The organism is Pseudodesulfovibrio profundus (assembly GCF_900217235.1).
GTDB classification, from domain to species: domain Bacteria; phylum Desulfobacterota; class Desulfovibrionia; order Desulfovibrionales; family Desulfovibrionaceae; genus Pseudodesulfovibrio; species Pseudodesulfovibrio profundus.
The window spans coordinates 3,311,117-3,368,787 of sequence record NZ_LT907975.1 but is presented as its reverse complement, the minus strand read 5'-3'; the positions used below and the strand labels follow the sequence as shown (position 1 = coordinate 3,368,787).

Below are 57,671 nucleotides of genomic sequence, written 5' to 3'. Positions count from 1 at the left end.
GAGCAGCAGCCCTATGAAACCGAAGAAAACCAGAGAATGCGCGACCCAACGAAGCATACCGGTCCGGCCGGTTCTCGACAGGAGCAGGACATCAAGGAAAAAGGAGCGGACAGCAGACAGCAATTGACGGATCATGGATTGGTGATCAACCTTCGCTCCTCCCGGCGATCGGCTCCATACGGCCACACGCCGAACAATGCCGACGAGACAGATCACTGAGGCGAGAATCAAACCGATATCGAAGAATGTCATGAATCCGTCCTTGCTGTCGTTGCCAACCTCTTATCCAGTCAACTCCCGAACGGCCTTGTAAGCCGTAGCGATGGCCAGCCCGGCCCCGCATTTCATACGCATCCAGTCATGGTGAGCCAGTATTGCTCCGGCAGCATGCAGTCGTTCATTGACCGGTTTCCCGTCTTCGCCCAGTGGTCGAAGGCGAGCATCCACCTCAATACCTGCCATATTTACCGGATGCCCTTTGGCATCAAAAAACTCTTTTTGGTGCCAGTCTTCGCGTCTTTCCGGCTGGTGCACGGGGATGTTGAAGACAGGCTCCAACACACCGGTCCGTCCAGCCTTCAAGCCTTTACCGAAGAAACGGCCACTGGCCAAAATCGCCGATTTGGCGGCAACCGTATTCATGCCGCCGCCTTTTCCGATATCAAACTCCATGACACCGTGGTCCTTCATTCGGACAGCGGTCACCATTTTTTGCGAGCGAGTTTTGACTCCGAGATTAGGCAGTCCCCGATCAAAAACGGATCGCAGACGCGGCCCGGCAATGGATGGCGGCATGGTCGGCACTTCAAAGACCTTGACCCCAAGCAGTTCTTCCAGATGGGCGACAACTTCTGCGGGATTGGTCAGCCCGAGAACGGCTGGGAATCCGACATATTCAACCTGCTCCAGTTGCGGTCGAACAGTTTCCGCCAACTGAACGCGATGCTTCGGATCAGCAAGCGTCCACGCCATGTGCTCCGGGAACAACTCACCGCTAGAACCGGGGAAAGACACGCGAACAGATCGCAGTAAGGGCCAGTCTTTTTGGCGGTTTTCCACCAATTGACGAGCACTGAATCCCTTGAGGCCTTGAAAATCGACAATCAATGTCGGTGCTTTGCTCTCCAGAGCCACGGCACCGTTCCATGCGGTTTTGTGAATGCGATACGTCCGTTTCACCGTCCCCACAGGAGTCATAATGCAGGTGTTCTGTTGCTCCTTACCGACATATTTGAGCCCGTACTCACCAAGAAAATCGGTAAATTCCTTAATGGATTCGGCGATTTCATCGTGACTCATCAACGCATAGGGATGATTGGGGAAGTCGGTAATCGCCGCATCGATGGCCTGCCACGGGTCGCTCCACCGTTTACCTTCTGAAATGGGATGCACTCCCATCAGATCGAGGAAGCCGGTGCTAAAATCGATACCACCAGTGGCACCGGTCTGGACAACGGACAGTCCTCTGCGAGCGGCGAACAGCGTGGCAGCCATTCCGGCAAACCCGCTGCCGATGACCATCACATCATATACTGTATTGTTTCCGGTCATGAATTCTCTCCGCAGTTCAGGACCTCGTCGTCCAGTTCCATGTCCAGCGCACCGCAGTACAAAGCCTCCTGCAAATCCGCCTGTACAGCGCCAAGCCCCCACAGAACCGGAGAGAAGCCGCGCCACCGTCGTTCAACAAAATACTTGAGCTCATCCATTCCCTGCTGCGATTTCACAAGCCCTTCATCATAGAGATGACCGGTTACCCGCAGTCCGCAAAATCCACCCTGACACGGGCCTTTGCCGACACGGCTTCGCAGCCCGATGGCCTGCAAGGCAGACTCACCGTGATCATCCCCCATGTTGGCGATGATCGTGTCGATGGTGGCCTTGGAGATCATCTCACATTCACACAGTATGAGATCGTCCCCATCCCGTTTGGTGATCCATGATTTCGGCCCCAGGCCGGGCTCGGTCCACCGTCCCATTGTGGAGGCAGGCAGCGGCTCGGTTGCCGTAAGACACGGCTTGGTCACATTGATTTTGCCACAGACGAGATCGGCGGTCTTTTCGGCCATCATTCGATAGGTGGTCAACTTGCCGCCGGTGATCGTCACAAAATTTTCCACGCCATCATCAGCGTGATCGATCAGGGAAAAGCCGCGGCTGACGCTTCGAGCATCGCTGCCGTCGCCCGAGAGAACCAAAGGCCTGACACCGGCATACGCCCGGATGTAGCGGGTGGTCTCAAGCAACGGGATCATGGCGCGTGCATCATCGATGATACGATCAACCTCAGTGACGGTGGGACGACAGTCATTGGGATGCTCCACGGTGACCGAAGTGGTACCGAGAACGGAAACCGTGCCTCCCGGAACAAGGATATCGGAATCAGCGGCCTTGCGAAGGCGATTGATAACACGCTTGGTGAGCCTGTCCTGCGTGATGATAAGACTGCCGGCAGAATATAAAATGTTAATGGACGCACCGGCGAGTTCGGCCACCAGCCCTGCCCATGCTCCTGTGGCGTTGACGACAACCTCCGCCTCCACCTCGAACAACTCACCGGTCACTTCATGGCGAAATTGTGTCCGCTTGATCTTTCCGGATTCCTTGACGAAGCCAATCACCTTTGCATTGCGAACATACTCAGCCTCGTGTTCCATGGCATGGGCCATGTTGTCCAGCGACAGCATGAACGGATCGATGGCACCGTCTTCCACGGCATAGGCGGCTATGAGCTTATCCGACAACACCGGCTCCAATGAGCGCGCTTCGTCAAGGTCCAGCTCCTGAGCAGGTACACCGCTTCGGTCACACATGGCCTGGAAATTGGCTACGTAGTCCTCGTCGTCGCCTTCCACGGCAACAAAGAGTCCTCCAGTATCTTCGATACATTGAGGCGCCAGTCGCTTGATGATCTCTCCCTCTTCGCGACACTCCACGGCTGCTTCCATATCGGAAGCCACGTACCGAGCGCCACTGTGGAGCAAGCCATGGTTTCCACCCGATGCACCGGCATTGATATCATGCCGTTCCGCGAGCAGACATTTCACTCCGCGCAGGGCGAGATCCCGGGCAATACCTGTCCCGGTAGCTCCTCCGCCGAGGATGAGAATTGTGGTTTGCAGGACCTTCATTTTACCGATCCTTTATCAACTGAAACTTCATTGTTTCCTGCGTTCTGTTACAGACCTGAAAGATTTCTTTTCTCTTGTAGCAAAAAAATGAACATGCTATGAACAAAAAAATGACTTTTTTAGCATTTTCGTGCGACACAGCGCGTATCAGATTATGCAAATTCAAGGGTTCCGTCACTGTTTTTTTCACTTGTGAACGAAAAACACCCCAACCTTGTTTTCGGAAACGAACTTTTTAATGCAATCAGGATAAAAAATGGACCCCATCACGGGCGAAAACGAAATAACCACCGGCGGAAAACACGCATCGGTTCGCACCAGACACGCGCAAATCATCGATCTGGTACGCGAGCAGGGATTCGTTGCCATTGGAACATTGGCCGACCACTTCAATGTGACTCCCCAAACCATCCGCCGCGACATAAATATTCTTAGCGACCAGGGCCTGCTTCAACGTCATCACGGTGGAGCAGGCCCTATCTATTCCACGGAGAATGTGGACTACACGGATCGCAAAGTGCTCTGCTACAGGGAGAAGCAGACCATCGCCCGACTCGTGGCACAACACATCCCTTCCAGGTCTTCCCTGTTCATCAACATGGGAACAACCAACGAAGAAGTAGCCAAAGCGCTCATTCACCACAAACGACTTCGCGTCATAACCAACAACCTCAATGTAGCCAAAACCCTCAGTGGCAACAGTGACATCGAAGTCATTGTCACCGGTGGAGTAGTTCGTCCCAAGGACTGCGGCATTGTGGGTGAAGCCGCCATTGATTTCATTCGGCAGTTCAAGGTGGACTACGGAATCATCGGGATCAGCGGCGTGGACAAGGATGGCACCCTCCTCGACTTCGATTACAGGGAAGTCACGGCAGCGCGTTCCATCATCGACAACTCGCGCAAGGTCTTCCTTGTGACGGACAGCACCAAATTCGGCAGAAACGCCATGGTGCGACTGGGGAGTATCCAGGAAGTGGATGCCATGTTTACGGACAAGCTACCGCCAGCGGAGCTTGTGAAAATGATGAAACACAACGAGGTGGAACTGCACGTGGCTGAGTAAGGGACAGACATGCACCAAAACAAGCGCAGATGAGAAAAGTCACCGCGCTTTCGCATGCGAAAACAATGAAACTGCGCTATGCGCCATCCTGATAACTGGCAACAACTTGACCAGACACATGCTAGGGGAGTGCACTTTATGAGTTTGAAGCTCAAGGACATCAACAAAACGGTCGGGCGCGAAGTCCACCTCAAAGACATCAGCCTGGATTTTGCGTCAGGCTCTCGCTACGTCATTCTGGGCCGGACGCTGGCTGGAAAAACGTCACTACTGCGAATCATGGCAGGACTGGACCGCCCCACAACAGGACAGGTCATAGCTGACAATCAGGACGTGACCGGTGTTTCGGTCCGTAAACGCAGCGTGGCCATGGTCTACCAGCAATTCATCAACTACCCATCCCAAACCATTTACGAAAACATCGCCTCGCCCCTGAAAATCCAGGGAATGAAGAAGCAGGAAATCGATGAACGTGTCATGACCGCCGCAAAGATGCTGCACATCGACACCATGCTCGACCGCCTCCCGGCAGAGCTTTCCGGTGGGCAGCAACAGCGTACGGCCATTGCACGGGCACTGGTCAAGGATGTTGATCTGTTGTTGCTCGATGAACCGCTCGTCAACCTCGATTACAAACTCCGTGAAGAACTGCGGGACGAGTTGCAGAAAATCTTCATCGAGCGCGATTCCGTCGTTGTCTACACCACCACGGAGCCAACCGAGGCGCTGATGCTGGGCGGCAATGTCGTAGTCATGCACGAAGGTCGCGTTCTCCAGGTCGGCCCCACTGCCGAGGTGTACATGAATCCGGCAACCACGGAAGTGGCAGAAGTATTCAGCGATCCGCCCATCAACTTCCTTACCGGCCACATTGAAGACGGCACTGTCAACTTCGGAAACAACCTGAGCTTCAAAGCCACTCCTGGTATGAACGCATTGGATCCCGGGGAATACAAGTTCGGCATTCGCTCAAGCCAGTTGACCCTCAACTCCGAGGGAGAGGATTGGGCGTGTATCAAGGGCGAGATCGGCCTCACCGAAATCAACGGGTCAGAGACTTTCATCCATTTCAACTTTGGTGAGGAGTCACTCGTTGCCCAGGATAACGGGGTACATTCCTACGACGTCGGAAGTCAGGTTTCGGTATATGCACATCCGAACGCCTTTTATGTTTTTAACGCGGCGGGCAAGCTGGTTGCCTCGCCTGCCAATGATTAGCAGGGAACCATCATGGCACGCATTGAACTTGATGAAATCAAACACAGCTACCTTCCCGAACCAAAAGGTGAAGAGGACTTCGCACTCAAGCGAATCCACACCGTCTGGGAAGACGGCGGAGCATATGCCCTCCTCGGCCCCTCCGGCTGCGGAAAGACCACCATGCTCAATATTATCTCCGGCCTGCTGAAGCCCTCTCATGGCTCGATTCTTTATGACGGAGTCGATGTCTCCGCCATGCAGCCGGAACAACGCAACATAGCGCAGGTGTTTCAGTTTCCTGTGCTGTACGACACCATGACCGTATATCAGAACCTCGCTTTCCCGCTGAAAAACCGCGGTGTTGATGCGGAGGCCATTGATAAACGGGTCAGGGAAATCGCTGATGCGCTGGACCTCACGGATGACCTCCAGAAGCGCGCAGCCAACCTTTCCGCTGATGCCAAGCAAAAAATATCGTTAGGCCGCGGTCTGGTTCGTTCCGATGTCGCAGCCATCCTCTTTGATGAACCGCTGACGGTCATCGATCCGCATCTTAAATGGGATCTGCGTCGCAAGCTCAAGGAAATCCACAAGGAATTCAAACTCACCATGATCTACGTGACCCATGATCAGGTGGAGGCCATGACCTTCGCCGACCAGATCGTCGTCATGTACGAGGGCGAGATCGTCCAGATGGGTACCCCGCAGGAGCTCTTTGAAGACCCGGAACACACCTTTGTCGGCTACTTCATTGGCAGCCCGGGGATGAACTTCCTCGAATGTACCCTGGACGGCCATCTCGCTGCCGTGAACGAAGCGATCATCCCGCTTGACCCGGCCTATGCCGGACGAGCTGCCAAAACAGGTGGCGATATCAAGCTTGGCATCCGTCCCATGTATGTCGAAGTTCACGATAATGAAGTCGAAGACGGCATCGTCGCCGAAATCGAAGGGGTTGAAGATCAGGGGTTCTGCAAGATCGTGACCTGCCAGTTCGCCGGGCATCAGATCAAGGCGCGCATCAAGGACAACCGGCCCACCCCGGAAGGACGATGTTGGCTGACCTTCCCCAAAGACAAAACCAAAATATACAGCAATGAACGGCTGGTACGATAAGGGGAGGAACTATGAATAAATGGGAAAACAACAGAGCCTGGTTCCTGGTCCTTCCGGTCTTCGTGATTGTCGCCTTTTCCGCAATCATACCGCTTATGACCGTCGTGAACTACTCGGTTCAGGATATTTTCGGCCCGGGACAACGATTTTTTGTCGGGGTTGAATGGTTTAGGGAAGTCCTCCTTGATGAACGCCTTCATGATGCTCTTCTGCGTCAGTTGGCGTTTTCTTGTATGGTCCTCCTGATAGAAATGCCCCTTGGGATCATCATCGGCCTCATGATGCCAAAAAAAGGATGGGCAGCCTCTGCCTGTCTGGTCATTCTGGCCCTGCCGCTGCTGATCCCCTGGAACGTCATCGGCACCATCTGGATCATCTTCACCAGACCGGATATCGGGCTGTTCGGCGCCTTCGTCAACGGTCTTGGTATCGGCTTCGACCATACCGCCAACGGGCTGCATGCGTGGATCACGCTCATGCTCATGGAAGTGTGGCACTGGACGCCGCTCGTTGCGCTGCTCGCCTATGCCGGGCTTCGCTCGATCCCCGAAGCCTATTATCAGGCAGCCAAGATTGATGGCGCATCCCCGCTGGCCATATTCCGATATATCCAGTTGCCCAAGATGCGAGGCGTACTGACCATTGCCCTGCTGCTCCGGTTCATGGACTCGTTCCTCATTTATGCGGAACCCTTTGTCCTGACCGGCGGTGGCCCCGGCAACTCGACGACCTTCCTGTCCATCTACCTTGTAAAGATCGCTGTCGGCCAGTTCGACCTTGGTCCGGCTGCCGCATTCTCGCTCATCTACTTCCTTATCATCCTGCTGTTCTGCTGGCTGTTCTACAACGCCCTGCAGGCCGTGGGCACGGGGGATAAATAAATGAAGTTCCGCAAAAGACACATCGGACTGCTCTTTTATCTGTTGCTGTTATTCCTGCCCATCTACTGGATGCTCAACATGTCGCTGCGTACCAACGCCGACATCATGAGTACCTTCGCGCTGTTCCCCAGTGATCCGACACTGATGAACTACATGAAGATATTCACCGACCCATCCTGGTACTCTGGCTATATCAATTCAATAATATATGTGACCATCAACACGGTCATCTCGCTGTTGACGGCACTCCCGGCGGCCTACGCCTTCTCGCGCTACCGCTTCATCGGCGACAAGCATGTCTTCTTCTGGCTGCTGACCAACCGCATGGCACCGCCAGCCGTCTTCCTGCTCCCGTTCTTCCAGCTCTACTCTACGTTCAACCTCATCGACACGCACTTCGCAGTGGCATTGTCCCACTGCCTGTTCAATGTGCCGCTGGCGGTCTGGATTCTGGAAGGGTTCATGTCCGGTATTCCTCGCGAGATCGATGAAACCGCGTTTATCGACGGATACTCGTTCCCCCGCTTCTTCATTCGGGTGTTCATTCCGCTGATCAGGGCCGGAATCGGTGTCACCGCGTTCTTCTGCTTCATGTTCAGTTGGGTCGAGCTGCTGCTTGCCCGCACGCTGACCACCACCGCAGCCAAGCCCATCGCAGCGACCATGACTCGTACAGTCTCGGCCACCGGCCTTGACTGGGGCCTCCTGGCCGCAGCCGGAATCCTGACCATCGTCCCGGGCGCTCTGGTCATCTGGTTTGTCCGCAACCACCTCGCCAAGGGCTTTGCCTTGGGTCGAGTCTAATTTGGGAGGTACGCAATGAATCTTGAATGGATGGCATGGACACCGGTCACTGCCGGTTTCTTCACCTTCATCGTACTCATGCTTATCGGCATGACCATATGGGAAGTGGTGTCTCCCACTGTGGCCCGACGCGGATTTCTGCCGCTGACGACCACCCGTGGAGACCGATTGTTCATCAGCCTGCTTGGCAGTGCATATATCCACCTCGCGTGGGTCGGTCTGACCACCTTCCCGGTTTGGGTGGCAACGATTATCGCCGTATGTTTTCTCATCATTATCATGCGATGGGGATAACCGACTGCATGTTCCTTCTTTTAAGGGAGAAAACAATACGGAAATAAGGTACTAGAGGTAGAGGCGTTATTCTTAATCAGCATACGGAGGTACGTATGAAGTTGCGGCGTTTATTGATGACAGGAATGTTGACTATAGCATTCCTCAGCCTCGCAAGTGTCGGCATGGCCGACATGAAGGCTGCCGAAAAGTGGATCGATACGGAGTTCCAGCCTTCGACCTTGTCGAAAGCAGAACAAATGAAGGAAATGGAGTGGTTCATAAAAGCCGCTGCCCCCTTCAAAGGCATGGAAATCAAAGTTGTTTCCGAAACCATCCCAACCCACGAGTACGAATCCAGGGTACTCGCCAAAGCCTTTTATGAAATCACCGGCATCAAGGTCACCCATGACCTGATCCAGGAAGGTGACGTCATCGAAAAACTCCAGGTTCAGTTCCAGTCCGGCGAGAACGTCTTTGATGCATACATCAACGACTCCGACCTGATTGGTACCCACTTCCGCTCCGGTCACGTTGTCAACCTGACCGACTGGATGACCGGCGAAGGCAAGGACGTTACCCTGCCGACTCTGGACATCGACGACTTCATGGGCAAGTCCTTCACCACCGGTCCTGACGGCAAGCTCTACCAGCTTCCTGACCAACAGTTCGCGAACCTGTACTGGTTCCGTTACGACTGGTTCAACAAGCCTGAACTGAAGAAGGCCTTCAAGGCCAAGTACGGCTACGAACTGGGTGTTCCGGTCAACTGGTCCGCTTACGAAGATATCGCCGAATTCTTCACCAACGACGTTCGTGAAATCGACGGCAAGGCTGTTTACGGCCACATGGATTACGGCAAGAAAGCTCCTGACCTCGGTTGGCGCTTCACCGATGCATGGCTCTCCATGGCCGGTGCTGGCGACAAGGGCCTCCCCAATGGTAAGCCCGTTGATGAATGGGGCATTCGCGTTGACGGCTGCAAGCCTGTCGGCTCCTCTGTTGCCCGTGGTGGCGCCGCCAACGGCCCTGCTGCCAAGTACGCCCTGCGCAAGTACATGGAATGGCTCCGTCTGTATGCTCCTCCGGGCGCATTGGGCATGGACTTCTACCAGTCCCTCCCGTCCCTGGCCAAGGGTAACGTTGCTCAGCAGATCTTCTGGTACACCGCCTTCACATCTTCCATGGTCGAATCCCGCTCCAAGGGTAACATGACCGTTGACGATCAGGGCTTCCCCCTGTGGCGCATGGCTCCGTCCCCGCACGGTCCCTACTGGGAAGAAGGCCAGAAGCTCGGTTATCAGGACTGCGGTTCCTGGACCCTGTTGAAGTCCACTCCGGTCCAACGCCGTAAGGCTGCATGGTTGTTCGCGCAGTTCTGCGTCGCCAAGACCGTTTCGCTGAAGAAGACCCACGTTGGTCTGACTCCGATCCGTGACTCCGACATCCGTCACCAGTCCTTTACCGATCGCGCTCCCAAGCTTGGCGGTCTGGTGGAATTCTACCGTTCCCCGGCCCGTGTTGCATGGACCCCGACCGGCACCAACGTTCCTGACTACCCCAAGCTCTCCCAGCTGTGGTGGCAAAACATCGGTGAAGCTGTTGCCGGTGAAGTTACCGTCGACACCGCCATGGACAACCTCGCCGAAGAACAGGATAAGATCCTGATGCGTCTTGAACGCGCTAATATCCTTGGCGAATGCGGACCGAAGCTGAACAAGCCTCGCGACGAATCCTACTGGTTGAAGCAGCCCGGTTCCCCGAAGGCAAAGCTCGACAACGAGAAGCCCCAGGGTGAAACGGTCAACTACGACCAACTGCTGAAGGCATGGAAGGATGGCCGCGTTAAGTAATTGGCATTGATAATTAAAAATCGGGGGCACGGATTTCCGTGCCCCCTTTTTCTTATCCAGCAACGACAACAAAACATATACAAGCGTTTAAAACCCCTAGAAGATACCCAGATTTGATCAACGCATGCTTGACTCATTTTCCTGATTATTTTAGTCAATTACAATCTGTGTAGGAGGCAAGCAATCCTGCAGGCCGATAACTGATACCATATCGAGAACAATGAAATTATCCGCACGATCCCGCTACGCAACACGGCTCCTGTTGGACCTTGCTCTGCGTGAGACCGATTCACCGCAGCGTACTACCATCCTCTCTGAATCAACCGGGATAACCGTTCAGTTCATAGAACAGATCCTTCGCCCTCTAAAGAAAGCCGAATTGATCACATCAGTTCGAGGTGCAGCCGGTGGACACATTCTCAATCAGGACCCAGCAAAAATTACCGTTGGTGAAATCGTCAGAATCATGGAAGGCGGTATCAGCCTTACCGACTGTGTGACCGATGACGGACTCTGCAAACGGTCCCCAATCTGTCTGACTCGCAAGGTGTGGCAGCGAGCATCACGGGTTCTGGAGCAGGAACTCGACTCGATCACTTTGGCCGACCTTATGAAAGACCCTGATGGGATCAAACTCGACGATTAAGACACGCGCTTTTTCCCCCTTTCACTTCCTTTCACCGACCACTTTTTTTCTATCAAAACACGCATCCTTTGCGTGCATTCTATGCCTGTATTCTGTGATTTTTGTGACAAGCAAAAACGCGATCAACACAAGTATCTAAAATACCTACCGTAAATTTTTCCAGATTGACTTGACACTCAATATTTTTTCGGGCTAATTCGTACTTACTCAATCTTGATTGATTTGGTACGAATTAATTTAATCTGGATTAATTCAATCTAGATTAAACCAATCAAGAAGAGTGCGGACCTCGCGGTCCGGTCGCGGAAATGGGACCAAAAGTCCCGACAATTCAGGCGGTAGCCGATGATTAGCTCCATACAGCCCGCACTCCGCAAGGAGCCGGGTTACATAGCCCACCAAGGGGCAGTAGATGCATTCTGCAAGACTACTCCCTTTAATAGAGCCGGATGGCTAATGGTGTCGACGGAGACCTTTCTCCAGCCCCTCAGCGAGATAACCCTCGACGTCGACCCCAATCATCCCGGCACATATGACGGTATGCGCGGAGATGGTGAAGCGTTGCCCCGCTTCACCCTCCGCTTCCGTCGAAATTTCGCAGCTTGTGATTCCAGGCACAATACACTTCCCCTCTCACACGGCGTTGAGACACAGCTCACTCAACCAGCCGTTGCATTCGAACTCACAGAACGCACGAAGGAATCCGCATGTCAGAACGCATAGTCCTCATAGGAGCATATGAAGCAGCTCTTAATGGTGTCATGGAGTACCAACGCAAACATCCGGACACCGAAGCCATCGTTATTTACCCTGAATTCAATCCAGTTCCTGAATTCTCCTGCGACGTGCTTGAACGGTATCTGGGCCGCGGCATCGAATTTTCCGAAGACCTGCGCGCTTCTGGAGTCGACACTGAAGCCAAGCGAGTGATCATCCGAGATCACGCCAGTGGTGCTGAAGGTTCCATCACGTACGACAAGCTTATTTTCGCAGCGTGCGCAGCACCGGAAGAATTTGACGTCCCGGGCGACCATATTGCCAGGATAGTCCGTGTCGGGTCCCACGTTGACACTACCCGTCTGCGCCCCATGGATGGCACCACTCTCGTTATCGGGAGCGGCCTGAACCTTCTCATGACCGTTTCCGTGCTCCTCAAGCACAAGAAAGGTTCGATCGAAGTCATCCTTCAAAACACCGGGCATCTCGGCAAGCCCATGTCAGAAGATCTGTTCGCCATGGTGCTCCACCACCTGCGCGAATCAGGTGTCACCATCCATGAAGATCACACTCTGAAACAGATCGAAGAAGTCGGCAGCGAACTGAAAGTCACTACCGACAAGGGCGAATTCACAGCAAGCCGGGTCATCAACGCCAAAACAAGTCTGGCTGTTTCCTACCTTGCCCAGGAAGCAGGTTTTGAAACAGACAAGGTCGGCGGCATCATTGTGGACGGCCAGTTGCGAACCAATATCAACGATGTATACGCATGCGGCGGTTGCGCATCCTTCATCAGCGACATGTGCAAGAAGCCCATTCCCGGCACATGCATCAAATTTACCGAGCATCGCCAGTCCACAGCTCTCGCCAAAGCGCTGGAAGGCACAAAAGCCCGTCTGTTCAATCCGATCTGCACGTACTCCATTACACTAGGAGACAGGACTGTTGCCGGTGCAGGATTGACAGTCGATGCCGCACGCGAATGCGGATTCACCCCCATGAGCGCCACTGCCATTCAGTTTGATCGGGCCCACTTCATGCCCGAGGCAGACCTCATGACTCTGGAACTGGTTTTCGACGCTCCCACACGCCGAGTCCTCGGCATTCAGGGAATGAGCAAATCCGGTGAAGCGCTTCGCGGTCGAATCAGCTCTGTCTCGGCCATCCTTGCCAAGCGCCCAAGCATTGACGACATCGCCAATCTCGAACTCGCCTACTCCCCGCCATTTGCCTCGGCAATGGACGTGATCAACACCGTTGCCAACGTGGCGGACAACATGCTGGCCGGGATTAACGAAGGAATCAGCGCTACCGAATTTGAAGCTCTTTGGCAGGAGCGCGAAAACGGCGACAGCTTTTTCCTCGATTGCCGAGAGCTTGGCAATGCAAAGCCTTTTATCGAGGCCCACCCAGCCCATTGGAATCACATCCCCCAGGGGGAGATTGCTCGTCGGCTCAGCGAGATTCCCGAGGGAAAGAAAATAGTTTTGATGTGCAACACCGGCACTCGTTCATACGAGGCGCAGGTGACGCTCAAGCACGCTGGCTTCAACGATGTAGCCAACGTGGATGGCGGCATGACGGCCGTCAAACAGACCGGGGTGAAAATTTAACCCCACCAACAATGGATATAAACCGTCCCCTCGGTTCCGGGATGGTTGAAGATTGTAAGTTTAATACACTTTTAAAGGAGTCCTAGCATGAAAAAACTGGTTATTCTCGGCGCCGGTGCCGGCGGAACCATGGTCGCGACGAAGATGCGCGAGAAATTGGATCCGAAAGAATGGAAAATCACTGTCATCGATCGTGATTGGAAGCATCACTACCAGGCCGGTTGGCTGTTCGTTCCTTTCGGAATCTACACTCTGGATGATTGCGAAAAGCCCAAGGCCGACTTCCTGCACGGCGTCGACTTTGTCCAGGACACCATCACCAACGTCGACCCTGAGAAGAAAGTCGTCACCTGCTCCGGTGGCAAGTACGAATACGACTGGTGCGTTGTTGGTACCGGTTGCCGCATCATGCCCGACGAAATCGACGGTATGATGGACGACTGGCGTGGTGACATCCACGACTTCTACACCCCTGACGGAGCAGAAGCTCTCTTCAAGAAGTGGAAGTACATGAAGGAAGGCCGCGTTGTTCTGAACATCGCTGAAATGCCTATCAAGTGCCCGGTTGCTCCGCTGGAATTCGTGTACCTCGCTGACTGGTTCTTCACCGTCAACGGCGTTCGTGACAACATCGAAATCGAACTGGTCACCCCACTGACCGGTGCATTCACCAAGCCGGTGGCTGCAGAGATCCTCGGCCGTGTCTGCGATGAGAAGAACATCAAAGTCACCCCGAACTTCACCATCGACAACGTCAACGTTGGCAAGAAAGTCATCGAAGACGTCATGGGCGAAGAAATCCCCTACGACCTGCTCGTCGCCATTCCGCCGAACTTCGGCGCCCAGGTGCTCATCGATTCCGGCATTGCCGATCCCATGGGCTACATGGACACCGACAAGCACACCCTGAAGTCCGCTCAGTTCGAGAACATGTACATCATCGGTGACGCCACCAACTGCCCGACCTCCAAGGCCGGTTCCGTTGCTCACTACGAGGCCGACATCGTTGTCGACAACCTCCTGCGCGAAATCGATGGCGAAGAGCCCCGTCCCGAATACGACGGTCACTCCACCTGCTTCATCGTTTCCGGTTACGAGAAAGCCTACCTCATCGACTTCAACTACGATGTTGAGCCGCTGCCTGGTAAGTACCCGTTCCCCGGTCTCGGACCCTTCGCCCTGCTGGGTGAAAACCACCAGAACTACTGGGGCAAGATGATGTTCAAATGGGCGTACTTCAACCTGATGCTGAAGGGACACGAGCTGCCGCTGGAACCGCAGATGTTCATGGCTGGTAAGATGCGCCACATGGCAGGCAAATAACCAGGCGGAGGCAATATTATGACAAACGAAGCCATTATGGAACGCCTCGACAAGATCGAGGAAAATATCGCGTTCCTGACGGAACGCGCCAAAGCTACCGAAGAGTTGAAGAACGACCTGTCGCCGATCGTACATGACGGCTTCAAAGTTCTGATGCACGAGTTCGGCAGCATTGAGCACGGTTTCCAGCTTGAGGATCTCACCGAGTTCATCAAGAAGGCCATGGTCTCTTTCAAGAACATGACCTACATGCTGGATAAGATGGAAGACGCCATTGACCTGTGGAAGACCATTGAACCGCTGATGCACTCTTCCGTGCCCCAGTTGATTCAGTACATGGACTCCCTGGAACAGCGCGGCGTTTTCGACACCTACCGTGCAATGATTGAAATCCGTGCTCAGGTCGCTGAGACCTACGGCCCGGAAAACCTCAGAAACATGGGCGACTCCTTCGTCTTCCTCATCGGTATGCTCGAGAAGCTCGGTGATCCGAAGGTCCGCATGATGATCGAAGGCGCAGCCAATGCGTTCTCCGAACTGGATCTCACGGAAGTCAAGCCCACCGGTCCCATCGGCATGGTCTCCGGTATGGCCTCCAAGGACGCCAAGCGCGGCCTGGGTGTCATGCTCGAAATGACCAAGACCCTTGGCAAGATCGGTCTGGAAGTCCCCAAAGTGGATGAAAAGGCTGCTGAAAAAGCTGCAATGGCCGCGGAAGCTGCCGAGACTAAAAAAGCATCCAAGTAATCTGACAACCTGCGCGGGCGGTTCCACGCGAACCGCCCGCACATTGAAATACGACCGAAATTGTTCTGGCCTTGCCAGGACTCCGCGACGGCCCATGCTGCGTCTTTGCTTGCAAAGGAAGCGTGGAGCTGGCTTCAGCGGCATGGGCCCCTCGCGGGCGCGGGTTGGTCATGGCCGAGCGAACGACACTGTTCGCTCATCCCTGACCAGCTCGCGCAAGTTACTTGCTTTTTGAAACAGCACCAGCTCCGGAAAATGACATTCATGAGTCACGGCCCCGTTCATCAAGGCTAGGTTTCATACTCAGCCGCGGCTCCAATTCATACGAGGTTTGATATGGCTAAGAAAGTTTTGATCATCGACGATGATCCCGCAATCGTGGAGTTCCTGGAAGATTTTCTGCAGGATAACGACTTTGAAACTGTCTCTGCATTCAATGGTGCCGAGGGGTTGGAAAAGCTGGAATCCGAAAAACCTGATCTTGTGACCCTGGACATGGACATGCCTGAAAAAGGCGGCACCCTGTTCTACGCGGGTCTCCGTAAAAACGAATCTCTCAAAGATACTCCCGTGGTGGTGATCAGCGGCGTAGGGCCGCGTCCTCCGGCATTGCACAAATCCGTGCCGGTCATCACCAAACCCATCGACGGCGATGCATTGCTGGGCCACCTCAGCACCCTGCTTGCCTAACTGATGAGAAGTGGCAGCAAGCTGCCCACAATATGCCGCACGCAGGCCACGCACCTGCCTGCGTGCGGCTTTAAAAACGGGACGTCTTCATGCACGCAGCTTCCAACGATACCTCCCCCTTTACCATCCTGCTCGTGGATGACGAGGAAGATATTCGTGAATTGCTCGGAATGCTTCTGAGCGATCTCGGCTATCTGGTGCGTACAGCCGAAAACGGCAAAACAGCGCTTGATTCCTTTCGCGAACAACGCCCCGACATCGTCCTGACCGACATCAAGATGCCAGTCATGAACGGCATTGAACTGCTGCGTGCCCTCAAAGCGGAAGACGATGACGTCGAAGTGATCATGATCTCCGGTCACGGCGACATGAAACTCGCCATTGAGTCCCTCAAATACCGGGCAGCCGACTTCATCACCAAGCCCATCGACGACGACATCCTTGCCATATCACTCGAAAAGGTAACCGAAAAGTTGCGGTTGAAGCGACAGGTTCGTAACTACACCGAGCATCTTGAGCGGCTGGTAGAGGAAAAAACGGCTCGTGTTATCGAGCTGGAACGCCAGACAGCTGCCGAGCAGATCGTGGACGGTCTGACCAGCGCCATGTCCATCATCTCTGAGGATGTCGACGAATCCGGCCTGTTCAACGAGTTGCCCTGTTTCATTTCCATCCACTCGTCCGATCTCAAGATCGTCACCGCTAACGGTTTGTTCGAGAAACGATTTGGTGACCTTGTGGGCCAGTCCAGCCGCACCGTTTACAGTCACTTTTCCGGGCAGGGCAGTTGTCCCGCCTACGAAGCTATTGCCACCAAAACCGGGGGACGAGGTTCTGCCACATTGATAGGGGAGGACGGGACCGAGTTCCCCGCGGTGGTATACACCGCTCCCATCAAAGGACATGATGGCAAGGTTTCGCTGATTCTGGAAGTGGCTGTTGATATTTCCGAAGTGAATCGGCTGCAAAAAGAGCTGACATTTGCACAGCGCAAATACCAGCACCTGTTCAATCAGGTCCCCTGCTACATCACCCTTCAGGATCGGGACATGCGCATTGTGGAGGCCAACGAACACTTCATGCGCGATTTTGGTTTTGACCGGGGCAGGACCTGCCATCAGGCGTACAAAAATCGTGACGCGATTTGCGAAGAATGTCCGGTTCAGAAAACCTTTGCCGACGGAGAGCGTCACCAACGTGAAACCGTAGTGACCTCCAAATCCGGCGAGCAGTACAACATCCTCGTCTGGACAGCCCCTGTCTACAATGAATCCGGTGAGATAGAGCACGTACTCGAAGTTTCCACCAACATTACCACTATCCGAAAGCTCCAAGACCAGCTCACAAGTCTCGGTATCATGCTTGGTTCCATGTCACATGGTGTGAAAGGTTTGCTGACTGCCCTTGATGGCGGTGTCTATCGTGTGGATTCCGGCTTGAAAAAAGGCGACCCGGAACGCGTTGAAAAGGGATGGAAGGTCGTCAAGCACCGCCTTGGGCACATGAAGAAGATGGTCATGGACATCCTTTATTATACGAAGTCCCGAGAGATGGAACTACAGGAAACCACCCTTGGCACATTTGCCGATGACCTTGCTGCAATAGTCGAGGCCAAGGCTGACCAACATGGCATCGCCTTCATCAAGAATTTCAACCAGAAAGACACTCGTTTTGTAGCGGATACAGGAGCCCTGTCGTCCGCTCTGGTCAATTTCGCGGAGAACGCCGTTGATGCCTGCACCTTTGACCGATCCAAGGAAGAGCACTGCGTACGATTCAAGGTGCATGCCGATGAAACCACCGTCCATTTTGAAATAACGGACAACGGTACGGGGATGGATGACGACACGAGAGAAAACATGTTCACCCTCTTCTTTTCATCTAAAGGCGCCAACGGCACAGGCATCGGTCTGTTCATCTCGAACCAGATCATCGAGCGCCACTATGGGACCATCACCGTCGATTCCACCGTGGGCAAAGGAACACATTTTCATGTTTGCCTGCCAGTCTCGCAACCCGAGACAGGTAGTGCCAATGATGCCATAACCGGCTGACATCCGAGGCCGTTCAGTCGGTTGTGGCGTCAGTGAGAGGTGATACCATGTTCAGCAGGATCATAAAGCGACTGCGAAAGCTCCACATCTCTCTGGCGCTCAAGATCGTCATCTCGCTCATCGTTTTGATGGCGGCGTTGATGGTCGGCCTGTTTCTGGTCAACATCAAGAAATACGAAGAGACCGCTGTTCGCAATGCCGCCATCCAGGCCGACGAAATTGCCGCAGTGGTCAAGGCCGGCCTGCGCACTTCCATGCGCCTGTCTCCACGTCAGGACACCATCAATTTGATCAATGATGTTGGTCAACTGGCCCACATCAAATCGATCACCATATACGATAAGATCGGCAACCCCCGATTTTCCAGCGATAAACAAATTGCAGGCGACCAGCTACCGGAAGATCACCCCCTGTGTGTCATGTGCCATGCCCAGGAACCACCGGAAGTCTATGCAGGCATCAACGAGCGTTTCTCACTCATAACAGATGAGAATAACAACCGTCTGGTGCGCATTGTCAGCCCCATTCCCAACGAGCCCGGCTGTTCCACAAGCGGATGCCATGCTGACCGAAGTGAAAAACAGTTTCTGGGGGTCATGGAACTGACCGCCTCCATGGAAAACATCGAGGGCAACATCTCCCTGCTGGTACTGGACAATGCCCAGTACGTCATTTTCAGTCTGGTTGCGATTTTCGTTACGCTGTTTGCAGTCACCTACCGTCTGGTAGATCGCCCCATCGACAACATCATCGAAGGTACGCGACGCATCGCACTCGGCAACTACGATGCCCGCGTGGATGAGAGCGGAAACGATGAACTGGGGCTGCTTGCCCGTGCCATCAACCGCATGGCCAAGGATGTCGGGGACCATCATGATGAGTTGTCCAAACAGCGTATTCTGTACCAATCGCTTTTCGAGGGGGTTCCATGCCTGATCACCGTGCAGGACAGAGACTACCGGTTGTTGAACTACAACCAGACCTTTGCCGAGCACTTTCAGGTGAAGCATGGCGACTACTGCTACCGCGCTTACAAGGGGCGTGATTGCAAATGTGAAGTATGTCCCGTGGAAAAAACGTTTGAGGACGGCAAGTCGCACACCACCGAAGAGATTGGGTATTACAAGGACGGGAGCAAAGCGCACTGGATCGTCAATACAGCGCCCATCTACAATGAAAAGGGCGAAATAATCGCAGCCATGGAGATGAGTCTCGACATCACCCAGCGCAAACGGCTGGAGGAAGACCTGAAAGCATCGGAACAGAAATACTGCGCCATCTTCAACAATATCCCCAGCGCGGTACTGGCCATTGATGCCGACACCATGGATATCGTCGATTGCAACCAAACAGCACTGACACTCTACGGCTGCAAAAAGGGTCGTCTGCTGCGGCATCCGATTACTGATTTCATAGCGAACGACGAAATCGATGCACATATCCAGGCCTTCAGCGAGGCCAAAGGACTGAAGCGTACCAAGCATGTCAAAGCGAACGGCGACGAATTCTGGGCATCGGTCAACACCACCCGGACGCAGTTCGAAGACAAAGAAGTCCTTCTGACTGCCATTACCGATATCTCCGAGCGTATCAGTTCGGAGGAGCAGCTCATCCAGACCAGCAAAATGGCGACACTTGGTGAGATGGCAACAGGCGTTGCCCACGAGTTGAATCAGCCTTTGGCCGTGCTGCAAATGGTTGCCAATCTTTTCCGGCGCAAGCTCAAAGCGCAAAAGCCCATTGACCATACAACGGCACAGAACATGTCGGAGAAAATCAGCAACAACGTGGAACGGGCCACAAAAATCATCAACCACATGCGTGAATTCGGACGCAAATCGGACATTGAAACCGAAGCAGTCCGCATCAACGATATCATCCGCCGGTCCTTCGACTTTTTCAGTCAGCAACTGGCACTGCATGATATCGAAGTACAGTGGCAGTTAACGCCCGATCTTCCCATTGTGCAGGCTGACCCCAACCGCCTGGAGCAGGTATTCATCAACCTCATGCTCAACGCCCGGGACGCCATAGACGACCGATGCGCCAACCAACCCTGCTCGCAACCGGATCGCATTATCACTCTCCGCACCCGAGCCACCCGTCGCACGGTCATAGCCGAAGTCATCGACACGGGAACCGGCATAGACAAGCATATCCTTCCGCGGTTGTTCGAGCCATTCTTCACCACCAAGGAAGTCAACAAGGGAACCGGCCTTGGCCTTTCCATCAGTTACGGCATCATCCGAGATTGCGGCGGCACGATCCGCGCCTCTTCGCCCTCGGACGGCGGCTCCCGATTTGTAATCACCCTCCCCCGAGAGATGGGGAAATAAACCGACCCAACTTTCACATACAAAGAAAAAGCCGGTCTGAACTCCACTCAGACCGGCTCTCTATTATTGAGCAATAATCCGACTATGAAAGGCTGATACCGGAAGCATTCGCTTTCAGATGATCAACATATTCCATATCCACACCCTTGATATGATTCTGGAGCCAGTCCTTCAGGAGCATCAGGATTTCGCGACTCATGGTCACTCTACCGGACTTGAAGTCCGATTCAAGCTCCATAACCTTTTCCAGCAGGTTCGCGTGAATCTGTTTGTGCTGTTCAGCCCCCGGGTACCCTGTCTCGTCAAACAGTTTTTCTTCCGTTCCAAAATGACTGATGGTGTAGGCTTTCAACTCGTCAAAGATATTACCAAGAACACTGGCCCCTTCACCATGTGCCATGGCTCCATTCAATCGATTGAGCATATCCACCAGTTGGCGATGCTGGTCGTCTATCTCCACGATACCGGTATTGAAAGAGGCATCCCTCTCCATGAGTATCTTTCCGCCATGATCTGACGGAGGACTACTCACAGGCGCTTGCGGTCTCTCCAGTCTGGGAGGCGGAGGAGCACTCGCAGTCACCGGACGCCGAACGGGTTCCGACCTGACCACACTGGGGTTGTACTCCACTTCGCTCGAGTACGAGGAGGGAGAATACGATTGCTCTTCGTCTTCACATGTTCTGAAAAACTGCATCTCGTTTCTCAATTGTGAAGCCTGGTCACTGAGGTTTTCCGTCGTGGCAGCCAACTCTTCACTGATGGAAGCATTTTGCTGGATGGTCGATTCAAGGCGGCTTACGGCGTTTTCCACATCAATGACGCTCTGATGCTGCTCCTTGCTTGACGCAGATATCTCCTCGATCATTTCTGCGGTATCCTCAATGCCGGGAACAAGGGAACGCAGCAGTTCCTCGGCCTCATCCGACATCCTGATCGTATTGGATGACAGCTCGCCGATCTCACTGGCAGCCTGCCCGCTACGTTCTGCGAGCTTGCGAACCTCGGCAGCAACCACGGCGAAGCCCTTGCCATGCTCACCGGCCCGGGCCGCTTCAATGGCGGCATTCAAGGCGAGCAGATTGGTTTGCCGGGCGATCTCTTCAATCACGGTAATCCTGTCTGCGATGGTTTTGACCGCCTCAAGGGCCGAAGAAACCGACTCACCACCACGCTTGGCATCCACCGCAGCTTTTAGAGCTGTTTCCTTAGTACTTTCTGATGTCCTTGACGTTCTGGAGATGGAATCGAGCATTCCCTTCATCAAATCCGCGATATGTTCGATGGCAGAAGCCTGATGTGACGTTCCGGATGCGAGCATGTTGGTCGTGTCCGTAAGCTCAGAACTACCGGAAGCCACATTGCCCGCCGACCGCTTCACATCATCAACAATCTGGGCCAGACGTGCGCTCATATCATTAAGAGCCTGATTCACTTCACCAATTTCATCTCTGCTTTGCATTTCACAAAGATGCGTCAGATCACCGCCACTCATCTTTTCCATTGCATCCTTGAACTTATTCATAGGAGCAATAATTTTACGACTGATTACCAATAGTGCAATCACCACGATCAAAGCCATGACAATGATGCCAGCGATCTGGCTGATAATAAGCCCCTGCACCCGTTCTTCGGACTCGGCCTGCATCATGCCGACCGCTTTGTTCATCTCTTTGAGAACATTCAGGCTGTTACTCAAAAAGTCCTTGTTCAACTCATGCTTTTCAAGAATCAAACGAATATCACCTTGATATGCTGCCCAAAATGATTCGACTGTTGCCAGTTGCTTTCCCACTTCCTCGGAAGCAGCGGGGATCATCTTTGCCGGGCCAGCAGGGTCAACCGTGACCGGGGCTTGTCCGGAGTTGGCGAGCGCCTTGAGTGTCTTGTCGAACAGTTCCATGGTGGACAGGACCTGCGTTTTCATCGCGCTGCCATCTTGCTCGGATGCAACCGCCTGATGATAAAGGAGGACTTCTTTCGCCATCTTCTGACTCAGCATGCGCTGCCGACCTGCCAGGTTGATGACCAGACCGTCGTCTTTTTGTGCTGATGAAATAAAGAAGGTAGCCAGGAACATTGCCAGCCCGATACCAAATAACGTGCCGACAGATGCATAGAGAACGAATTTCAGCCTCACAACTCCTCCCGATTATTTTCCGCCAAAACAAGGCATTCAATTTAATGCGTGTATGAAATACGCTATAGCCTAGTACCCACCTTGCACACTTTGACGGGGGGGAAGAATTATAAATCGATTTAGTCGGGATAATCGAAAAAAGAGGAAACGTTATTCAACCATGGCAGACTGGACATCATCCCTGATTCTGGTCATGAATAGAATGAGTTGAGAATCAGGATACCAACGAGGACACACCAGGCAATGACAAATGCCCACTTGATCGAAGACCATGCAAAAAGAACGAGGAACGTCCTTTACTTCGTCACCTTTCTCGTATGCCTGGGTATAGGGTCATTTGCCTATACGATACCCTTGATCTCACTTGACCAACGCATGGACTTCACGTGGCTGGGCAGTGCGTTTGCAGGGTTTTATCTGGCCAGGCTGATAGCCGCACCGATTTTCGGACTTGTCGCCGACACTTTCGGCACCCGACGCACGCTTATTTCGGCCATGATAATCGGATGCCTCGTTCCTTTCGTATATTTTCTCATCCCCACGATAACAACGTTGTACTTTGTCCAGTTCTGTATCGGGATAACTGCCGGGGCAATTCGCCCTGTGGGCATGGCGGCCTTGGGGGATGCAAGCTCCCAATCCGTACTCCCCAGACAGTTTGCAACATACGCATCCATTTTCAGTGCGGCAGCAGTTGCCGGTCCCATTCTTGGTAGTCTTCTCTATGCAGATAAATCCGTACCCCATGTGCTGATAACGCTTTCCACCTGTATGGGGCTTGCGGTCGCAACAGCGTTCCTGTTTCTGCCCGACAGTGCTGCCCGCCCCTCCAAAGCTGCCAATGAACCAAAAACGAAACTCAGCCGCCATACAATCATGGGGCTTCTTATTGCCATATGCGGCAGAACAATGGGGCTGGGATTTCTTGCCGCATTCTACCCAATAATATTATCCACTATCATAGGAAAAAACGGCCTTCAGATTGGCTTCATCTTTGCCATCCCCGGGGCGGCAACTTTTCTCGGGTTGCTGATAACGAGTCGATTCTCACATCAAAAACCGCATTTGATTCAAGTCCTGACAGGCTTGCTGATCAGTGCCTGCAGTCTGTACCTGTTGGCCGACTGCACACAAGCATGGCAGTTTGCCATTCTCGGCATGACCATGGGACTGGGTGCAGCATGGTCAATCCCGCCATCCATGGCTCTGGCTTCCAGTGCCACCGATAACAAGGGAACGGTTTTCGGGGTTGCGAATATGGCAGCCGGTGTGGGTTTCCTGACAGGCCCGCTGCTCGGTGGTATGATCATACAGAATTATCACTCACCACTTCCAGCCATGCAGGTCTTGGGCTTATTGGGTGCCGCATCCACGATCCCGATTTGTGCCATCATCCTGCGCGACCGACTCCACTGGGGAATCAGGACAGCCTATGTGCTAACCGGATCAATGGCTGCCATTCTGCTGCTTACGGCCGGAGTGAGGATGTCCCACGACACCAACTCCCCCACCGATACCCTCCACCGATTCACTGATGTCGCCATGGGAACTATTGTCAATCTGACCCTTGAGGCAGACAGTCGGGAACAAGCCTCCATGGCCGCAAAGCGAACGATCACGGCAATGCGCTCCATCCAACAGGATTTCGACTTTCGTAACCCCGAGGGTTCCATCGGACGCATCAATACACATGCCGGCACGTCTTGGGTTCAACCATCACTTCGCACCTACACCCTGCTGAAGCGATCCGTCGATATCAGCCACAAGAGTAACGGCGTTTTCGATCCCACCATCGGGGCTTTGACGAGCATGCCTGTCTACTACGCCATCGACCCGACCATAGCCCGTGAAAAAACCGATCTCGTGAACTTTCGGCAGGTCCTCTTTGACCATGAGGGGAAACGGGTACGACTTGAACAAAAAGGCATGGTCCTTGATCTTGGAGGAATCGCCAAAGGGACTATCGTGGATATGGCCGTCAACCTGCTGCGGGAACAAGGAATCCGTGCCGGAATAGTCGAAGCAGGCGGCGATTTTTACTGTTTCGGTGACCGCGACTGGACTGTCGGCATTCGCCACCCGAGAAACGCTTCAGTGTACCAGACAATCACCGTCCGCGAGAAAGGCGTGTGCGGCTCCGGCGATTACCAGCAGTTCATTACAACCGAAACGACCACAACACCTTCCATTCGTCATCACATCATCAATCCATCGACAATGGAACCTGCGACCGAATCCATAGGTGTATCCGTTATTGCCGACACAACAGAAACAGCCGATGCGCTGGCAACCACACTATTCATAATGGGACCGGCCAAAGGGACCGCCTTTCTGGACTCTCATTACCCGGACAGTGCCTCCATCTGGTTTCTCCCCAACGACACAGTTACCACTTCAAGCAATTTCCCCCGCTAGTTAGCTCCCTTTTATCGACCACCCATATCATTATATTATGGGAGGACACTTTTTGACGTACCAAGCCTTGATTATCAAGCGCTGACGGTCGTTCAAAACTGTATGAAAAGCGACGAATAAAGATTGCCATTATAACAATGATGGAATAATCACCCACAATGGAAAACCATCAACGCATGGTTTTAACATATTTGTAATATATTAAATACTTTTTTGTCGATTTTTGCTGACACTTGACAAAGAATACGTTAAAACGGCTCCGCCTTTACCAAATCTTACAGATGTAATTTAAAAATAATTTTGGAGATGAGATGAACAATTGGCCTAAAAGTAATGATGTTTTGGGATGTGTGAACCGAGGAAATACCATTGAGTCCGGCCTGTGTACCTTGTGCCGCGCCGACTGCCAGGGCAAATGTGAGACCTTCCTGTCCTCCCTGCGCGGCCGCGAAAAGCTGTACCCCCGCGACTTCGGCCTTGTTACCGCAGGCAGCGGCAACACCACGCACGTCGGTGTTTCCTACAACTCCCTGCGCATCCAGGGCCTGAACTACGGTGCCACGGGTTCCACCAGCGCCGATCAGGACCTGCTGTTCACCGACGTTTCTCTCGAAACATCTTTCGGTACCAAGGAAAAGACCAAGTGTAAGGTTCCTTTCATGACCGGCGCACTCGGCTCCACTTTCATCGCAGCCAAGTACTGGGATTCCTTTGCCGCGGGTTGTGCTCTGGTTGGCGCGCCCATCGTTGTCGGCGAAAACGTCGTCGGCGTTGACCGCGAAGCCGAACTCAAGAACGGACGCATCACCAAGGCTCCCGAGCTGGAACGCCGCATCGACACCTACATGCGCTACTACGATGGCTACGGTGCAATCATCGTTCAGCTCAACGTCGAAGACACCCGTAACGGTGTTGCCGAGTACGTTGCTGAGAAGTACGGCGACAAGGTCATCATCGAGCTGAAATGGGGCCAGGGCGCCAAGAACATCGGTGGCGAGATCGAAGTCACCAGCCTTGATTACGCTCTGTTCCTGAAGAAGCGTGGCTACCTCGTCGATCCCGATCCTGAAAAACAGGAAGTACAGGATGGCTACAAGGCCGGTGCGGTCAAGCATTTCGCCCGTCACAGCCGTCTGGGTTACACCGACCTGTCCTCCTATGAGCAGGTTCGCGACGACTTCATGAATGCAGTCAAATACCTCCGCGAACTCGGCTTCAAGCGCATTTCCCTCAAAACCGGCTCCTACGGCATGGAAGCGCTGGCCATGGCTATCAAGTTCGCCTCCGAAGCTGAACTTGAACTGTTGACCATGGACGGCTCCGGCGGCGGAACCGGCATGAGCCCCTGGAACATGATGGAAAGCTGGGGCGTTCCCTCTATCCTGCTCCACGCCAAGGCACACGAATATGCTTCCCGCCTCGCCGCCAGCGGCCAGCGCGTGGTCGACATGTCCTTTGCCGGTGGTTTCGCCAAGGAGAGCAACATCTTCAAGGCCCTCGCCATGGGTGCTCCGTTCACCAAGATGATCTGCATGGGTCGCGCAATGATGATCCCCGGCTTCCTCGGCTCCAACATCGAAGGCGTGCTCAACCCCGAACGCCGCCAGGCCGTCAACGGCAACTGGGACAAGCTGCCCGCTTCCGTTTCCCAGTACGGTGCCACCGCAGAAGAAATCTTCGCCTGCTACCAGGACGTCCAGAAGGTCGTCGGTAAGGATGAAATGAAGAACGTACCTCTCGGAGCCGTCGGCATCTGGTGCCTCGTCGACAAGCTCTCCGCCGGACTCCAACAGCTCCTGGCCGGTGCCCGCAAGTTCGACCTGAACCAGATCTCCCGCAACGACATCGCCTCCGGCAACCGCGAGACCGCTGCCGAAACCGGCATCCCGTTCATCACCGACGTCATGGACGAGACCGCCAAAAAGATTCTGGACATGTAATCTCCAGTCTCCCAAAAACAATCAAAAAAAGCCCTGCGCACCAGCGCAGGGCTTTTTTTTATGGGCAAGACAGACCATTCTGGTTTAGCCAAGTTCCTTGTGTGCGCACACCTGGATCGAATGTTACCCTATTGAGACCTCTGCACGGCAAATCCCACACTTTTACTCTTTAACTATTTGATTTATTATGCTATTATTTCTCCATCCAAAGGAGGAAGGCATGGCTATTCGGCAGAAAGGACCTCGGTTGGGTGATTACTTCCTGGGGCACCGCAGAACCAAGACCACATTTCTGGATGAGATCAACGAACTCATCGACTGGCAGCCCATCAACGCCTTTCTGTGCAAGAAGATCAGGCGCAAGGCCAACGCCGTGGGCAATCCCGCCTATCCGCCTCTGGCGATGTTCAAGATTCTGCTCTTGCAGCGTTGGTACAACCTGAGTGATCCGGGCGTGGAGCAGGCGCTGCTCGACCGGCTCTCCTTTGTCAGATTTACCGGTTTTTCCATCGAGGACGACGTGCCGGACGAGACCACCATATGCCGTTTCCGTAACGGTTTGATCCGCCTGAAGGTGCTGGACTCCTTGCTCGACATGCTTAACCGCCAGCTTGAAGGACAAGGGCTTCTTGTCCGTGAGGGAGCCGTGGTGGACGCCTCGGTAGTCGAGTCGCAGCGGCGGCCGCGCAAGGTTATCGACGTGATGCCTGAGGACCGTTCCGAGGACGCCGAAGAACAGGATGGGCCGGTGGACTGCCGGGTCAGCTATTCGGATGACGAGGAGGCGGCCTGGCTCCGCAAGAGAAATCGGGCCTATTACGGCTACAAGCTCCATGCCGCGACGGACAGTCGAGACGGGTTTCTGCTCTGTGGTCACATCACTCCCGCGAACCATTCGGACACGGGCGAATTCGAGCGGCTCGTGAATGGCGTCGGCCTTGATCCCGGCGCACGGGTTTATGCGGACAAGGGCTATTGCAGCGGGAAGAACCGGGACATTCTGTTTGATCGCGATTTGGAGGACGGAACCATGGACAAGACGCCTCGTGGCGGCAGGCTGACAGACTTCGAAAAGACCCGCAACCGTGACATCAGCAGCATTCGGCAAATAGTCGAGCGGGCCTTCGGCACACTCAAACGTGGCTACGCATTCTTTCGGTCCCGATACGTGGGTCGTGAGAAGGTGGAGGGAGAGTTCCACATCCTCGCCATGGCGTTCAATTTGAAAAAAGCTGTTCGACTGGCGCGAGCCTGAAGGGAGAGGTGCGTCCAAAATCCGGCATTTCGGCCAGAAATGGCAGGAAAAGGCCGGGAATGAGCCCAAGCTGGGGTGCGGTCAGAACATCAAATTGGGTGCGGAGCGCAAGGCACGGACGCGAAAAGGGGATGCGCAGAGGTCTCTTTTTAGTCTGACGAACATCATCGAGATGGAGTGAAGGTGCTTCTCTAAGGTGCTTTGTCTAACAGAAATATCGGAGCCGGAAATAGTATACCCCAAGTAGATCGTGCACTCGTCCTTACAGCAGAAATCTGATTTGTCGGTGTTCAGTCCAAGGTCTTTGTCCTTAAGTGCACTTTGACACACTCCCTCAAAATCAACTTCTGGGTCGGTCAATGCTACGATGTCGTCGACATATCGGTCGTAGTGGAAGCAAAGCTTCTCAAGCACTTCATCTGTATCTTTGAGGTATATCTCTGCGAGTACATTTGAAATCGGAAGACCTTGAGGGACACCTTTGCCGTCTTTGTTGGCATAGTTTTGCCGATCTTCTCTGTGGTAACCTTCAGGGACTGTAGGGTTTCTTACCGCTCTTCGAATGAGGGTTAAAAATTCACTTGCCAAGTCACTTGAGTCTAATTCAGAAAATAGTTGCTCGTGATCAATGTTGTCATAATATGCTTCGACATCCACTCTATGAAGGCTTCGCGCCCCGTTAGATTTGTTGAGTGCCTTTGCCAAGTTTCTGACTTTCACATTGGGCAATTCCCGTTTAACACTGTCTGGGAAAGCGTCTTGGAGAACAGAGTTCAAAATGCTTAGAACTATTTTGTCTCTCACTGTAGGAATCGAGATTGATCTCGGAAATTTCTTTGGGCCTTTCAGGATCAAGCGTTGGAGGTAGGGTGAAAAGCGATATGTCGAGTTTGTGCATTTTCTCCTAATAACCTCGAAGTGTCCTTCTGCGTCTTTATCGAAATCAACAACGGATGTTCGATCAATTCCACGTCCTGATTTGGATCGGATTCGTTTGTCGTAAACTTCAGAAATATTATCCAAAGTAAAGTAATCTTCGATTTTGATTGCTGCACACATACTCATACAAAATAGAACATCATGTAATAGACTGCAAGCTACAAAAAAAAGGCTGGAACTTTCGCTCCTACGCTTAAGTGCGACGTGTTTGATAATTTCTTGAGCCTCACCCACGAAGTCACATCTTCTATAAGCATAATTCGTGTTTCACATTTCCCAGCCCGTGTATTATGACTTTCCCCAATCGTACTGAATCTGATCGACCTGTGAGCACATCCAGTATCAGATAATAATCCTCTCCTGGAGATGTTGATAATAGGGGATACCAAACCTAAAGGACGCCGAAGATGACAAACGAATTAAAACCATTCCTTTATATCTCTGAATGTGGTGAAGAGAGCGAAGATACTGAGATGTTGTTAAGGGAGTCAGTAGATTTTTCATCAGTGGTTTCAGGTGCCACTACTATTGTTGGATCTACTTTGGCAGTCCAGACTTTAGGCACTCTCCTTAGTCCCGTTAACTCCGACGAGGATCAAAGTAATAAAAATATCAGTAATGGTCTGGTCAAGGCTTTGGCTAAGGCATCAGGCCTAATGGTTAAAACATTCAATGAAGCAAAAAATCTTGATTGTTTCTTTCCACCTGGACACCCTCTACCAGGCAAAACATATAGATTGCACCCTCTGGCAGAATTGCCAAACTCAAACAAATCAAATGTTTACATCCCAGAAGAAACCTATGACGATGTCCTCTATGCGGAAAGAGAAGCAGAATTAATTAGACTGCTGGTAGCGCTGGGGGCTACAGGCATTTCTATCCGCAAAGTTGGGGCTGGTTATCGACAAAAGAACAGTGCAACTTCATCCAGTGCCTCAGTTGACACCCCAGTTGTTTCAGCGAGTGGTGAAATAAAGGACCAATCTGACTCAAGCGCTGATCAATATATGAGTGACACAAGATCCTTTGTTCTCGAAGGCTTGGAGTGGAATAAATCAGATTGTCTTGACTTATCTCCTTTTGGCTGGCTGCTTTATGAACCTTCTTGGGGTGCAATGGTAAATGCACGTGAAATGGGTGGTTGTCTAAAAGCATCGATCGAATTGAAAAAGCAAACATCATTTTCTCTTAGGCGTAGCTTTCAGGGAAGCATGAGTGCAGGTGGTTATGGCTGCTCCGCCGAAGCCAAAAAAGAAATTGACAAGGCATCATACGCCGAAAACATGGACTCTTACATTGTTGAAGCAGAGTTTGGAAAGAGGACAGAGTAGTTCCTCTTTACGTGAATCAAAAACGTCCACCTATTTTTGAAAAGCGGTGGAAATGGCTGCAAGCTTTAACAGACCCTATCATGCTAACTACCATGCGCAACACCTTGTACTGCCGCAGCTTTTTACCCCTCAATAACATTCTCTTGAGAATTATATTTATTTGCGTTGATCGCTTGAGGTGCCGCCCTCTCTGGGGTAATCACTATCGTAGATAGAAATACAAGCAATCAAAGGATCTGCATGACTATTCTGTTTGTCAGACTTAATCTGCTCCCATATAATCCTCTGGGTTTATATTAGCCTACAACGCTTAGGAGCTGGTTCTGCAACTCTAGATAGTACAACACCTCAGCCGCTGATCGTGGCTGAGGTGTTTCGCTTGTAAAGAGCTTGAAGCAAACAGGCCTTTTCATCATATTTCAGATGTCATTTTTTCTATAAGCATAATTCGTGTTTCACATTTCCGTGCCCGTGTATTATGACTTTTGCCAATCTTACTGAATCTGAAAAGGAAAACGAAATGACAGCGTTGGAACAATATGCGTTTCTCAAGAAAATGGAGAAGCGGCTGTGGGCTGCCGCTTGTAAGCTCCTGCCTTCGCTCGATGCGGCGGTGTATAAACACGTCGTGCTCGGGTTGGTCTTCCTGAAATATGTGGGCGACAGTTTTGTGCAGCGGCAGGACGAGCTGAAGGCTCAGTTCGCTGACCCCGACCATGAGTACTATCTTGATGACGACCTGGAAGACGAAGAGCTTCTTGCTGACGAGCTTGAGGAGCGCGACTACTACACCGAAGCCAACGTGTTTTGGGTGCCGGAGAAAGGGCGTTGGTCCACCCTGCTCGAATGCGTGAAGCTTAACCCCGGTTCCAGGTTACCTTGGGGGGCAGAATTCAAGAGCGTGGGCAACCTGCTTGATGATGCCATGGACGCCATCGAGAAGGAGAACCCGGTCCTCAAGAATGTGCTGACCAAGGACTTTGCGCGGCTTCAGGTGGAAAGCTCCAAGCTGGCCGAGGTCATGGACCTGATCAACACCATTCCGTTTGAGCATGAAAGTTTGAAAGCCAAGGATATCCTGGGCCATGTCTATGAATACTTCCTAGGGCAGTTCGCGGTAGCCGAGGGCAAGAAAGGCGGTCAGTATTACACGCCCAAATCGATTGTTACGCTGATCGTTGAAATGCTTCGCCCGTACAAAGGGCGTGTGTATGACCCGGCTTGCGGCTCCGGTGGCTTCTTCGTTTCCAGCGAGGAATTTGTCGAGGCCCATGGTGGAAAGGTCGGCAACTTGTCCATTTACGGGCAGGAGTCCAACCCGACTACGTGGAAGTTGGCGGCAATGAACATGGCTATCCGTGGCATTGAGTTCGACTTCGGTAAGGAGCCTGCCGACACCTTTGGCAATGACCAGCACTCGGACAAGCGCTTTGACTACATCATGGCCAACCCGCCGTTTAATATCAGCGGATGGGGTGCGAACAAGCTGGCTGACGACGTGCGCTGGAAGTACGGCCTGCCGCCGGATGGCAACGCCAACTTCGCGTGGATGCAGCACATGGTCCACCACCTTGGGCCCAAGGGCAAAATGGCTCTGCTGCTCGCCAATGGTTCCATGTCCACCGCTACCAATGGTGAGGCGGACATTCGTCAGAAGATCGTTGATGCGGACCTCGTGGAATGCATCGTGGCCCTGCCTGGACAGCTTTTTACCAACACGCAGATCCCGGCTTGCATCTGGTTCCTGAACAAGGACAAATCCAACGGACAGAATATCGAGACGTTACGGGACCGTTCCGGCGAGGTGCTGTTCATCGACGCCCGGAATTGCGGTTACATGATCGACCGCGTTTTGCGAGACTTTGACCGCGAAAAGGACATCCTGCGGATCGCGCAGACCCTGCTGAACTGGCAGATGGGCGATAAGGCCGAGACGCCGTATGAGGACGAGGCCGGATTCTGTGCTTCGGTCGAATTGAAGGATATCCGCAAGCACGACTATGTGCTGACTCCGGGCCGATACGTTGGCGCTCGCGAGGAAGAGGACGATGGCATCCCCTTTGGAGAAAAGATGGCGGCTTTGACCTCGACACTGTTCGAGCAGCTGGAAGAGGGACGGCGGTTGGATAGCGTGATTCGGGAAAATCTAAAGAAGTTGGGATTTGGGAGACAGTAGCTATGTCAAAGGAACCGCTGACATATAAATACTGGAACCATATGTTCAACGCGCCTAAAGCGTCAGTAATCAATGAGCACAATGAATGCCTTGAAGCTGGAACAAAATCCCGACTCCAAGAAGCGTACGACAAGGCACACGAAGTCCGACAGTTTGAGATAGAACTTTACTGGAAGCGAGCTTTGTATTTCTGGGGGTTTGAAGCCGCATTTATGCTGGCGTTTGGCACATTGTTAGCGAAAGGAAACGGGACTACTGGGCAGTTCTATTTTCTTTTTTTAGTTAGTATTTTTGCATGCTTTTTCACACTTTTATGGCGGGTAGCTTTAAAAGGATCAAAGCAATGGCAAGAAAATTGGGAATCACACATTGATATGCTCGAAGAATGTATTTCTGGAAATCTTTACAAAACAGTTCTTCATAACAAAAACAATGATGTTTTCTACTCTGTTAGTAAAGTTAACGAGGCAATAAACAGCCTTATTATTGCAATGTGGATAGTAATTGGTGGAGTTTGTTTATGTATAGCCCCTACGATCTCTAACCCCAATAACAATGAAGCTGATTTGTTTTGGTTGGGTTGTCTTGGTATCTTTTTAATTGCTGCTTTTTCAATAATATTCGGGTGGTTGCTAGCAGTAAAGTTGAGAACCAATTTTAAAACAAAAAAAAATGAGCTTACGATGATCAACAGAGTTGCCCCTTCAGTTGAGGCCAGCGATGCCGAATAACAACGAACGCCCACAGGGCGAACTCCTTGTCTACCAGGGAAAAGGCCTGGATAAACCGCTTCAGGTGAGGCTTGAAGGTGAATCCGTATGGCTGACTCAAAAACAGTTGGCAGATCTTTACGGGACCTCTGTTTCCAACATAAATCAACACATTTCTTCCATTTACGAAGATGAAGAGCTGTTGCCCGAGGCAACTATTAAGAAATACTTAATAGTTCAAACTGAGGGAACTCGGCAGGTCAAGCGCCTGATTGACCACTACAATTTGGACATGATCATTGCCGTCGGTTTCCGGGTTCGCTCCAAGCTGGGTAGCCAGTTCCGCAGGTGGGCAACGGACCGTTTGAACGAATACCTCGTCAAAGGGTTTACTCTGGATGATGAACGCCTCAAGGGCGAATCCAGCGGGGCTGACTACTTTGAAGAGTTACTGGCGCGTATCCGTGAGATTCGAGCGAGTGAAGCTCGTGTCTATCTGATGATCCGCAATATCTTTTCACTGGCAGCCGACTATCGCGAGGGCGAGAAGGCAACCCACAATTTCTTTGCGACCATGCAAAACAAGATGCACTACGCCGCAACAAAACTGACTGCAGGCGAGATCGTCAAAACCCGCGCCAACGCAGAATTGCGCGACATGGGGCTGACGAACTACAAAGGGTCACGGGTGCTGAAAAGGGATGTCGAGACGGCCAAAAACTACCTCGACGAAAAGGAAATCGATACACTCAATCGTATCACCGTGATGTTCCTGGATCAGGCCGAGTTTCGCGCTCAGCGGCGACAGAATATCCTTATGGAAGACTGGAAGGGTTTTCTCGACAAGTTCTTGAGCGATGTGGATCTCCCTGTGCTTGAGGGCGCAGGAAGCGTCAGCCGCGAAGCTGCTGTGGCTCATGCCAAAGCGGAATACGACAAGTTCGCCGAGAAGCGACGTCTTGAAGAACAGCAAGAGGCCGACAAGACCTACATTGAGGACTTGAGAACATCTGCCAGGGCTTTGGAGCAGGAACGGAAGGTGGGACGTGATGGGAAGTAGAGAGCAACAAATTTTGAAAAAAGGAAGTGTTGACAACGTTCAGCAATATACAATTAGTGATCTAATTAAATTAGATATTATTGAGAAACCAATGGATGGAAACCATGGAGGAATTCATCCTAAGGGTGATGATTTCGTTTCTAGTGGCGTACCATTCGTTGCAGCTTCAGACATAAACAATGGGACCCTTTCCTTTCGAACCTGCAAATACATAAAACAAAGCCAAGCAAATCAGCTGCGAAAAGGATTTGCTGAAGAAGGAGATGTACTTTTAACACATGGGGCTGTACCAGATAACTCCTTTGGGTTATCGGTATGGCAATGCGAAAAAGTCGTTTGAGCAAGGACAAGCAGCTTCGTTTAATCGAACATTTTGTGGCTGGCACGACAGCTCGTTGCGCTGCCGATCTGGTTGGTGTGAACGTCAAAACAGCCGCCTATTACTTTCACCGGCTCCGGGAAATCATAGCGGTAGAAGAGTCCTGTGAAGGGATGGATTTTGGCGAATTTGAGGTCGATGAGAGCTACTTCGGTGGCAAGCGAAAGGGCAAAAGAGGACGTGGGGCGGCTGGTAAGGTTCCTGTTTTTGGAATCCTTAAAAGGGGCGGGAAGGTCTATACACAGGTGATTCCTGATGCGAAAGGTAAAACCTTGCTTCCCATTATTCAGGAAAGAATCCAGCCAGACAGTGTGGTTTACTCGGACTGCTGGTATGGCTACAATGTCCTTGATGTGTCAGCGTTCAAACACTTCCGAATCAACCACTCGAAGCTGTTTGCAGATAGCCACAACCACATCAATGGAATCGAGAATTTTTGGAACCAGGCCAAACGCCATATGAGGAAATTCAACGGCATTCCAACCAAGCATTTTTCTCTGTTTTTAAAGGAATGCGAGTGGCGTTTTAATAACAGCAATCCGCGAAGCCAGTTTAAACAACTGAAACAGTGGGTTAGAAGACATATGGGCTAGTTATCTGGTACAGCCCCTAACACATAAGGCTACGATTGGGAGAACTGCTATTGTTCCCAAACATGAACACCCCTTAATCGTGCTAACCCCTCAAGTGACTTACTATCGGGTTAAAGATCAGTCTAAGCTGTCGAACAAATTTCTCAAGTACTACTTCGATTCGGCAGATTTCCAATCTACTCTTGGAAGCTGGGCAGGTGGTGGTTCAACTCGTGCTTACTTAAGCATTACGAATCAGCATGGCTTACCTATAATTCTCCCTCCTCTCAAAACCCAGAAAGCCATAGCCCACATCCTCGGCACGCTGGACGACAAGATCGAACTGAACCGGCGCATGAATGAGACGCTGGAGGCCATGGCGCAGGCGCTGTTCAAGAGTTGGTTCGTGGACTTCGACCCGGTCAAGTCGAAGATGGAAGGCAGGCAGCCCGAAGGCATGGATGCGGCAACAGCGGCCCTCTTCCCCGACAAGCTGGTGGAGTCCGAACTTGGCCTGATCCCTGAGGGGTGGAAGGTTGGTAGTCTTGGTGACCTTGCCAAACTTAATGCGAAGTCATGGACAAAAAAAAGGCATCCTGAGACTGTTCAATACGTAGATTTAGCAAATACCAAGAATGGTGTTATCGAGCAGGTCGTCGAGTATGATTTTGAGGAAGCACCCTCACGAGCACGGAGAGCCCTATTTGAAGGTGACACGATTGTTGGGACTGTGAGGCCTGGAAATCGTTCATACGCTTATATTGGACCAGGAGATACGCGGCTAACAGGAAGCACTGGATTTGCCGTGTTGACTCCACAAGAAAAGCTTTGGCGAGAACTTGTTTACATTGCAGCTACTTGTGATGAATCAATTGAGAGATTAGCCCATCTTGCTGATGGTGCAGCATATCCTGCGGTAAAGCCAAATATTGTAGCTGAAACGGCTGTTGTCATTCCAGACAAATCTGTAGGTGAGGCCTTTCACCAAATAGTGTCATCCTTCTTTGCTCAAACAAGTGCGCAGAAGAAGCAGAATATAGCCTTGGTTCAATCTCGGGATGCCCTCCTCCCCAAGCTCATATCCGGCGAACTCTCAGTCGCTGAAGTCGAAAAACAACTGGAATCCGTCTTGTAACCTCTGACATCCACGGTAGCTCCCCCATGATTAACGAAGACGCTCTCGAAAAACTCGCCATCAGTTGGTTTGAAGAAGAAGGTTATGAACATGTTCACGGACCGGACTTGAATCCGGAGTTGGACGGAAGCGGGTCGCGAGCGCGGTTGGATGACGTGCTTCTGGTGGAACCACTTCGATCGGCCATTGAGCGTATTAATCCGCAACTTCCGGCGGGCACCGTTGATGATGTTCTCCACCAGCTCCAAAAGCTTTCCCATCCGGTCACGGTCAAGGCGAATCAGGAGTTTCACCGGTTGCTCCGTGAGGGCGTGGACGTCAGTTACAAGCGGGATGGGGAGAACGTCGAAGACAAGGCATTTCTCATCGATTTTAACGATATGAACGCCAACACATTCTGGGCTGTGGATCAGCTCACCATCCGGGGGAGCAAGGGCAATCGCCGTCCCGACCTGATCATCTACATCAACGGTCTGCCGCTGGCCGTCATTGAGTTGAAATCCCCTATCAAAGAGGACGTGGGCGTGGACGAGGCGTTTCATCAACTCCAGACCTATAAGCAGGAATTGGTTGATCTTGCCGTGTTCAACGAGGCTTTGGTGGCCTCTGATGGCATTCAGGCTCGGGTGGGGTCGCTGACCGCCAACCGAGAGTGGTTCTTGCCGTGGCGAACCGTGAAGTCGGAAGAAGACCGCCCGTCCTTCGAGTATGAACTCAAGGGCATTGTGAAAGGCTTCTTCGACAGGACGCTGCTCCTGGAATACATCCGCGATTTCGTTCTGTTCGAGGCGGACGACTCCAGCACCATCAAGAAGATCGCCAGCTACCACCAGTTCCATGGTGTGCGTCAAGCCGTGGCCGCAGCCGTGAAAGCGGCTTCCGAGCACGCACCGAACGAGCTGAAAGGACGCGGCGGCGTCATCTGGCATACTCAGGGTTCCGGTAAATCCATCTCCATGTGCTGCCTCGCCGGAAAGCTCATCCGCCATCCCGAACTGGCCAACCCGACCCTCGTTGTCATTACGGACCGAAACGATCTGGACGGACAACTCTACGAAACGTTCTGCAAGGCAGGAGATCTGCTGGCCGACAGTCCGATACAGGCGGATGATCGAGGAGCGCTTCGTCAGATCCTCAACGAGAAGCAGTCCGGCGGCATTGTCTTCACCACCATTCAGAAATTTTCCCTGGATAAGGATGAGACCACGTTCCCGGTCCTGTCCGACCGTCGAAACATCATCGTCATTGCCGACGAGTGTCACCGTTCCCAATACGGCTTCAGGGCCAAGCTTGACGAAAAGCGTAATGCGTTCGTTGCCGGGTATGCCCAGCACATGCGTGATGCTCTGCCAAATGCCACGTTCACCGGCTTCACCGGCACGCCCATATCCGAAGAGGACAAGAACACCCAAGCAGTGTTTGGCGACTATGTCAGCGTATACGACATCGAGCAGGCCCAACTTGATGGCGCGACCGTCCCGATCTTCTACGAAAGCCGCTTAGCCAAGCTCAACCTCAACGAGGATGAGTTGCCGCAAATCGACGAAAAAGTAGACGAAGTAACGGAGGATGAGGAGACATCTCAAGCCGAAAAAACCAAGGGCAAGTGGGCTGCCCTGGCCAAGCTTGTTGGGGCTGAACCGCGTATCCGACAAGTAGCCGAGGACTTGGTTGATCACTTCGAAGCCCGCCTGGAGGTCGTGGACGGCAAGGCCATGATTGTCTGCATGAGCCGTGATATCTGCGTGCAGATGTTCGATGCGCTCGTGAAATTGCGTCCGCACTGGGCAGGGGGACGATTGGCAAACGATACCTACGATCCATCTGATGGGGCTATCCGTATCATCATGACCGCCAGTGCGTCTGACCGGCAGGAGCTACAGGCCCACCATTACAGCAAGTCGCAGAAAAAGGCCTTGGAGAAGCGTTTCAAGGACCTCGACGATCCACTGAAGATAGTCATTGTCCGCGACATGTGGCTGACCGGCTTCGACGCACCGTGCGCCCACACCATGTACGTCGACAAGCCCATGAAGGGGCACAACCTCATGCAGGCCATCGCTCGCGTGAACCGCGTGTTCAAGGGCAAGCAAGGCGGTCTGGTCGTCGATTACATTGGCATTGCCAGCGAATTGAAGAACGCACTCCACACATACACCCAAAGCAGTGGCCGTGGCGGTCAGCCCACGGTTGATGTGTATGAGGCGTTTTACGTGCTCAAGGAGAAGCTCCAGACCGCACGCGATATCTTCCACAAGTTTGATTACTCCGCCTACAAAAGCAAGGCTGTCGAGCTCCTGCCGTCTGCTGCCGACTTTGTTGTCGAGACCGAGGAGCGCAAGAAGGAGTTCTTCGACGTCGTGGTAGCTATGACTCGCGCCCAATCCCTCTGCGGAACTCTGGACGAAGCCATGGCTCTCCGTGATGAGATCACCTTCTTCCAGGCCGTTAAGATTTTCATCGCCAAGACAACCGCCACCAAGGGCAAGCAGACACGGCAGGAAAAGGACGCCGTCCTGAACCAGCTTCTCGCCCGCGCTGTTGTCCCTGAAGGCGTGGATGATGTTTTCGCGTTGGCGGGACTCGACAAACCGGACATTTCCATTTTGTCTGAAGAATTCCTCGACGACGTCCGCAACATGGAGCACCGCAACCTCGCTGTCGAATTGCTGGAAAAGTTGCTCAGGGATGAAATCAGCGCCCGTTCTCGCCGTAATACGACGCAGGAGCGGAAGTTCTCTGAGCGCCTGCAGGAGTCTCTGCTCAAATACCGCAATCGAGCCATTGAGACCGCCCAGGTAATCGAAGAGCTGATCCAGATGGCCAAGGACTTCAACGAAGCCCTCAAGCGTGGCGACAAGCTCGGACTCAACCAAAGCGAGTTGGCTTTCTATGACGCCTTGGAAGAAAACGAATCCGCCGTGCGAGAACTGGGCGATGACATCCTCAAGAAGATCGCCAAGGAGTTGACCGAAAAGCTGCGGAAGAATGTGACCGTCGACTGGCAGCATAAGGATTCAGTCCGGGCCAAGATGCGAAATCTGGTTCGCCGGATCCTGAAGAAATACAAGTATCCGCCGGACGCCCAGAAGGAAGCGGTGGCTGAAGTACTGCGTCAGGCCGAGAGTTTGGCGGATGACTGGAGTGAGGCGGCTTAGAGGACGGGTATGCCCTACATCTGCTGCACTCAAAAGCTCGCCAAGGAGCTGACCTCCGAGCCGTTGGCCGATGCTCCTGACGTGCGTGGTTTCCTCGGCTGGCATGGCAACCTCATTCATCTGTTCCGGCGAAAGTGCGTGTTGCTGGTCAACGATGAAACGCGCTTCACTTTGTTCATCCCCGGCATGGTGAAAAAGGATTTTGCCAACTTCCAGAAAGTATTCATCCACCACTGCGAGCGGACCTTGGGCTACATGAACGCCAACCCGGCGCAAATCGCCCAGGCCAAGCTGCTGCTCGGTGGATTTTCGTATCACAAGACGCACAATCGCAGCGTGCTCGGGACGCTGAATGATCTGAAAGTGGGGATCGACTATATCCTGAAAGCTAGATTCGGACGGCTGCCCGAAACTGAAGAAGAATATCGTTGGTTAGTCACTTTTCTCAATGAGACGCCATGCCAAGGAAAGGATTTGAAGGGTGTCGTGTTTCCAGGCAGGGAAATGCTGAAAATGATTGATCGGGCCGGTTAATCTGAAGCCATCCACCACCCCAGACCGAAAGCGCCCAGCAGGCCTCCCCAGCCGCCGCCTGATGTCCGGTTTTGCCTATTGGCCCAGGCTTCGAGTGCGGCCATTTCTTCATCAATGCGAAATTCAACAGTGAGATCCATCACGAGACTGTCTTCGTAATCTTCGATGCAGTGCTCCGGAGTGAGGACTGCTTGGTGCAACTGCTGGAGCATGAGAGCGACATCCTGAATGACACGCCCCATGACGTTGAGCAGGAGGGGCTTGGCCTCTTCCACATCCTCGAACAAGGCGCATTTGACCTCGTCCATGCTCGTGAGGATCGGATCGCAAGCCCGGTCGATATCTTCGAAGGCGTTCAGAATCTCGTACTCGGAAACACTCCTGCCCAGGGAATTAATCGCTTCGACGACATCCGGGACGTATTCCTGCATGTCGGCCAGCTTTTCATTGATGAATGCGGGACAGTCAATGGCAGCATGTTCGTCGTAGTCAAAACAATCGGGTTTACCGTGGAGCCGTTGGGAAAGTTTCAGCGCCATTGGCCCGGCGTATTCGGCCATGAACCGGAAGTATTCGGGAATGTTTACTTCAACATCCTCAAGCATGACTCCTCCTACTCGAACCGCCCGTACATCGCTTCATGGCACTCCTTCAGGAACGCCATCATTTCATTATATTCACCGCTTTCGTAGAAGCGAATCATACCGGCATTGTATTCGGTCAGCCGCTTGGCGGGGATAGAGAGCGGACAATAGCCATTGCTCATCAGGTGCCCATTGAGCATAAGCAGGCCGGTACGCTTGTTGCCGTCCCAGAAGAACTGACTTCGGGCAAAGTCGAGATGCAGGCGATAAGCCTGCTCGCGCACGTCCTTAAGCTTCAAGAGGTCGCTGATCACGCTTTTGAAAAGTTTATCGAGTTCGTCGGCTCGGGGCGGCTTATACTCGGTTCCGGCAATGCCAACCTGGGCTGTTCGGAACATTCCAGGGTCTAGGGCTTCGCCATGGCCAATCACCTTTTGGATTGCGCAGGCTGTTTCTTTGGTCAGGGTGAAAGTGTCTTCCTTGACCATCTCGATGAGGAGTTCCCAGCCAAGCTTTTGCTGTTTGAGCTTTTCAACATCTGAAACCTTGTGCCCGCCGACAGTAACACCCTGGAGATACGTCTGAACCTCGGGCATGGTGAATGGCATCCCCTCAAGGCTTTGTACGTCGTATACCAATTCGGCAAATACCTTTTGAGCGATGAAGAGTGCTATATTCTTATCTTGTTTCATTGGGGGCCATACCTTTGTTCACTACGATCTTATGCAGGAGCTAAAGCCCCCTGCCTTGCGCAAAGGATATAAAATATTTCAATTGATTTGAACAGACTTCAATATTTGGCGGTTACGGCAGTAGGGGCGGGAATAACGTAATTGGTTTGACAATTTGCCAATGCAAAAAAAAGGCATGATCTGTCCTACCAATCATGTAATGAAAATTAAACGTGTTATGTCCCGCCTCAGCCGCCCGAACTGCCATCGAAAAACGGGCAGTCTGGGAGTATCCCCAGACTGCCCAAGTTTTTTATCCGAAGAACACTCCATTGCTGATGCTCACATTGGAGCTTGCAGTAGGAGCGATCTTTTCATTGGTTATGGTGATGAGACGTTCTCCTCCTCTCTGTTGATTGACGTTAATTCCAGAGCTTCGAAGGAAGCCCTTACAGCGTGTCAGTCGCTTGCCTAATGCAGCTGGCACTTGTGGCCATAGCTTCAGTCTGGTGACGCGCTCATCCACAACGTTTTCAAGAGCCTTAAGCAGTTCGGTAGGCGTTCCTTCCCAATCAAAAACGCCGGACATCAGCGTAATGATCGCGTTGGCGACATGATCTGATTCCAGAGCGCGTTCAATGGACTCATCCTGATTGCTTCCATAGGCTTCCAGAAACTCTCCCGTCTCCCAGTGCATGGCCTCTTCAGCCGCCACGCACCAGTGGGTGAAGTCCGCCATCCTTGGCGGGTTTTCGACCTGGATGCTCTGTCTGTTCTTCAGAGCGCACACGACGCCATCACACAGACCACCTAGTATTTTGGGAGCGGCTGCATCGATTGCCAGCGACAACTCCGATTCCGTCAGCCTGTTTTCAGGTTTTATCACCGGCAGAGTGACTCGGAGACTCCGATCAGCCAGATCATGACGGTCTGCGACCTGATCAATCCCATTGAGGACGATGGGACGCATAATCGTGAACAGAGCCTCTTCATCGTTGGTGAACAGCTTCCGGGCTGAGAAACTGCCACCTGTAGCCATGCGGCACAGGGCATCCGATAGCCAAACCGGCACCCCAGAGAGGTTGTCCAGAGTCACGATCCAGGAGTTGTTTGCGGAGATGATCAAATCCTGCTCATTACGGGGTGCCGCCCGAGTGGGTGCAACCGACGGATCGAGTAACATCCGCAGCAGACGAGTTGTACTGCTCTTGGCCGAGCCCTGCTCGCCTTCCAGGATCAGCACAGGATACGGCCCAGGCGACAGTATGCCCAGCAACCACGCCTCGACCAGGAGAGCATCTTCCTGCCCGATGTTCAGGAGCTTCCGTATTTCAGCGACCGAGCCGCCCTCCATGGGCTCAGGAAGGGGCAGCATGCCTTTGACACGACGAAAACGAACCGGCGGGCTGGTCACGATTCTCCACCCACCCGCAGTGATCTCCACGGCACGCCATTGGTCATCGCACAAGTCGATGTACACCGCGTCATCAAGATGGGCGATGCGTGTGAACACTTTTTGCTTTTCAGCACCACCAAACAGCCCACGTGCAGTGATGAAGTGAATCAAATCCTGCGCAGCAGCCGATTTCAGATGCTTGCCTGTTTCCTGATAGTAGCGATAGCCGATCAGGTTCTTGAACTCGAAGCTATCCACTCGATACGTTTCCCGGTGCTCGTTTACATGGATGTCTGCATAGACAGTCATGCCGTCTTCCGCCGGGTAGAAATCGAATGGCTCGATCAGGTTTGACACCCGCTCGACTTCAGTTTGCTTGACGCCTTCTGCGCCCTTGCCTGTCGCCCAAATCATGCTGGGGAACGGCACGCCACAGTCGCACCTGCAATCGTAGAGTTGCCGGATTTTATCGCAACTCATATTCGGTACGACCTTTTCGATCTTCTTGTCCGTTTCTGCGGGGGTATATTCGGGATGTCTCAAACTCAGCTCGTGGCTCATCCAATGGCCGAAATCGCCAAGCCCTTTCAGGACGGACAGCATGGCATGCCAGAGAGGTTCTTCCAGAGTTTCAGCATTTTCCGAGCAATACCGAATGAATTTGCACTTCATGATAAAATCGGCAGGACTTAAAAGGCAATTTGTGGGAGGCCTGTGAACCAGCGTTTTATGCCAATGGTACATGCTTGCCAAAGGCTGAGGCAACCGCAACGAAGGCGGGGCGACTTCTATATGGCGCGGCTGCCTGGCAAGCTCGATCAGATCATCGTAACTCTGTGTCGACAGTTCTTCCCACGTGATGGGCACTTTGTACATGCCATTGGGCCGCTGGACATTCTCCATTCGCAGGAGCTTTCCTTTCCCCATACAGTACATGCTGGTGTCCACCGAATTAGGCTGACCATGCCATATGCGCACGGTAAGGAACTGCACCATCCTTGCATAGATTTGAGGGAGCAAGGGGTCACCTTCGATGCCACCGAACAAATACGATGGGACTATTATATGAAACCCTTTAGAGCCGGTTATCCAGTACCGCAGTTCTCCAGGCCGCACCATGTACCCGAACAAATGGTTCACGAATATGACGCAATCTTTACGCGCTTGTTCAGGGTCATCTTTGCAATCAAAGTCAATGACAAGGTCGCCATACCGACGAGGCTCTTCCTTGTCCTTCTCAGGTTCGTATTCAAAAGCCATGGTCGACAGAAAAGCTGCACCCTTTTGTCGCGCAAGCTCGAAAACATCCTGAGAGGCCATAATCTTTTCCCAGGGCCCCGGCTTATCGCCGTTCAAGGGGGCCCAGTAATAGACCAATTCCATTACATCTTCTCCTGTTGCAAATTGAAAAGGCCGGGGAGCGTTGCTCTCCGGCCTTTCGAACGCCTTTTATTCAAGGCGGACACTAGTTGATATGTTGAAGGAACCATTCCACAAACGGTGCCCTGACCAGCAAGGTCTTTCGCGATCCCTGCCGCATAAAGCATTCTTCGGGGATCTTCTTCTGACTCCGAAGGTTCTGGATCGTCCGCCATCTGACGGCGTTTCCGGTCAGGGAGTCCACGGCGCGGCCAGCGAATATCGGGGGCAGATGTTCCATTAGTTCTTGTTTGAGATTGTCCACGTGTAACCTCCTGTGTTCATTTGTTCTCACAAGATGTCACCTCGTTGTGAAAAATTATTTGAAGCGGATTCTTGAGCTGTGATTCATTGCCTGAAAAGGACGAGCATGGCATGCTAACCCTTGATGACATTCCATGAAATCAAACAGACACGCCGATGACGAATACGCCTCGACACCGCTACGCACTTTTCGCCAATAATTTCTATAAGTGTTTCATTGATAACCCGGCCAACCGGTCGGCTATGATTAAGCAAGGCGCGGAAGCTTTCAGCGTCCATTCATACTCTCACCCACTAGAGGAGGTCGTCAGGCCAAAACGCATTTGGGGTGACTTGCACTTATTTTTCGATTGGCCACACGAGAACCGTCCGGGCACAATTCAGCCATTCACGGCCCTCGTCAGTCCCTTTCTCCCCCCAGAGATTGAGGAAGTCCTCACTTACTACCAAGTGCCCCTACACAGTATCCAGGTCCATTTCCATAGACTTGGATTCGAACTCATCATCCCTGAGACAACCTTTAGGGGAGATATCGGTTCCCCAAGCCGACTCGACTTCGATCATAAAATTCAAGGATTTACCTTTGCCAAACAGCTTCCGACGACTTTAGTCAACCAAACACCCGTGTTCTGGAGCGAGGCCGCGCCCAAGCTCTCAAATCTCCAGCATCAGCAGACCATCCCTCTGTCGTTCCTGGCGTCTGAATACTTCATGGCACACGATGATGCCTCGGGCCGAAAAGATTTTCTCAGAACCAATCCTGCCTACATACGGGGCTGCAAGGTTTTTTCCGCACTGCTCAACCAACAGTCCGTGACCGAAGAGCACCTGGCTATAGCCTGGCGAATCATCGGGGCAAATATCTCATACTTCCTGCGTCTTATTGAGATGCACGGTGGTGGGCATCTCCTGTGCGGACTCAACGGACAGCGTTTTAAAGAAGCCAAGGCGCAGTACCCGGAACCGATCCCATGCAATAAGGTAGCGACCTTCGTAGCTGAACACGGTGGCAATTTTCCCTGCAAAAAGGACTGCGGCGTCACTTCGCCCTTGGCCCTGCAGTACCTGTCCAGATCTCCAGTGCATCAACATACCCCATACCAGAGTCACAATGGTGTTCAACTCAAGCGAACCGGATTGTACCTGAATGAAGCGGACGGACAGCATACACGACTCATGAATCCAATTTGGGTAGAGGAGCTGGCCCAATTCGACCATGAAGAAGGAGCGCGGCGACTCATCTGCTGTGACGATCGTGGCTTCAGGAAAGAGCTTATTGTTTCCGAGAAGGACATCAGCTCGACGCAGCTTTTCGCGCTGCTCCACTCCCACGGGGTGTACACTCCCAACAACACGCAAGACAAAGGGAGCATCCGGGACTATATTGTCAGCCAATTCCCGCGAAAGCCCCTTAATAAGCCATCGCCCCGCGTCTCGAAATATGGCGGCTGGCAAAAGGACAATGAATTCATATTTCCGGGGGACAATGGCTCGACCGCTTCAGGGTATGTGAGACAAAATTGGGTGGTTCCCACTGAAGAGAGAAGCCGGAAGCTGCTCCCACCCGTATCCATTCGCGAGGAAACTACTGATCCCTACATCCTGCTTGCCACGCTGGCTTCACTGTCCGCACCGTACCTCAAGCACAGACAACTCTCCGGGCTGAATCTTCATTTCCATGGTGGAACTGAGGCCGGACGGGCGGCGGTCGTCCACGCCGCGTGTTCGGTATGGAACCAAATGCCCTACAAGTTTGCCGATGCGAAAAAACACGAAATTGCCCTGAAGATGCAGCACAAGGATGCTGCGCTTGGCATTCTTGAAATCCCGGCGGCCAAGACTAAGGCGATGAACAGCCTGGTCAGGCGGTATTTCAAAGGGCGAAAGGGAAGGGACAAAGGAGTCCAAGGAGTCATTATCTCATGTGGTAAAACGCCCATGGGGCAGGACCATAATCACGAAAAAGGATTCCACATCTTCACGCACCAGAACAATGTCCTAGGCATTGACATATGGCTTGGGGATTCGACCTCGCAGGGATTCCGTTTCAACCATAACGCCACACGCGCCATGGTACAGCAGCTCGCAGTTCATAGCGCTGGCTGCCTTGAAAGAATCCAGGCCGATGAAAAACGTTTCAAAAAGCAGTTGGCATGGGCAACCAGGCCACGACCAAACAGACAGGTTTCGGATTATCTGCGTTTCTTCATGGCAGTGGGAGATGTCGATCAGATTGGGCTGAAAAATTGGTGGCGAGGCGATTCCATCATGTCAATTTTCGATCAATTCATGGCAGTGATCGATAGCCGAGATGTTTTCTTTGGCAGCCTTCTCAAGCAGATGAAAATTTCCATGCCCCCGACGGACAAACTTGTGGAATGGGGTGCTTGTTCTCCTACTTCATATATTGAAATCGACCGGCACCGTATCCTTATTCCCAGCAAGGAAATGAGCAAAGTAGCCAAGGACAAACCAACGCTGCTCCGATTCATTTCCTGGCTGAAAGCACGTAAGATTTTGATCCCCAAGCGCACAGGAGATCTCTGCGGTGCGCACTACTCACCGAAGGACAAGAAGACGCTTCGTGGTTACATGATCTCCCGCCATCACTTCCATAAAACGCTGGCCAAGCTCACATCTTAATCTAGAGCTGCCGTGATATTTCAATTTTATAAAAGAAACGTAAGCGTAAGACGCTTAGTGTATATTTATTGTCGCATTTCAACGCCAACAGGTAGTGAAGACCGTAGGGCGCGGGTCTACTCGGTAGCTCCCTGAGTACGGTGCAACGGCACGACCTTCCCGCCGCTCCTCTCGCTCGTCCGGCTCGCCTCCATCTGCTTGGTGGCGGCAACCAGATCGTCATTGGCCAAATGCCCGTAGCGCTCGGTCACATTGATGCTTCCATGTCCCATCAGCTTGGAAAGCGCATAAAGACTTCCGCCTGATTTAAGGAAGTTGCTGGCGTAGGAATGACGGAGAGAATGGAAGACGATCTTCATCTTCCGGTCAGTGATACCATCGTTCAGGCCAACTTTATTAACAGCCTTGTCGAATGAGTTGGAGAGCGCCTTGAGCTGATTGCCAAACCGATCGAGGAACACAAACTCACCGGCACTGCCCTGTTCCATATTCAGCAACATTGCCTTGGCTCGTTGTGTGAGGGGGACCCATCGACTTTTGTCGCTTTTAGTGCGTCGCAGGTGCAGGGTTTCGGACTCGAAATCCACGCAATCCCACGTCAGTGCGAAAATCTCGCCCCGCCTCAGACCGCACTCTATGGAAAGCAAAGCCATATCGTGCAACTGCCGACTCCGGCGGGCTAATTCTGCAAGCAGCTTGTCCTCTTCGTCTCTCGTCAGGAATCGCTCCCGCCTGTTGTCGACCTTAGGCATGGTCTTGCGGAAACTCCGCTTCTTAGCCGGACTTTCTCCCTCAACGAAGCCGTCCTCCCTGGCCATATTCCAAATGGCGTTGAAGGTGACGAAAACATACTGAATGGTTCGAGGGCTACGCTTCTTCTTGTTCAGGTTAGCCCGAATCCGCTTGATGTACTCAAGCGTGATCTCACGCATGGGAAGCTCCAGCACGACTGGATCTATCCATTTATCCACCTGGATTTTGGTTTTATCCACGGTTTCAGGTCGGTTTGCTTGCAGCACTTCCGGAAGGTAGTACTTTTCAAAATACTCCTTAAACGAAATATTCAGACGAGCCTGACGTCTCTTCTCTGCCTCGCGCTCCGCTCGCTCCTCGTCCCCCTCAGCTCGCATCTCTGCTATGGTCCTCGGCCCCTGACCCTTCTTGCGATTCTGAAGAAGTTGACAATGCAGATCATACGCTTCAGACGGCTTAACGCCCTCAGAGGCCCACCCCACCGCCTCGGTCTTGGTCTTGCCGTCGATCTTGTACGTCAGCACATAATACCGGTCAGCCTGAACACCATGCTTTCTAGTGGCATGCTTCCGGTAGCGGACACCCTTGAACTCGGTCTTGTAAAATCTGGAGGCAGACATTCTGTACAACCCCTGTACAACTTTTTAGCGTGACACTCAGGTTTTTCCAGTGAGAATAAGTGAACATTAGGCACAACGTTACCTATTGTCAACAAAGGACTTTTTACCATTCCTATGCACTTCAGTGCGGACCTGTGAGAGCATGGCCTTTTAGAGTTCAAATCTCCTCGTCTCCACCAAACAATACAGGCACTTACGAATATATTCGCAGGTGCCTTTTCTCATTTGTAGACCAGTTTTTCGGTTTTGGCCTACATCAGGACATCAAGTATCCCACAATTCCCACTTTTTCTTTATTCCGCGCTTCGCCATACCCAAGAGAACCACCCCCGAATTGACGACATCCATTTCATGTATTAGATGTCGCGTCTCGCATTTTACCGATAGGAGCCCACCATGTCTTCGAGCCACCCTGCATCGTCGTGGAATTTTCTGACCAACCATACCCATGTCCTGCTCTGTCTGGAACAGGATGCGTCCATGCGCATACGCGATATTGCGGCACAGGTGGGAATCACGGAACGGGCGGTGCAGCGAATCATCGCCGAGCTTGAAAAGGATGGCTACCTGGAGCGAACGCGCGAAGGGCGGCGCAATGAGTACACCATTTCCCGCAACCAACGACTTCGCCATCCACTGGAACAGGATATCCACATCGGCCAACTGCTCGACATGCTCCAACACCCAGAAAACAAGGAAACCAGATGACAAAATGGATAGTTCTGTGTGCCGGAGTGGCCATACAGATGGTGCTTGGCGGCGTTTACGCCTGGAGCGAATTCGTTCCGCCCCTCAATGAACTTTACGGTATCAGCAAAAGCCAATGCGGACTTATTTTTGGCGTCACCATCCTCACCTTCACATTAGTGATGATCCCGGCCGGACGCATTCTGCAACGACACGGGCCCCGCATCACCGCAGGCATGGGCGCGATTTTGTTCACCGCCGGTTACTGTGTTGCCTCGTTCTCGCAAGGCGATTTCCTGATGCTTCTGTTGGGCATCGGTCTCATCACCGGTACAGGTATCGGGTTGGGATACATCTGCCCCCTCACGGTGGCCATGAAATGGTTCCCGGACAATAAGGGACTGGTTACAGGCGTAGCCGTGGCCGGTTTTGGCGGAGGCGCGGTCATTGTAAGCGCTGTGGCCAAATACCTGCTCGTTGACACGGGCATGGATGTGCTCCAGGCCTTTCAATACATCGGACTCGGCTCCGGCGTCATCGCTTTTGCCAGTGCCATGTTCCTGAGTCAGCCTGAAGAAACCGGCGATACTGTCGGTCAGACGGAAACCGCTCCATCGGTGAAAAGCATCCTTCTCTCAAAGGACTATCTACTCATCTGCCTGGGCATGTTCTGCGGTACCTTCGCCGGACTGCTGGTGGTGGGCAACCTCAAGCCCATGGCACAATCCCTTGGCTTGAGCGGCGGCGCAGCCACCCTGTGCATTTCTCTGTTCGCCATAGGCAACGCCGTTGGCCGCATCAGCTGGGGCCAGATACACGACCGCATCGGGAACAGACCTTCCATCGTCTACTCCCTTGCCTTTCTCGGGTTGAGCCTGATGCCGCTGCTCCTTACGGCCAACTCCACGGCACTGCTGGTCACTATCTTCCTTATAGGCTTTGGATTTGGCGGCTGCTTCGTCATCTATGCCTCGTCCATCGTAAACCTGTACGGCATGGACCTGTTTCCGCGCCTCTACCCCGTCTGCTTCGTGGGCTATGGCCTGGCCGCCCTCGTTGGGCCGACCATTGGCGGACTCATCGCCGACATCTTTGGTGGGTACGGGCCCGCCATTATCCTGAGCGCAGCCATCGCGCTGGCCGCGGCCCCGTTCATCTGGACGGCCCTTCGCCGGGCCCCAGTGCCAGTAGAAGCTTAAAACCGGCATTGATTACAAAACTTCAAGCCCCACTGACAATAGTCGGTGGGGCTTTCTTTTGCCATTGCCTGAACGGATATCTCCACGAAGCAGTCTGGACTGACAAGAAAAGAGGCCGGACAGTCTGTACTGCCCGGCCTCTTGGTTACGGTGTGGCTACGTGCCTATTCGGGCAGGTAGGATGCTTTTTCCGGAAGCCCCTTAACGAATTCGTCGGTCAGTCGGCCTTCCTCGACAGCTTCGTTATTCCATTCCTGCATCAGACCCTTTCTGAAGGTCTGCTTCTCGTCGACGAGCTTATCCAATGGAACACCAGCGAGCTGCTGAGCCTTTTCCTTGGTCGAGAAGTCAGGCACTTCATAGTCGATCACGCCGTACTTGGCCAGAATACCGGACAGGGTGATGCGAGCCTGCTGTGCCTTGTTGTTGGCAACACCGAGCAGACGCAGCGTTTCTCCCGGAGCGTGGAAGAAGGAGCCGTGGCTGGCAATGGAGTAATCCCAGAGCCACTGTGCGGAGCGGATGGTGTCGATTGCCGGAGCCATTTCAGCTTGGGTGGCACCAACTTCCCAGGCCTTCTTGGCGGTAAGGTGAGCGGCTGCCAGGCTGTTCATGGCGATGACGTTCAACTGATTCTTGCGATCCAGCTTTTCCTGCACGATGTCTTTGAATTCCTGCTCACTCTGACGGTGACAGGTCAAACAGGAGTTGGCGATGTTATCGAGCGGGCTTTGAATCTTGTGGGTCGAGAACTTGATGGCGCCCTTCTGTGTGTACGGCATGTGACAATCAGCACAGGACAGGCCGCGCTTGAAGTGAATGCCGGTGGTGAAGGTCTCGTAACCGGGATGCTGGGCCTTGAGCATGGGGACACGGCTCATCTTGTGTTCCCAGTCCATGAACCCGTATTCATTGTAGTACTCTTCCATGTTTTCAGCAGAGAGACCCTTGGCCCAGGGGAAGGTGACCACTGCGGCGACCTGATCCTTGCCGCTCTTGTCGGTATAGGGGGTCTTCTTGAAGTAGTACTCGGAGTGACACTGAGCACAGGCCAGGGAACGCATGTCCTGGAACGTCAGCTTGTCCAGCTCCTGTCCGCTTTCTTCAAGCGCACGCTTGAGATACGGTCTGGAGAGTTCCAGTTGACTGGTCTGTGTGTTGTGGCAGTCGGCACAACCGATGGGGTTCACGATCTCGGAACCTGCACGCGCCCACTTGCCTGTGAAGAATTCCAGCTCGCCTTCCTTTTCCATCAGGCGGGGAACGTCGGAGGATTTACAGGTCCAGCATGCCATGGGCATGGGGCCGTCATCAGCACCGGTGGGGCCACCAGTGCGAAGTGTGTTTCTGTTGCTCTGAAGAGCGAAGGCATGGCCGCGGGGCGCGTTGTAGTCTTTGGCGAAACCGTATCCGGCCCACAGGATGACAAGCTGCGGATACTTTTCAAGTTGGTCTTCAATTTTGGAGCTTTCACTGGTTTGTTTCCAGCTATCGTACTGATGCGGATAGTATTTGCCCCATTCATCACTTCTGGCTTCTATACCTTCTTCCTTGATGACCGGTGTGGCATTGAGTAACGCCTGTTCTTCTTTTTTGCCACCGATGGATAGCAACATGAACGTCATGAAGGCTATACCAACGAGGGCCAGCACAAGTATAATCGAATTCTTATTCATTTACGCCTCCCAAAAAGGTTTAACGGTCCCATCGTACGCCGAGAGTATTGGGTGTGCCATTGATGCTGCGCACCTTTCCGTGCGGCACCTCACGATGGCAATCCCAGCACTTTCGATCTCCGAGTGTCTCGCTGTCGAAAGCATGATAGCGGTCGATGTTTTTGATGAGTGTTTTAGAACGACTGGAATGACAACGGATACAATTTTCCTGTACACGACGGGCGCCGTCATCAGTGATGAGCATGCGCTTTCCATAGGTGTTCAGGGTGAAAGCCACGGAATGATTCCATCCGTCGCGGGACTTTGACGCGTATTTATCGATGTAGTTGTCCACCGGTAAATGACAGTCAACGCAAACAGCCCGCATGGCATGGGAACTATGTTGCCAACTGGCGTAATAGCTCTCCATGACGTGACAGTTGGTGCAGGCAATGGCATCGCTGGATAGGTATGATGTGGCTTTTGACTCTTTGGCCAAATATAGCCCCATACCCAATGCGATAGCCACCGCTATAAATGCACTATACCGCAGCACCGTTTCAAATTTCATTGACACCTTCCTCGTAGCAGTTCTTTTCACATAAGTGCCGGTTTTTGGAGCCCCTTTCCAAAAGATGACATTTTCGTAGCATGCCTAAGAAGTAATGGGCAACAAATTCTGACAAAAACGATATCCTTTATTCTGGAGTTATCTTCAGCAGGCAACGGACTAGGTCCGAATAGGTACAAAGCGAGCACGTAAAGCCCCCTCAGCCCAACTCCACAAACCAAAAATGTTCGATTCTTGACATATGGACTCCAGAAAACTAAATTCTCCTATCCGCGCGAGACCCAGCCTCTGGTCGCATTTTTATGCCCACCGACTGAGCCCCCACGGAGACACCACCCACAGGAGGTTTCTCAATGGACACTGCCGTCGTTTACGAGATTGATTGTTTTTTTGCGGGCAGCTTTGCATTGTTCAACACAGGTTGACCCATCCCATTTCAGTTCTGCCAATACTGACACCTTGTCTTGCTCAACCGTTTTCGGTCTGAGCACGTATCGCATTTTCCGGCCACGCCGGTTCAAGACTGTTATGGGATTAATTGATGCAATCATCACGCATGACTCACTTTTTCAATTTGTTTCTTGGCAACGCGCCTCGTTGGTACAAATTCACCATCCTTGCGTTCCTTATCCTGAACCCGTTGATTCTGTTGACTGCCGGCCCGTTCGTGACCGGCTGGTTGCTGATCGCCGAGTTCATCTTCACCCTGACCATGGCACTCAAGTGCTATCCCCTGCCACCGGGCGGACTTCTCGCCATTGAGGCCATCGCCCTGGGACTGACCACCCCTGAAGTCGTCTATCATGAGGCGCACAACAACTTTGAAGTCATCCTGCTGCTCATATTCATGGTGGCAGGCATCTACTTCATGAAAGATTTTCTCCAGTTCACCTTCACGCGCATCCTGGTCAAAGTCAGATCCAAGAAACTGATTTCCCTGCTTTTCTGTCTTGCAGGCGCCATCCTGTCCGCCTTTCTTGATGCGCTGACCGTAACCGCTGTCATCATTGCCGTGGCCTATGGTTTCTACAATGTCTACCACCGGTTCGTTTCCGGCATGAATCAAGGCGACACCCATGATCTCGCCTCTGACGACTCCCTCAAACAGACCAACCGCGAAGAACTGCGTGCGTTTCGCGCTTTCCTGCGCAACCTGATGATGCACGGTGCCGTAGGTACGGCACTGGGCGGTGTATGTACGCTGGTCGGAGAGCCTCAGAACCTGCTCATCGGCAGTGAAATGGGATGGCACTTCCTGCCCTTCTTCCTCGAAGTCCTCCCCGTGTCGATGCCCGTTTTCGGCGTCGGTCTGCTGACCTGTCTGGCCGTAGAACAGTTCAAGATATTCGGCTACGGCGCAGAGCTCCCCGGCAACATCCGCTCCTTCCTGCTCGAAGAAGCCATTCGCCAGGAAGAGAAGCGAGGCGAACCCGGCAAGGTCAAGCTCATGCTGCAGGCGCTGGCCGGTGTTTGGCTCATCGTAGCCCTTGCATTCCACTTGGCCGCAGTCGGCATCATCGGTCTCTCGGTCATTGTTCTGCTCACCGCTTTCACCGGCGTGGTCGAAGAGCATCAGTTGGGACACGCATTTGAAGAAGCCCTGCCGTTTACCGCACTGCTCGTGGTCTTTTTCGCCATTGTCGCCGTCATCCACTCCCAGCACCTTTTCGCGCCGATCATCAATTACGTACTCAGCCTCGAAGGGCAGGATCAGCTGGCCGCATACTATATCGCCAATGGCGTGCTTTCGGCCATTTCCGATAATGTCTTCGTAGCCACGGTGTACATCTCGGAAACCAAGCTCCACTTTGTGCAGATGCTCGGCACAGTTCCAGATATCGGGATGACCGGTCAGGCATTGATGGACAAGCTCACCGATACGCAAGTGGCCCGTGCCGATGTGCTGGCAACCCTTCCGAGCGAAGCTGCCCGTCAGGCCGGACAGATCATGACCCACTTCGACAAGCTGGCCGTTGCCATCAACACGGGTACCAACATCCCGTCCGTCGCAACCCCCAATGGACAGGCCGCGTTCCTGTTCCTGCTTACCAGCGCCCTCGCGCCCGTCATTCGGTTGTCCTACGGACGAATGGTCTACCTGGCCCTGCCATATACGATCACCATGTCGATCACCGGACTGGCAGCCGTCTACTACATTCTGTAGATAGCTTCCTTCCATACATTAATAGATAGGGGACGCCATGCATTCGCATGGCGTCCCCTTTGTCATTTTGATCCCAGCCCACTCCACCAATCAGATGTCACTCTTCTCTTCGGTGCAACACCATGTAGAAGATCAATTTCTTGCACGACCCTCTCACTTCAGATAAGTCTCCCTCTGTATCTATTCATTTTCTCAATAGTTAAAATTAACACACTAAATAGCAACATGTGAACATCGCACGCAGATGACAGCCGTCATCCGAAGGATGAAAACGATGAATATTAAACATTTCATTAATTTTTCTGAACTGAGCATCGCAGACCTGGACGCATGGAGAGAGGATGGAGGCACTGTGGCTGGCGTCTACTGTATCTACGCTCCCACCGAAGTGATCCGCGCGGCCAATGTTGCTCCTATCAGCCTGTGCGGCAAAAAGCAGGACCCGATAAAGGAAGCGGAACGCGAACTTCCGCCAAGCCTTTGTCCGCTGATCAAGTCGAGCTACGGTTACGCGATCAACGGAACCTGCCCGTTTTTCTCTGCCTCTGATGTGCTGATTGCCGAGACAACCTGCGACGGTAAAAAGAAGATGTATGAATTGATGGGGCGCCTGAAGCCGCTTCACCTCATGCAGTTGCCGCACACGCAAACGGGCGAAGCCGCGCTCCAATACTGGTTGCATGGTCTTCACGAACTGGCGGCCTTTCTCACTTCATATTCTGGCACAGAAGTCACCGACGAAGCGCTGGCCCGTGAAATTGCGGAACAGAACGCCATTCGATCCGAACTGGCCCGTGTGGCCCAATCGGCCGCAGACGACCGTTCACCGCTGACCGCCGGAGACCTCCTTGCCATACAGGAGAGCAAATCCTTCTCCGTCTATCCCCACAAATATCTGGCGGCTCTCACCGAGCTTCGTCGAGACCTGGAGGCTCATCTGGCCCAGCCGAATCTTCCAGCCAAATCCAATCCTCGAATACTGCTTACAGGGTGCCCTTCGGGCAAAGGGTCGGACAAGCTCATCAACATAATTGATGAACTCGGAGGTCGGGTTGTGTGCATGGAGAACTGTACCGGACTCAAGGGAATGACACTGCCTGTCGACGAAACCGGCGATCCATGGGAAGCACTGGCCCGGCGCTATCTCAGCATTCCCTGCTCCTGCATGAGCCCCAATGCCAACAGGCTCACCTCGCTTCAAGAAATGGCCGAAGCCTACCGGGTGGATGCGATCATCGACCTGACCTGGCTCGGCTGCCACACATACAATGCGGAATCGACCACGGTGAAGCGGTTTGTCGAAGGAGAACTCGGCCTGCCCTTTTTACGCGTGGAAACAGACTACAGCACCTCCGACACCGAGCAATTACGTACGCGCGTCGAGGCTTTCATCGAAATCTTGTAACCAGAAAACTCAGTTAAGGAGAGCAGTATGACACGGTGTGCTATTCACAAATCACTATTCCTGCTGGCAGCCCTGTTGCTGGTCATTACTTTGACCACAGGACCGGCAGCCGCAGCGGATGTACCCAAACTCAGCCTGGGGTATGTCTTCACCACCCACCACACCCCGCTTATGGTGGCAGCCATCAAGGGAGAAGCCTTCAAAGAAGATGGTGTCTACCTGAAAACCCTGATCCCCAAAAAGAAATACATGCTGATGTCTGCTGAGGACCAACCTCTGGCAGAACTTTCCCTTCTGGTTTCCAAAAGTGGTTCGGAAACGATCACCCTTTTCGCCATGAACCAGATGGACATGGCCCTAGCTTCCAGCACCGCATTCATGAGCGGCGTGGATAAGGGGACCAAGGTCAAGGCGCTGTGCCCCATGCATGTGGACGGCATGGCCATGGTTTTCCCGGCGGATAGTGAAGTCAACGGCTATGACGCTGTGGCAGCAGCCGTCAATGAATCCAAGACGCCCTTCAAAATCGGCTACCATTCACCGACCAGCGCCCCCCGCGTCGTGTTTGAAGGCGCATTGCACAAGGCCGGCTTCAAGATCACCGGTGACCCCAACGATGCGACCGCCGACATCCTGATGGTGGACCTCAAGTCCACATCCAACCTGATCCCCGCTCTGCTCAGCAAGCAGGTCGACTGCTGGGTCGGTCCTGCGCCCCATCCGTCCGTTGCTGAATTCAAAGGTGTGGGCCACATCGCTCTCAATTCACGCGACCTGCCGCCCGAAGGCGACTGGCATGATTTCCCCTGCTGCGTCATGGGAGCCTCTGAATCACTCATAGCCGAACGCCCCGAAATTGTTCAGGCCATGACCGATCTCATGACCACCTCGACCAGATGGAGTAATTCCCACCGGGCTGAAGCGGCCAAGATTTCCGCTGATTGGATTGGTGCTCCGGAAGAGGCACTGGCAAAGTCTGCCATCATCTACAGCACAGACCCAACAGAGAAATGGCTGAACGGCGAACAGATGTTCATCGACATGCTGCGCAGCATGAACAAACTCAAAGGTAACTTGAAAGACACTTCCCCTGAAGAAACATGGTCGAAGTTGTTCGATTTCACCTTTGTGAACAACAGTCTGGACCGCTAAATTGATCAACTTGCGGGGCCGGACCGACTGGTCCGGCCCCCATAACAGGAAATGCCCATGAAGAACCGTCCCCTGTACCTCTTCATCCCTCTCATGGCACCGACGTTGCTGTGTATTGTCTGGATGATCCTTGCTGATCGGATCGATAATCAGGTTATCCTGCCCTCCATCGGACAGGTGGCTGATATCATCATTCACCCCACCAGTGACCTGATCGGCATGGGATCACTGACCGCCAACGTGCTGGTCAGTCTGGCACGCGTGGTCCTCGGCTATACAGCAGCCGCGATCATA

The 57,671-nt window shown here is 52.8% G+C and carries 45 protein-coding genes (2 of these 45 running past the window's edge); 34 read left to right on the top strand and 11 right to left on the bottom strand.

Translation table 11 applies throughout. From position 1 onward, the window contains the following. The 3 genes in view from DPRO_RS15830 to glpA are tightly spaced (at most 30 nt apart) and all read right to left on the bottom strand, a layout consistent with a single transcriptional unit that may run on beyond the window. Positions 1–252: the 5' portion of a 4Fe-4S dicluster domain-containing protein gene (locus tag DPRO_RS15830; protein WP_097012934.1), read on the bottom strand. The gene continues 1,341 nt to the left of window position 1, outside the view; only the first 252 of its 1,593 coding nucleotides appear in the window; its start codon is at positions 250–252; the stop codon falls past the left edge of the window. Between the two features lie 30 nt (positions 253–282). Next, positions 283–1,551 (bottom strand): glycerol-3-phosphate dehydrogenase subunit GlpB, encoded by a 1,269-nt coding sequence (gene glpB / locus DPRO_RS15825; protein ID WP_097012933.1) that lies wholly within the window; start codon positions 1,549–1,551, stop codon positions 283–285. After that, the gene (gene glpA / locus DPRO_RS15820; protein ID WP_097012932.1) at positions 1,548–3,131 is read right to left on the bottom strand and encodes an anaerobic glycerol-3-phosphate dehydrogenase subunit GlpA; all 1,584 of its coding nucleotides are present in this window, start codon (positions 3,129–3,131) and stop codon (positions 1,548–1,550) included. Before glpA ends, glpB begins: the two co-directional genes overlap by 4 nt. Before the next feature lie 256 nt (positions 3,132–3,387). Here glpA and DPRO_RS15815 point away from each other — a divergent pair, with 256 nt between their 5' ends. From DPRO_RS15815 to DPRO_RS15745, 14 genes are all read left to right on the top strand, one after another. Continuing rightward, positions 3,388–4,197 carry a DeoR family transcriptional regulator gene (locus DPRO_RS15815; protein WP_097012931.1) on the top strand — a complete coding sequence of 270 codons (810 nt, stop codon included), beginning with the start codon at positions 3,388–3,390 and terminating at the stop codon, positions 4,195–4,197. Between the two features lie 138 nt (positions 4,198–4,335). Next, on the top strand, positions 4,336–5,415 hold the full coding sequence (locus DPRO_RS15810; RefSeq protein ID WP_097012930.1) for an ABC transporter ATP-binding protein: 1,080 nt from the start codon (positions 4,336–4,338) through the stop codon (positions 5,413–5,415). A gap of 12 nt (positions 5,416–5,427) precedes the next feature. After that, a complete protein-coding gene (locus tag DPRO_RS15805; protein ID WP_097012929.1) occupies positions 5,428–6,513 on the top strand; it encodes an ABC transporter ATP-binding protein in 1,086 nt (361 codons plus the stop codon). 11 nt (positions 6,514–6,524) lie between these two features. Then, on the top strand, positions 6,525–7,394 hold the full coding sequence (locus DPRO_RS15800) for a carbohydrate ABC transporter permease (protein ID WP_097012928.1): 870 nt from the start codon (positions 6,525–6,527) through the stop codon (positions 7,392–7,394). Further along, positions 7,395–8,198: a carbohydrate ABC transporter permease gene (locus tag DPRO_RS15795; RefSeq protein ID WP_097012927.1), complete on the top strand. Its 804-nt coding sequence runs from the start codon at positions 7,395–7,397 to the stop codon at positions 8,196–8,198. Positions 8,199–8,213: 15 nt separating this feature from the next. Then, positions 8,214–8,492 carry a DUF2160 domain-containing protein gene (locus DPRO_RS15790; RefSeq protein WP_097012926.1) on the top strand — a complete coding sequence of 93 codons (279 nt, stop codon included), beginning with the start codon at positions 8,214–8,216 and terminating at the stop codon, positions 8,490–8,492. Between the two features lie 95 nt (positions 8,493–8,587). Beyond that, on the top strand, positions 8,588–10,324 hold the full coding sequence (locus tag DPRO_RS15785) for an ABC transporter substrate-binding protein (protein WP_097012925.1): 1,737 nt from the start codon (positions 8,588–8,590) through the stop codon (positions 10,322–10,324). Positions 10,325–10,544: 220 nt separating this feature from the next. After that, positions 10,545–10,970, top strand: coding sequence for an RrF2 family transcriptional regulator (locus DPRO_RS15780; RefSeq protein ID WP_097012924.1), 426 nt, complete (start codon positions 10,545–10,547; stop codon positions 10,968–10,970). Positions 10,971–11,677: 707 nt separating this feature from the next. Continuing rightward, positions 11,678–13,300, top strand: coding sequence for an FAD-dependent oxidoreductase (locus DPRO_RS15770; RefSeq protein WP_097012922.1), 1,623 nt, complete (start codon positions 11,678–11,680; stop codon positions 13,298–13,300). Positions 13,301–13,387: 87 nt separating this feature from the next. Then, positions 13,388–14,623, top strand: a complete 1,236-nt coding sequence (sqr, locus tag DPRO_RS15765) for a type III sulfide quinone reductase, selenoprotein subtype (protein WP_097012921.1) — start codon at positions 13,388–13,390, stop codon at positions 14,621–14,623. A gap of 18 nt (positions 14,624–14,641) precedes the next feature. Next, positions 14,642–15,370: a DUF1641 domain-containing protein gene (locus tag DPRO_RS15760; RefSeq protein ID WP_097012920.1), complete on the top strand. Its 729-nt coding sequence runs from the start codon at positions 14,642–14,644 to the stop codon at positions 15,368–15,370. A gap of 336 nt (positions 15,371–15,706) precedes the next feature. Continuing rightward, positions 15,707–16,060 carry a response regulator gene (locus DPRO_RS15755; protein WP_097012919.1) on the top strand — a complete coding sequence of 118 codons (354 nt, stop codon included), beginning with the start codon at positions 15,707–15,709 and terminating at the stop codon, positions 16,058–16,060. 89 nt (positions 16,061–16,149) lie between these two features. Further along, positions 16,150–18,114 carry a response regulator gene (locus DPRO_RS15750; RefSeq protein WP_097012918.1) on the top strand — a complete coding sequence of 655 codons (1,965 nt, stop codon included), beginning with the start codon at positions 16,150–16,152 and terminating at the stop codon, positions 18,112–18,114. A gap of 47 nt (positions 18,115–18,161) precedes the next feature. Continuing rightward, positions 18,162–20,450 carry an ATP-binding protein gene (locus DPRO_RS15745; protein WP_097012917.1) on the top strand — a complete coding sequence of 763 codons (2,289 nt, stop codon included), beginning with the start codon at positions 18,162–18,164 and terminating at the stop codon, positions 20,448–20,450. An 82-nt stretch (positions 20,451–20,532) separates the two neighbouring features. Here DPRO_RS15745 and DPRO_RS15740 read toward each other — a convergent pair whose 3' ends face one another. Then, positions 20,533–22,590, bottom strand: a complete 2,058-nt coding sequence (locus DPRO_RS15740) for a bacteriohemerythrin (protein ID WP_097012916.1) — start codon at positions 22,588–22,590, stop codon at positions 20,533–20,535. A 243-nt stretch (positions 22,591–22,833) separates the two neighbouring features. Between DPRO_RS15740 and DPRO_RS15735 the strand changes: the two genes are divergently transcribed. The 3 genes from DPRO_RS15735 to DPRO_RS15725 all read left to right on the top strand — a co-directional run bounded on the left by DPRO_RS15735 (position 22,834) and on the right by DPRO_RS15725 (position 28,200). Then, positions 22,834–25,005: an MFS transporter gene (locus DPRO_RS15735; RefSeq protein WP_097012915.1), complete on the top strand. Its 2,172-nt coding sequence runs from the start codon at positions 22,834–22,836 to the stop codon at positions 25,003–25,005. Between the two features lie 311 nt (positions 25,006–25,316). Continuing rightward, positions 25,317–26,945, top strand: coding sequence for a glutamate synthase-related protein (locus tag DPRO_RS15730; RefSeq protein ID WP_097012914.1), 1,629 nt, complete (start codon positions 25,317–25,319; stop codon positions 26,943–26,945). Between the two features lie 187 nt (positions 26,946–27,132). Next, positions 27,133–28,200: an IS5 family transposase gene (locus DPRO_RS15725; protein ID WP_097010253.1), complete on the top strand. Its 1,068-nt coding sequence runs from the start codon at positions 27,133–27,135 to the stop codon at positions 28,198–28,200. Positions 28,201–28,281: 81 nt separating this feature from the next. On the opposite strand, the gene DPRO_RS15720 is transcribed toward DPRO_RS15725, so the two are convergent. Beyond that, on the bottom strand, positions 28,282–29,265 hold the full coding sequence (locus DPRO_RS15720; protein ID WP_232005625.1) for a reverse transcriptase domain-containing protein: 984 nt from the start codon (positions 29,263–29,265) through the stop codon (positions 28,282–28,284). A gap of 281 nt (positions 29,266–29,546) precedes the next feature. Here DPRO_RS15720 and DPRO_RS15715 point away from each other — a divergent pair, with 281 nt between their 5' ends. From DPRO_RS15715 to DPRO_RS15675, 9 genes are all read left to right on the top strand, one after another. Continuing rightward, positions 29,547–30,470, top strand: coding sequence for a hypothetical protein (locus DPRO_RS15715; RefSeq protein ID WP_097012913.1), 924 nt, complete (start codon positions 29,547–29,549; stop codon positions 30,468–30,470). A 520-nt stretch (positions 30,471–30,990) separates the two neighbouring features. Next, positions 30,991–32,646, top strand: coding sequence for a class I SAM-dependent DNA methyltransferase (locus DPRO_RS15710; protein WP_097012912.1), 1,656 nt, complete (start codon positions 30,991–30,993; stop codon positions 32,644–32,646). 2 nt (positions 32,647–32,648) lie between these two features. Continuing rightward, positions 32,649–33,377 (top strand): RipA family octameric membrane protein, encoded by a 729-nt coding sequence (locus DPRO_RS15705; RefSeq protein ID WP_097012911.1) that lies wholly within the window; start codon positions 32,649–32,651, stop codon positions 33,375–33,377. After that, positions 33,367–34,416, top strand: coding sequence for a virulence RhuM family protein (locus tag DPRO_RS15700; RefSeq protein ID WP_097012910.1), 1,050 nt, complete (start codon positions 33,367–33,369; stop codon positions 34,414–34,416). The genes DPRO_RS15705 and DPRO_RS15700 overlap by 11 nt, the downstream gene beginning before the upstream one ends. Then, positions 34,406–34,756, top strand: a complete 351-nt coding sequence (locus DPRO_RS15695; RefSeq protein WP_097012909.1) for a restriction endonuclease subunit S domain-containing protein — start codon at positions 34,406–34,408, stop codon at positions 34,754–34,756. The genes DPRO_RS15700 and DPRO_RS15695 overlap by 11 nt, the downstream gene beginning before the upstream one ends. Next, positions 34,738–35,388, top strand: a complete 651-nt coding sequence (locus DPRO_RS15690) for an IS1595 family transposase (protein ID WP_097012874.1) — start codon at positions 34,738–34,740, stop codon at positions 35,386–35,388. Before DPRO_RS15695 ends, DPRO_RS15690 begins: the two co-directional genes overlap by 19 nt. 79 nt (positions 35,389–35,467) lie before the next feature. Further along, entirely contained in the window at positions 35,468–36,502 is a 1,035-nt protein-coding gene (locus tag DPRO_RS15685) for a restriction endonuclease subunit S (RefSeq protein WP_157917527.1), read from the top strand. Between the two features lie 26 nt (positions 36,503–36,528). Beyond that, positions 36,529–39,660, top strand: a complete 3,132-nt coding sequence (locus DPRO_RS15680) for a type I restriction endonuclease subunit R (RefSeq protein ID WP_097012907.1) — start codon at positions 36,529–36,531, stop codon at positions 39,658–39,660. Between the two features lie 9 nt (positions 39,661–39,669). After that, positions 39,670–40,194 (top strand): DUF6933 domain-containing protein, encoded by a 525-nt coding sequence (locus tag DPRO_RS15675; protein ID WP_097012906.1) that lies wholly within the window; start codon positions 39,670–39,672, stop codon positions 40,192–40,194. On the opposite strand, the gene DPRO_RS15670 is transcribed toward DPRO_RS15675, so the two are convergent. From DPRO_RS15670 to DPRO_RS15660, 3 genes are all read right to left on the bottom strand, one after another. Continuing rightward, on the bottom strand, positions 40,191–40,799 hold the full coding sequence (locus tag DPRO_RS15670; RefSeq protein WP_097012905.1) for a hypothetical protein: 609 nt from the start codon (positions 40,797–40,799) through the stop codon (positions 40,191–40,193). The two genes, DPRO_RS15675 and DPRO_RS15670, sit on opposite strands and share 4 nt — an antisense overlap. 8 nt (positions 40,800–40,807) lie before the next feature. Then, entirely contained in the window at positions 40,808–41,470 is a 663-nt protein-coding gene (locus DPRO_RS15665; RefSeq protein WP_097012904.1) for a Fic family protein, read from the bottom strand. A 292-nt stretch (positions 41,471–41,762) separates the two neighbouring features. Further along, the gene (locus DPRO_RS15660) at positions 41,763–44,228 is read right to left on the bottom strand and encodes a hypothetical protein (protein ID WP_097012903.1); all 2,466 of its coding nucleotides are present in this window, start codon (positions 44,226–44,228) and stop codon (positions 41,763–41,765) included. Positions 44,229–44,319: 91 nt separating this feature from the next. Between DPRO_RS15660 and DPRO_RS20145 the strand changes: the two genes are divergently transcribed. Next, positions 44,320–44,508, top strand: a complete 189-nt coding sequence (locus DPRO_RS20145) for a hypothetical protein (protein WP_157917526.1) — start codon at positions 44,320–44,322, stop codon at positions 44,506–44,508. Between the two features lie 644 nt (positions 44,509–45,152). Continuing rightward, entirely contained in the window at positions 45,153–47,171 is a 2,019-nt protein-coding gene (locus DPRO_RS15650; RefSeq protein ID WP_157917525.1) for a DUF927 domain-containing protein, read from the top strand. Between the two features lie 116 nt (positions 47,172–47,287). On the opposite strand, the gene DPRO_RS15645 is transcribed toward DPRO_RS15650, so the two are convergent. Next, a complete protein-coding gene (locus tag DPRO_RS15645) occupies positions 47,288–48,544 on the bottom strand; it encodes a tyrosine-type recombinase/integrase (RefSeq protein WP_097012901.1) in 1,257 nt (418 codons plus the stop codon). A 396-nt stretch (positions 48,545–48,940) separates the two neighbouring features. On the opposite strand from DPRO_RS15645, the gene DPRO_RS15640 reads away from it, so the two are divergent. Together DPRO_RS15640 and DPRO_RS15635 are read left to right on the top strand one after the other, a co-directional pair. Further along, the gene (locus DPRO_RS15640) at positions 48,941–49,252 is read left to right on the top strand and encodes a helix-turn-helix transcriptional regulator (RefSeq protein WP_097012900.1); all 312 of its coding nucleotides are present in this window, start codon (positions 48,941–48,943) and stop codon (positions 49,250–49,252) included. After that, positions 49,249–50,430 (top strand): MFS transporter, encoded by a 1,182-nt coding sequence (locus tag DPRO_RS15635; RefSeq protein WP_097012899.1) that lies wholly within the window; start codon positions 49,249–49,251, stop codon positions 50,428–50,430. The genes DPRO_RS15640 and DPRO_RS15635 overlap by 4 nt, the downstream gene beginning before the upstream one ends. 164 nt (positions 50,431–50,594) lie before the next feature. On the opposite strand, the gene nrfA is transcribed toward DPRO_RS15635, so the two are convergent. Further along, on the bottom strand, positions 50,595–52,106 hold the full coding sequence (gene nrfA / locus DPRO_RS15630) for an ammonia-forming cytochrome c nitrite reductase (RefSeq protein ID WP_097012898.1): 1,512 nt from the start codon (positions 52,104–52,106) through the stop codon (positions 50,595–50,597). Positions 52,107–52,125: 19 nt separating this feature from the next. Continuing rightward, positions 52,126–52,656 carry a cytochrome c nitrite reductase small subunit gene (nrfH, locus tag DPRO_RS15625; RefSeq protein WP_097012897.1) on the bottom strand — a complete coding sequence of 177 codons (531 nt, stop codon included), beginning with the start codon at positions 52,654–52,656 and terminating at the stop codon, positions 52,126–52,128. A 541-nt stretch (positions 52,657–53,197) separates the two neighbouring features. On the opposite strand from nrfH, the gene nhaB reads away from it, so the two are divergent. The 4 genes from nhaB to DPRO_RS15605 all read left to right on the top strand — a co-directional run. Beyond that, on the top strand, positions 53,198–54,820 hold the full coding sequence (gene nhaB, locus DPRO_RS15620) for a sodium/proton antiporter NhaB (RefSeq protein ID WP_173806807.1): 1,623 nt from the start codon (positions 53,198–53,200) through the stop codon (positions 54,818–54,820). 274 nt (positions 54,821–55,094) lie between these two features. Next, positions 55,095–56,225 carry a double-cubane-cluster-containing anaerobic reductase gene (locus DPRO_RS15615; protein ID WP_097012896.1) on the top strand — a complete coding sequence of 377 codons (1,131 nt, stop codon included), beginning with the start codon at positions 55,095–55,097 and terminating at the stop codon, positions 56,223–56,225. Positions 56,226–56,252: 27 nt separating this feature from the next. Then, positions 56,253–57,377, top strand: a complete 1,125-nt coding sequence (locus DPRO_RS15610) for a CmpA/NrtA family ABC transporter substrate-binding protein (RefSeq protein ID WP_097012895.1) — start codon at positions 56,253–56,255, stop codon at positions 57,375–57,377. 57 nt (positions 57,378–57,434) lie between these two features. Next, positions 57,435–57,671: the beginning of an ABC transporter permease gene (locus DPRO_RS15605; RefSeq protein ID WP_097012894.1), read on the top strand. The gene runs 591 nt beyond the window's last position; 237 of the gene's 828 nt are visible here — the first part of the coding sequence; its start codon is at positions 57,435–57,437; the stop codon falls past the right edge of the window.

Coding starts and splice junctions, on each gene's coding strand:
- glpB (WP_097012933.1), bottom strand. CDS start 1,551: ATGACCGGAAACAATACAGTATATGATGTGATGGTCATCGGCAGCGGG.
- glpA (WP_097012932.1), bottom strand. CDS start 3,131: ATGAAGGTCCTGCAAACCACAATTCTCATCCTCGGCGGAGGAGCTACC.
- DPRO_RS15815 (WP_097012931.1), top strand. CDS start 3,388: ATGGACCCCATCACGGGCGAAAACGAAATAACCACCGGCGGAAAACAC.
- DPRO_RS15810 (WP_097012930.1), top strand. CDS start 4,336: ATGAGTTTGAAGCTCAAGGACATCAACAAAACGGTCGGGCGCGAAGTC.
- DPRO_RS15805 (WP_097012929.1), top strand. CDS start 5,428: ATGGCACGCATTGAACTTGATGAAATCAAACACAGCTACCTTCCCGAA.
- DPRO_RS15800 (WP_097012928.1), top strand. CDS start 6,525: ATGAATAAATGGGAAAACAACAGAGCCTGGTTCCTGGTCCTTCCGGTC.
- DPRO_RS15795 (WP_097012927.1), top strand. CDS start 7,395: ATGAAGTTCCGCAAAAGACACATCGGACTGCTCTTTTATCTGTTGCTG.
- DPRO_RS15790 (WP_097012926.1), top strand. CDS start 8,214: ATGAATCTTGAATGGATGGCATGGACACCGGTCACTGCCGGTTTCTTC.
- DPRO_RS15785 (WP_097012925.1), top strand. CDS start 8,588: ATGAAGTTGCGGCGTTTATTGATGACAGGAATGTTGACTATAGCATTC.
- DPRO_RS15780 (WP_097012924.1), top strand. CDS start 10,545: ATGAAATTATCCGCACGATCCCGCTACGCAACACGGCTCCTGTTGGAC.
- DPRO_RS15770 (WP_097012922.1), top strand. CDS start 11,678: ATGTCAGAACGCATAGTCCTCATAGGAGCATATGAAGCAGCTCTTAAT.
- sqr (WP_097012921.1), top strand. CDS start 13,388: ATGAAAAAACTGGTTATTCTCGGCGCCGGTGCCGGCGGAACCATGGTC.
- DPRO_RS15760 (WP_097012920.1), top strand. CDS start 14,642: ATGACAAACGAAGCCATTATGGAACGCCTCGACAAGATCGAGGAAAAT.
- DPRO_RS15755 (WP_097012919.1), top strand. CDS start 15,707: ATGGCTAAGAAAGTTTTGATCATCGACGATGATCCCGCAATCGTGGAG.
- DPRO_RS15750 (WP_097012918.1), top strand. CDS start 16,150: ATGCACGCAGCTTCCAACGATACCTCCCCCTTTACCATCCTGCTCGTG.
- DPRO_RS15745 (WP_097012917.1), top strand. CDS start 18,162: ATGTTCAGCAGGATCATAAAGCGACTGCGAAAGCTCCACATCTCTCTG.
- DPRO_RS15735 (WP_097012915.1), top strand. CDS start 22,834: ATGACAAATGCCCACTTGATCGAAGACCATGCAAAAAGAACGAGGAAC.
- DPRO_RS15730 (WP_097012914.1), top strand. CDS start 25,317: ATGAACAATTGGCCTAAAAGTAATGATGTTTTGGGATGTGTGAACCGA.
- DPRO_RS15725 (WP_097010253.1), top strand. CDS start 27,133: ATGCTATTATTTCTCCATCCAAAGGAGGAAGGCATGGCTATTCGGCAG.
- DPRO_RS15720 (WP_232005625.1), bottom strand. CDS start 29,265: ATGAGTATGTGTGCAGCAATCAAAATCGAAGATTACTTTACTTTGGAT.
- DPRO_RS15715 (WP_097012913.1), top strand. CDS start 29,547: ATGACAAACGAATTAAAACCATTCCTTTATATCTCTGAATGTGGTGAA.
- DPRO_RS15710 (WP_097012912.1), top strand. CDS start 30,991: ATGACAGCGTTGGAACAATATGCGTTTCTCAAGAAAATGGAGAAGCGG.
- DPRO_RS15705 (WP_097012911.1), top strand. CDS start 32,649: ATGTCAAAGGAACCGCTGACATATAAATACTGGAACCATATGTTCAAC.
- DPRO_RS15700 (WP_097012910.1), top strand. CDS start 33,367: ATGCCGAATAACAACGAACGCCCACAGGGCGAACTCCTTGTCTACCAG.
- DPRO_RS15695 (WP_097012909.1), top strand. CDS start 34,406: ATGGGAAGTAGAGAGCAACAAATTTTGAAAAAAGGAAGTGTTGACAAC.
- DPRO_RS15690 (WP_097012874.1), top strand. CDS start 34,738: ATGCGAAAAAGTCGTTTGAGCAAGGACAAGCAGCTTCGTTTAATCGAA.
- DPRO_RS15680 (WP_097012907.1), top strand. CDS start 36,529: ATGATTAACGAAGACGCTCTCGAAAAACTCGCCATCAGTTGGTTTGAA.
- DPRO_RS15675 (WP_097012906.1), top strand. CDS start 39,670: ATGCCCTACATCTGCTGCACTCAAAAGCTCGCCAAGGAGCTGACCTCC.
- DPRO_RS15670 (WP_097012905.1), bottom strand. CDS start 40,799: ATGCTTGAGGATGTTGAAGTAAACATTCCCGAATACTTCCGGTTCATG.
- DPRO_RS15665 (WP_097012904.1), bottom strand. CDS start 41,470: ATGAAACAAGATAAGAATATAGCACTCTTCATCGCTCAAAAGGTATTT.
- DPRO_RS15660 (WP_097012903.1), bottom strand. CDS start 44,228: ATGGAATTGGTCTATTACTGGGCCCCCTTGAACGGCGATAAGCCGGGG.
- DPRO_RS20145 (WP_157917526.1), top strand. CDS start 44,320: ATGTTGAAGGAACCATTCCACAAACGGTGCCCTGACCAGCAAGGTCTT.
- DPRO_RS15645 (WP_097012901.1), bottom strand. CDS start 48,544: ATGTCTGCCTCCAGATTTTACAAGACCGAGTTCAAGGGTGTCCGCTAC.
- DPRO_RS15640 (WP_097012900.1), top strand. CDS start 48,941: ATGTCTTCGAGCCACCCTGCATCGTCGTGGAATTTTCTGACCAACCAT.
- DPRO_RS15635 (WP_097012899.1), top strand. CDS start 49,249: ATGACAAAATGGATAGTTCTGTGTGCCGGAGTGGCCATACAGATGGTG.
- nrfA (WP_097012898.1), bottom strand. CDS start 52,106: ATGAATAAGAATTCGATTATACTTGTGCTGGCCCTCGTTGGTATAGCC.
- nrfH (WP_097012897.1), bottom strand. CDS start 52,656: ATGAAATTTGAAACGGTGCTGCGGTATAGTGCATTTATAGCGGTGGCT.
- nhaB (WP_173806807.1), top strand. CDS start 53,198: ATGCAATCATCACGCATGACTCACTTTTTCAATTTGTTTCTTGGCAAC.
- DPRO_RS15615 (WP_097012896.1), top strand. CDS start 55,095: ATGAATATTAAACATTTCATTAATTTTTCTGAACTGAGCATCGCAGAC.
- DPRO_RS15610 (WP_097012895.1), top strand. CDS start 56,253: ATGACACGGTGTGCTATTCACAAATCACTATTCCTGCTGGCAGCCCTG.